Genomic DNA, 41375 nt, shown 5'->3' with positions numbered 1-41375 from the left:
GCCGTTCTTGCAGCCGTACGGCAGATGGACGTTCTGGCGCAGCGCGGCCGCCAGCACGGTTTCGTCCGATTCGACCTGGAACTGTCGGCCGCTTTGCTTGAGAGTGACGTTGAATGCCATAGAACCGTCTAGAACAATATGTGGGGACCGTGCATATCGTGCACGGCAGCTACAATGCAAGCCGTTGCGCGCTGCGCAACGCTGCTCCTGATTTCACAACCATCATGATCGCGACACGAATTCTGCGCCGGCCGCGCGTGCTGATCGTCGGCTGCGGCGATGTCGGCCTGCGCTGCGTCGAGCAATGGCGCGCGCGGCGCGGCAACCCGCGGATCGTCGCGCTGACGAGCCATCCTGCCCGGCGCAACGAACTGCGCGCTGCGGGCGCGACGCCCATCGTCGGCAATCTTGACCGCCCGGAGACGCTCGCCCGCATTGCGGGCCTCGCCCGCACGATCCTGCACCTCGCACCGCCTCAGCCCGATGGCGCCGAAGACCGGCGCACGCGCGCGCTGGTCGCTGCGCTGACCGCGCGCGCGCGGCGGCCGTCGCGTCCGCCGGCATCGGTCACCGGCCGGTTGCGGATCGGGCGCGCGGCGGCCCGGTCGGCCGGCTCGCCCTTGCAGGTAGCGCGTATTGTACCCGACGGCCTTCGCGCGCCGCGCCTCGTCTATGCGAGCACGAGCGGCGTTTACGGGGATTGCGGCGGCGCGTGGATTGACGAAACGCATCCGTTGTGTCCAGCGAATCCGCGCGCGTATCGGCGCGTGTCGGCCGAGCGGCAATTGCGCGCGGCCACCGCGCGCGGCGTGCTGTCGGCGTGCATCGTGCGCATCCCCGGCATCTACGCGGCGAACCGGCTGCCCGTCGCGCGCCTTGAACGGGGCACGCCTGCGCTCGATCCGGCCGACGACGTCTATACGAATCACATTCACGCGGACGATCTGGCGGCGATCCTGCGGAACGTGGCGGTGCGCGGCAAACCATCGCGCGCGGTGCATGCGTCGGACGACAGCGTGCTGCGGATGGGGGAGTATTTCGATCGCGTCGCGCACGCGGTGGGGCTGCCGCCGCCGCCGCGCGTGAGCCGTGCGGAAGCGGAGCGCCTGCTCGAACCGACGCTGCTGTCGTTCATGCGCGAATCGCGACGGCTGCGCAATGCGCGGCTCAAGCGCGAATTGCGCGTGGCGCTGCGCTATCCGACCGTCGACGATTTCCTGGCAACGCTCGCGCACGGTGGCGCGTCAGGTCAGCGCCGGTAGCGCCTCGATCAGCAGGAAGCAGAGCAACTCGCCGATCAGCGCACCGATCAGGTTCGGGTGATATCGGTGTTTCAGGTGCATGGCCACAAGCAGCCCGCCGATCACAATCGCGCCGAGCGCGGCGAACGCGAGCACCACATATGACATTTCGATCGGGTGGGCGATCTGCATGATGTCTCCCCTACATCGCTTACAACTTGTGATTCGAGTATAGCGAGAGGCATCTGGCACCGCCATGCGGCAAGCCCGAATACGGGATCGAACGGTCGTGCGGATTTTCCCTTACAGGGTTTTCGCGGTGCTGCGCAGCGCGGCCAGTTCGGTTTCGCCGAGCCATTGCCATGCGCCCGGCGCGAGCGTGCCAGGCAGCGTGAGACCGCCGATGCTTTCCCGGTGCAGCGCCTCGACGCGGTTGCTTGCGGCGGCCACCATCCGCTTCACCTGGTGGTATTTGCCTTCGAGCACGGTCAGCGCGAGGCAATGCGTGTCGCGCGCTTCGGCGGCGACCGCGGCGATCGGCTTCGGCTCGCCGTGCAGCAACACACCAGCGCGCAGTGCGGCGAGCTGCGTGTCGTCGAGCGGATGGCGCACGGTCGCGAGATAGGTCTTCGGCACCTTGCGTTTCGGCGACGTATACGCGTGGACGAACTGACCGTCGTCGGACAGCAGCAGCAGCCCGGTCGTGTCCTGGTCGAGACGGCCCACGCATTGCACGCCGCGCGCGATCAGCGGCGGCGGAAGCAGGTTGAACACGCTCGCATGGTGTTGCGGGTCGCGCGAGCATTCGTAGCCGGCCGGCTTGTTGAGCGCGAGATAGGCGCGCGCGTGGAATGGCCATTCCACGCCGTCGACCGAGAAGACCAGTCCGTCGGTGTCGAACGCGGCGTCGGCGTCGGTGCAGGCCGTGCCGCCGATCGAGACGCGCCCTGCGTCGATCAAGCCGCGGCACTGGCGGCGCGAGCCGAACCCTTGTGTGAAGAGAATGCTTTCGAGATCCATAGCGCGCGCATTCTATCAAGCAGCGGCCCGTCGCCGGCACGATGCCGTGCGCAACTGGTAAGCTGCGGTGCGCCGTGGGTGGCATGCCCGCGCGCGGCAATCGTTCACTTGTCACGGACAAACCATGATCTTCGATTGGCATTCCTTCAGCCGCAAAGCCGCGGCGGCTGTGCTTGCGGCAACCGTTTCGGCGAGTGTGTTCGCGCATGCGCGGCCCGCCAAAACCGATCCGGCCGCAAACGCGGTAATGGCCGCAACGCCTGCCGCCGTCAAAATCGATTTCACCGAGACGCTCGAGCCGGCATTCAGCTCGATCATCGTCGTCGACGGCGAAGGCAAGACGGTGTCCGACGGCCGGGCGAGCGTCGACGCCGCGAACCGAAAGCGGATGACGGTGCCGCTCGCGCAGCTTGTGCCGGGTGCGTACACGGTCAAGTGGGTGGCCGTCGCAACGGACGGGCATCGCACGCAAGGCACGTATCGATTCAGCGTGAAGTAAGCGCGGCGGCGCGCCGCGCACACGACAGGGAGACCCTCGCATGAACCCGACGACACTCGACGCACTGGCGGATTTTCCCCGACTCCTCGCCGCCCACTACGCGGCGGTGCCCGATGGCTACGCGCACTGGACGCCGGACGACTGGGAAGGGATCCCGAGCGAGCGATTTTCTCCGCTCGGGCAGCTCTGTCATGTGCGCGACATCGAGATCGACGGATATCACGTCAGGTTGCGCCGCATGCTCGAAGAGGATCGGCCGCTGCTCGTGTCGCTCGATAGCGACGCGCTGGCGAGCGAGCGGCGCTACGACACGGCCGATGCCGCCGGCGTGCTCGCCGAATTTCGCACGGCGCGGCGCCGGACGATCGATATCGTGTCGCGTCTGACGCCGGCGCAGCTCGCGCGCACCGCCGCATTCGAGGGCTATGGCGCATTGACGGTGCGGGGGCTGGTTCATTATCTGTGCAGCCACGATCAGCAGCACCTCGCCGGCATGCAGTGGCTGCTCGGCAAGATCGATGCGGTCGCGCACGCTCGTTGAGCGGCGGTGCCGTCCGGTGCGGACGCCGATAGTGCCGGGCACAGTTCTGCCGGAAAACAAAAAACCCGCGAAGCGATGGGCTTGTGCGGGTTTTGATACGGCTGAGCGCTTGCTTATGCCGTGAATCTGGTGCCCAGGGCCGGAATCGAACCGGCACGCCTTGCGGCGGGGGATTTTGAGTCCCCTGCGTCTACCAATTTCACCACCTGGGCTTATTCGAGCCGTGCATACGATTGTGCGCGGCGAAAACGCGAATTATCACCGAAAACCGGGAACCGGGCAAGCGTCCGAACGGCCTCCCGTCGGGGCAGGTAACAAAAGGGGAGCATGGATCGGCATGACGCACCCATAAAAAAGGATGCGATTAGCTCCTCCGTTCTCGTTACCGCGGCCGCTCAAAGCTCATACGATTCGGCCTCGCCCTTGAGCGCCTGCTCGATCAGCTTGCGGTTCAGTGTCGGCGACAGCAGTTCGACGAGCGTATACACATAGCTGCGCAGATACGCTCCCTGCTTGAGCGCGACGCGCGTGACGTTGCTGCCGAACAGGTGGCCGACCGGAATCATCCGGAGATTGCGGTCGCGCTCCGGATTGAACGCGATGTCGGCCATGATCCCGACCCCGAGCCCCAGCTCCACATAGGTCTTGATCACGTCCGCGTCGATGGCTTCGAGCACGATGTCCGGCGACAGCCCGCGCAGCGCGAATGCCTGGTTGATCTTCTTGCGGCCGGCGAACGCGTCGTCGTAGGTGATCAGCGGGTATTGCGCGAGATCGTCGAGCGTGATCGTCTTGCGCTCGAGCAGCGGATGGTCGGGCGGCACCACGACCGCGTGGTGCCACTGGAAGCACGGCAGCGACACCAGATCCTTGTAGTCGGCGATCGCCTCGGTCGCGATCGCGAGATCGGCCTGATCGTGGATCACCATCTCGGCGACCTGCGTCGGGCTGCCCTGCAGGATCGACAGATGCACCTTCGGGAAGCGCTTCTTGAACTCGGCGATCGCGGCCGGCAGCGAGTAGCGGGCCTGCGTGTGGGTCGCGGCGATCGTCAGGTTGCCCTGATCCTGCGCGGCGTAATCTTTCCCGACCCTTTTAAGGCTCTCGACTTCCTGGAGAATCCGCTCGACCGACGCGAGGATGATCCGGCCCGGCTCGGTGAGCGAGCGCACGCGCTTGCCGTGGCGTGTGAAGATCTCCACGCCGAGTTCGTCCTCCAGCTCGATGATCGCCTTCGACACCCCCGGCTGTGACGTATGCAGCGCCTTGGCGGCTTCGGTGAGGTTGAAATTCTGCCGGACGGCCTCGCGCACGAAGCGAAATTGGTGCAGGTTCATTTATAACCCTTCCGCATATCAACAGAATTTTTTAGTCGTTTGAAATATAAGGCGAGTTTATTACGATTCACCAGAGTTTTTCAAATATGGATATCTGTATTCGTCATTAGCATTCCAGCCGGCGGCCGAAGGCCGGGCGGCGGCGATACGGAATTCGGGCGCGGCGTGGCTAGGACGCCGTGCAGTCAACACGAAAACCCTGGGGTCCCCGAATGTATCAGTACGACCAGTACGACCAGACGATCGTCGACGAGCGCGTCGCGCAGTACCGCGATCAGGTGCGCCGTCGCTTGTCGGGCGAATTGAGCGAAGAGGAGTTCCGTCCGCTGCGCCTGCAAAACGGCCTGTACATGCAGCGCCACGCGTATATGCACCGCATCGCGATTCCGTACGGCAACCTGCGCAGCGACCAGCTCCGGATGCTCGCCCGCATCGCGCGCGAGCACGACCGCGGCTACGGCCACTTCTCGACCCGCACGAACATCCAGTTCAACTGGGTCAAGCTCGAGGAAACGCCGGAAATCCTCGAAAAGCTCGCATCGGTGCAGATGCACGGCATCCAGACGTCGGGCAACTGCATTCGCAACGTCACCGCGGATCAGTTCGCGGGCGTCGCGCAGGACGAGGAGGTCGATCCGCGTCCGTGGGCCGAGATTCTCCGCCAGTGGTCGACGTTCCATCCCGAATTCGCATGGCTGCCGCGCAAGTTCAAGATCGCGGTGTCCGGCTCGAAGGACGACCGCGCGGCCGTGCAGATCCACGACCTCGGCGTCTACCTGAAGAAGAACGCGCAGGGCGAGGTGGTCGCGAGCATCCTCGCGGGCGGCGGCCTGGGCCGCACGCCGATCATCGGCGCGGTCATCAAGGAAGACCTGCCGTGGCAGCACCTGCTGACCTACTGCGAAGCCGTGCTGCGCGTGTACAACCGCTATGGCCGCCGCGACAACCTGTACAAGGCGCGGATCAAGATCCTCGTGAAGGCGCTGTCGCCGGCGAAGTTCTCGCAGCAGGTCGAGGAAGAGTGGCAGCACCTGAAGAACGGTCCGTCGACGCTCACGCAGGAAGAGCTCGACCGCGTGTCGCAATACTTCCGGCCGCCCGTCTACGAAAAGCTCGCGGATACCGACGCCTCGTTCGAGCAGCATCTGCTCGAGAACAAGGCGTTCGCGCGCTGGGTCGAGCGTAACGTCGCGCCGCACAAGGTGCCGGGCTATGCAGCCGTCACGCTGTCGCTGAAGGACCACCGCATCGCGCCGGGCGACGCGACCGACGCGCAGATGGACCAGGTCGCCGACTGGGCCGACGCCTATTCGCACGGCGAGTTGCGCGTGTCGCACGAACAGAACCTGATCCTCGCGAACGTGAAGAAGCGCGACCTGTTCGCCCTGTGGGAAAAGGCGAAGGCGGCCGGTTTCGCGACGCCGAACATCGGCCTTCTGACCGACATCATCGCGTGCCCGGGCGGCGACTTCTGCTCGCTCGCGAACGCGAAGTCGATCCCGATCACGCTCGCGATCCAGCAGCGCTTCGATGATCTGGATTACGTCTACGACCTGGGCGACCTGTCGCTGAACATCTCCGGCTGCATGAACTCGTGCGGCCACCACCACATCGGCAACATCGGCATTCTCGGTGTCGACAAGGACGGCGCAGAGTGGTATCAGGTGTCGCTCGGCGGCGAACAGGGCACGGGCCACGGCGGCGCGCGTCTTGGCCGCGTGATCGGCCCGTCGTTCTCCGCGGACGAAGTGCCGGGCGTGATCGCGAAGCTGATCGACACGTATGTCGAGTCGCGCGCCGAAGGCGAGCGCTTCATCGACACATTCGATCGCATCGGCATGACGCCGTTCAAGGAGCGCGTGTACGCTGCGCGCCAGGCCGCGCACGCGTAACCAACCGGGTAGAAGGAATTAGCAGATGGCTTCGATTATCAAGAACCGCGCAGTGATCGACGACGATGCATGGCAGGTCGTGCGTGCGGCGGAGGACGGTGCGCTGCCCGCGGTCGACGCGCTGCCGGCAGGCAAGGTGCTGGTGCCGTTCGCACTGTGGCAGGCCGAGCGCGCGGCGCTCGTCGCCGCGAAGGCGAAGGACGAACTCGGCGTGTGGCTCGCGCCGGACAGCGAGCCGGCCGATCTCGTGGCCGACTTCGATGCGATTACGCTGATCGGCGTCGATTTCCCGCGCTTCGGGGATGGCCGCGGCTACAGCATCGCGCGCCTGTTGCGCCAGCGTTACGGCTGGACGGGCGAACTGCGCGCGATCGGCGATGTGCTGCGCGACCAGTTGCTCTATATGTCGCGCTGCGGTTTCGACGCGTTTGCGGTGCGCGCGGACAAGGACATCCACGACGCGCTCAATGCGTTCGGCGAATTCACGCAGTGGTATCAGGCGTCGGTCGAGCAGCCGCTGCCGCTGTTCCGTCGCCGCGAGGCGGCCGAGGCCAAGGTGAACGCATGAGCGCCGCGACTGCAGACACGCTGACGTCGGAACTCGTCGCGAAGATCGGACGGCTCGACGCGCTGCTCGCGCAGATCGCCGGCCGTCATTCGAAGGTGAAGTTCGCGAGCAGCCTCGCCGCCGAGGACATGCTGCTCACGCACGCGATCCTGTCGAAGGGCCTGCCGATCGGCATCTTCTCGCTGAACACCGGGCGCCTGCATGCGGAAACGCTCGGCATGATCGACCGCGTGCGCGAACGTTACGGCTACGAGATCGAGCAGTTCCATCCGCAGCAGGATGCGGTCGACAAGTATGTCGCCGAGCACGGCCTGAACGCGTTCTACGAGAGCGTCGAGCTGCGCAAGTCGTGTTGCCAGATCCGCAAGGTCGAGCCGCTCAATCGCGCGCTCGCCGACGTTGATGCGTGGGTCACGGGCCAGCGCCGCGAGCAGTCGGTCACGCGTGCGGAGCTGCACGAGGAAGAGCAGGACGACGCGCGCGGCATCGCGAAGTACAACCCGCTCGCCGACTGGACCGAGAGCGACGTGTGGACGTACCTGAAGGCATTCGACGTGCCGGTCAATCCGCTGCACGCACGCGGTTATCCGAGCATCGGCTGCGAACCCTGCACGCGCGCGATTCGCCCGGGCGAGGACAGCCGGGCGGGCCGCTGGTGGTGGGAGTCGCGCGATACGAAGGAGTGCGGGCTGCACATCTCGATCACGCCGGTTTCCGCGACGGCCGATGCGAGCGCCGCGCGCTGAACGGCGAACACAAGACCGAATATTGCGCTGCCCGCGAAAGCGGGCGGCACGAACCCAGAAAAGAAGGACTGAAACCATGAGCACGACGCTCGAGCAATCCGCCTTTGCCCCGCCCGCCGGCGACGCCAGCCGCATGGGCCACCTCGACTGGCTCGAGGCCGAGTCGATCCATATCCTGCGCGAACTGGTCGCCGAATGCAGCAAGCCGGCGCTGCTGTTTTCCGGCGGCAAGGACTCGGTCGTCGTGCTGCACCTGGCGCTGAAGGCGTTCGGCCTTGGCGCGAACCGCAAGACGTCGCTGCCGTTCCCGCTCGTGCACATCGACACCGGTCACAACTACGACGAGGTGATCGACTTCCGCGACCGCCGCGCGAAGGAGATCGGCGCCGAGCTGGTCGTCGGCCACGTCGAGGATTCGATCAAGCGCGGCACGGTCGTGCTGCGTCGCGAGACCGACTCGCGCAACGCCGCGCAGGCCGTCACGCTGCTCGAGACGATCGAGCAATACGGCTATACCGCGATGATCGGCGGTGCGCGCCGCGATGAAGAGAAGGCGCGCGCGAAGGAGCGCATCTTCTCGTTCCGCGACGAATTCGGCCAGTGGGATCCGAAGGCGCAGCGCCCGGAGCTGTGGAGCCTGTACAACGCGCGCCTGCACAACGGCGAGCACCTGCGCGTGTTCCCGATCTCGAACTGGACCGAGCTCGACGTGTGGCAATACATCGCCCGCGAGAACCTCGAACTGCCGTCGATCTACTACGCGCACCAGCGCGAGATCGTGCGCCGCAACGGGTTGCTCGTGCCGGTCACGCCGCTCACGCCGATGCGCGAAGGCGAATCGAGCGAGATGGCGCAGGTGCGCTTCCGCACGGTCGGCGACATCAGCTGCACGTGCCCGGTCGAGAGCGATGCGGACGATGTCGAGAAGATCATCGCCGAGACGGCGGTGACCGAGATCACCGAGCGCGGCGCGACCCGGATGGACGACCAGACCTCCGAAGCCGCGATGGAACAGCGCAAGAAGCAAGGTTATTTCTGAAGCACACGAGGACATTCACATCATGAGCATCATCGAGAAAAACGAAGACCTCGGCGTGCTGCGCTTCATCACCGCGGGCAGCGTCGACGACGGCAAGAGCACGCTGATCGGCCGTCTGCTGTACGACAGCAAGGCCGTGCTGTCCGACCAGCTGTCCGCGCTGTCGCGCGCGAAGAACAAGCGCACGGTCGGCGACGAGCTCGACCTCGCGCTGCTGACCGACGGCCTCGAGGCCGAGCGCGAGCAGGGCATCACGATCGATGTCGCGTATCGCTATTTCGCGACCGCGAAGCGCAAGTTCATCATCGCCGACACGCCGGGCCACGAGCAGTACACGCGCAACATGGTGACGGGCGCGTCGACCGCGCATGCGGCGATCATCCTGATCGACCCGACGCGCGTGACGTTCGAGGACGGCGTCGCGCAACTGCTGCCGCAGACCAAGCGCCACAGCGCGATCGTCAAGCTGCTCGGGCTGCAGCACGTCATCGTCGCGATCAACAAGATGGACCTCGTCGACTACAGCGAAGCGCGCTTCAACGAGATCCGCGACGCGTACGTCGCACTCGCCCAGCAGCTCGGCCTGACCGACGTGCGTTTCGTGCCGGTGTCGGCGCTGAAGGGCGACAACATCGTCGGCGCGAGCGAGCGGATGCCCTGGTATGCGGGAGAGCCGCTGCTCGACGTGCTCGAGTCGCTGCCGGTCGAGACGCAGGCGCACGACGCGCTGCGCTTCCCGGTGCAATGGGTGGCGCGCCAGGACGGCAGTTCGGCCGACGATTTCCGCGGCTACATGGGCCGCATCGAGGCGGGTGAGGTGAAGGTCGGCGACGAGATCGTCGTGTTGCCGTCGAACCGTACCGCGACGGTCGCCGAGATCGTCGCGCCGGTGCCGGGCGGCACCGCGGCGGTCGGGCATGCGTTCGCCGGCCAGACGGTGACGATCCGTCTCGCGGAGGACGTCGACGTGTCGCGCGGCGACATGTTCGTGCCGGCCGGCGAGGCGGTCGCGCCGGCGAAGAAGCTCGAGGCGGATCTGTGCTGGTTCGACGAGGCGCCGCTGTCGCCGCAGCGCAAATACCTGCTCAAGCAGACCACGAGCACGGTGTTCGCGAAGATCGGTGCGGTCAAGCAGGTGCTCGACGTGCACACGCTGTCGCACGCGACCGACCGTCACGACCTGAAGATGAACGACATCGGCCGCGTGGCGCTTACGCTGCAAAAGCCGATCGTCTGCGACACGTACGACGCGCATCCGGGCACGGGCGCGTTCGTGCTGATCGACGAGGCGACGCACCACACGGTCGCCGCAGGCATGATCCGGGCGTTTTCGGCGTAATCGGCGTTGCCGCGCCGCTTCGGCGGCGCGGGCCGATGCCGGCGCTCGCAGGGAAGCGAGAACCATGGGCAAGGTGTATCTGATCGGTGCCGGGCCGGGCGCGGCGGACCTCATTACGGTGCGCGGCGCACGCCTGCTCGCCGAGGCCGATGTCGTGCTGCACGATGCGCTCGTCGAGCCGTCGATGCTCGACTACGCGCCGAACGCGCGCAAGATCGCGGTCGGCAAGCGCTGCGGGCAGCGTTCGACCGCGCAGCACTTCATCAACAAGCAGATCGTCGATGCGGCGCGCGAGCATGCGCGCGTCGTGCGGCTGAAAGGCGGCGATCCGATGCTGTTCGGCCGCGCGGACGAGGAGATGCGCGCGCTCGAAGCCGCGGGTATCGACTACGAGATCGTGCCGGGCATCACCGCGGCGCTGGCCGGCGCGGCGTCGCTGAAGCGCTCGCTGACCTTGCGCGGCGTGGCGCGCAGCGTCGCGTTCGCGACACACAGCCGCGCGCCGGGCAGCGAGGAGATTCGCGAGGCCGCGCGTGCCGACTCGATCGTGTACTACATGGGGCGCGACAGCGCGCCCGGCATTGCGCAGCAGCTGATCGACGCGGGCCGTGCGCCGTCGACGCCGGTGGCGATCGTCGAGGCATGCAGCACGGCGCGCGAGCGCACGCTGACGTTGACGCTGGCCGAGATGGCGGCGGGCGACGCGCAGGCGTGGCTCGATCCGGCGGAGCCGAGCCTGTTGATGATCGGCGAAGCATTCGCCGAGCGCGGACATCGCGCGAAGGCGGCGATGCGGGACGCGGCCTGAGGGCGGCGTCGCGCCGGGCGGCGAAGGCCTTGCGCCATGTCGACCGACGAAAAAAACGCTGGCGTCTGCCAGCGTTTTTTTGCGAACCCGAAATGCCTACGCGCCGTCGCCGGCCTGGTCGAGACAGTAGCGCGCGATCGCGTCGAGCACGCCGTCGTCCTCGCCGACAGCGGTCGCGCAGCGGATCTCGACGCCCGGATGCGCGGCCCGGCATGCATCGATCAACTGCGGCAGGTCGCGCCGGATGTGGCCGCCCTGGCCGAAGAACACCGGCACCACCGTGATGCGCGAGCAGCCCGCCGCAATCTGCGTGGCGATCGCGGTGTCGAGCGAGGGCGTCATCAACTCGAGGAATGCGAGCGATACCGGCGCATCGGCACCGCGCGCAGCGCGCAGCCGCGCGGCGAGCCGCTCGAACGGCTCCGCCCAGCGCGCATCGCGCGCGCCGTGGCCAAACAGGACGATACCGTGCGAATGCATGTCGAACTCCTTCGAAGGCCGCCGCTCAGTGCCGCTCGACCCATTTGAGCGCGAACAGGCCGAGACCCAGGTAGATCAGTCCGGGAATGGCCGCCGTCAGCGGCGCAGGCCACGTGTTCAGCGTGCCGATATGCGAGAACAGCGTGTTGAGCAGCTGGAAGCTCATGCCGAGCATGATGCCGCCGAACACCTTGACGCCGACCACGCCCGCGCGCGTGTGCAGGTACGCGAACGGCAGCGACAGCACCAGCATCACGAATACCGCGAAGGGATACAGCAGCTTGCGCCACAGCGCGATGTCGTAGCGCTGCGTGTCCTGGTGGTTCTCCCTCAGGTGCTGGATATAGCGGAACAGGTTGATGAGCGACATCCGCTCGGGCGATACCAGCAGCACCGAGAGGATCTGCGGGGTCAGGTCGGAGCGCAGCGAGAATTCGGGCAGCGTCACCTGCTGCGACCGGTACACCGGGTTCAGCGCGTCGGCGGCTTGCCCGCCGGCCGGCTTGATCGGCGTCAGTTCCGTTTCCGTCACGCCCTTGAGCAGCCAGTGGCCGGGCGGGTCGTAGCGGCCCGTCTGCGCGATCCGGACGTTCTGCAGCTGAAATTTCGAGTCGAATTCGTAGATCCGCACGTTGTTGATCGTCGAATCCGGGGACAGGCTGCCGACGTTGACGAAGCGCGTGACCTGCTCGCCGTCGGCGCGTGCGGTCAGCGTGTCCTTCACCCAGACGCCGGACGCGAAGTTCGACGACACCGACGAACCGAGCGCCTGCAGCCGCACGCGTTCGGACAGCTGGCCTGCGTACGGCCCGACGAACTCGCCGATCAGGTAGGTGAGGATCACGAGCGGAATGCCGATTTTCAGCAACGAGCGCAGCGCCTGGTTGGTTGCGAGGCCCGACACGCGGAAGATCGTGAATTCCGAGCTTGCGGCCATCTGCGCGAACACATAGATCGCGCTGATGAGTGCGGCGACCGGAATGATTTCGTAGAAGCGCGACGGCGTCTGCAGCGCGACGCGCAGGACCGCGTAGCCGAACTTGTAGTTGCCGTGCCCGACCGAGTTCAGTTCGCTGATCAGGTCGAAGAAAAAGAACAGGCCCGCGAACGCGAACAGGATGAAGACGAACGTGACATAGATCTGCCGCGCGAAATATTTTTCATAGAGCCGCATCGATCATGCTCCCGTCGAGCGGCTGAACAGCGCGCGTGTCAACAGCGGCCGGTTGCGCACCCGCAGCCAGAAGATGAAGCCGACGAGCGCCGCGACGACGAGATGCAGCCCGACGAGGCCGACGCCGAACGACAGCTTGCCCTGCTCGATCTGCGCCTGTACGACGTTGAGCAGGTTCGAGTAGGTCAGGTAGATCAGGACGGCCATCACGAGGTTGATCGTGCGGCTGCGGCGCGGGTTCTGGTATGCGAGCGGAATGCCGAGCACCATCAGGTTGATCGCGATCAGCGGCAGCCCCGCGCGCCATGCGAATTCCGCGAGGTTGGCGCGGGTCGGATCGCGCAGCAGATCGAGGGTCGGCAGGCTGTTGGTGCTCGGCGCGTTGACGACCGGCTTGCTCTGGATCTTCACGCCGTAGCGCTCGAATTCCATGATCTTGAAGTTCGGCTGGCCCGGCGTACCGTCGTAGCGGCGGCCGTCCTCGAGCACGACGAAACGGTCGCCGTTCTTCGTCGTTTCGGTATGGCCCGTCTGCGAGACGACGACGTTGACCTTGCCGTTCTCGGTCGACGTGACGAACACGTTCTGCACCTTCGCCTGGTCGGGCGACATCTTTTCGATGAAGAACACGCGGTGATTGGCCGACGATTCGCGGAACTGGCCGGGTGCGAGCAGCGAGATCTCGTCGCGCTGCTGGAAGCGGGCCTTGATCATCCGGCTTTGCTGGTTCGACCACGGCCAGCCGACGAAGGCGAAGAACGCGATGAGCAGCACGATGGGCGTCGCGAATACGCCGATCGGCTTGATGAGGCGCGTCAGGCTGACGCCCGATGCGAGCCAGACGACCATTTCGGAGTCCCGATACCAGCGGGTCAGCACGAACAGGATCGACACGAACAGCGTGACGACGAGCATCACGGCGAGGTAGCCGATCACGGTGAGGCCGATCAGCACGAGCACGTCTCGCGGATCGATTTCGCCGGACGCGGCGTAGCCGACGATCCGGATCATCATCGTCGTCAGCATGATCGTGAGCAGCACCATGAACACGGCGCCAGCCGTATACGCAAGCTCGCGCTGGAGGGAGCGTTCGAAGATCATTCTTGAAGAGAAGAGGGCGGGAGGCGGCGCACGCACGGGCAGGCGCTCGCGCCGCCACGGGAAAAATAGCGGATAATTGCGGCTTTCATCCTTAGCCCAGATTTTATCCGAGGACAAGCGCGATGGACTTTAGCATAAAAGGCTGTGATTGGAGCAAAGGCGAGTCGAAGGGGTTCCTGACCGGGAAGTCCGACTGCATCGTGCTCGGCATCTTCGAGGCGCAGACGCTGTCGGGCGCCGCGCTCGACATCGACACGGCCACCAAGGGACTGATTTCGCGCATCGTCAAGGCCGGCGACATGGACGGCAAGCGCGGCAAGACGCTGTTCCTGCACGAGGTGTCGGGCATCGGCGCGTCGCGCGTGCTGCTCGTCGGCCTGGGCAAGCAGGATGCTTTCAATCAGAAAGCCTATAACGACGCGGTGGGCGCCGCTTGGCGCGCGCTGCTCGCGACCAAGGTGGTCCAGGTCACGTTCACGCTGGCCCAGCTGCCCGTCGACGAGCGCAGCTCCGACTGGGGCGTGCGCGCGGCGATCCTCGCGCTGCGCAACGAGACCTACCGCTTCACGCAGATGAAGAGCAAGCCGGAACCGGCGTCGCACGCGCTGAAGCGCGTCGTGTTCAGCGTCGATCCGGGCGACGAGAAGGCGGCGAAGGTCGCGGTCAAGCAGGCGGTCGCGCTGGCAAACGGCATGGATCTGACCCGCGATCTGGGCAACCTGCCGGGCAATGTGTGCACGCCGACCTATCTCGCGAACACCGCGAAGAAGCTCGCAAAGGACTGGGGCCTGAAGGCCGAGGTGCTCGGCCTCAAGCAGATCCAGGCGCTGAAGATGGGGTCGTTCCTGTCGGTTGCGCGGGCATCGGTCGAGCCGCCGCAGTTCATCGTGCTGCATTACCAGGGCGCCGCGGCCAAGGCCGCGCCGGTCGTGCTGGTCGGCAAGGGCATCACGTTCGACACCGGCGGCATCTCGCTGAAGCCGGGCGAAGGCATGGACGAGATGAAGTACGACATGTGCGGTGCGGGCTCCGTGCTCGGCACGATCCGCGCCGTCGCCGAAATGGGCCTGAAGATCAACGTCGTCGCGATCGTCCCGACCTGCGAGAACATGCCGGCCGGCAACGCGACGAAGCCGGGCGACATCGTCACCAGCATGAAGGGCCTGACGATCGAGGTGCTGAACACCGACGCCGAAGGCCGCCTGATCCTGTGCGATGCGCTGACGTACGCCGAGCGCTTCAAGCCGGCGGCGGTGATCGACGTCGCGACGCTGACGGGCGCGTGCGTCATCGCGCTCGGCAGCCACAACAGCGGCCTGTTCTCGAAGGACGATGCACTGGCGGGCGAACTGCTCGACGCATCGCGCGAGGCGAACGATCCGGCATGGCGCATGCCGCTCGACGACGAGTACCAGGATCAGCTCAAGTCGAATTTCGCGGACCTCGCGAACATCGGCGGGCGTCCGGCGGGCAGCGTGACGGCCGCATGCTTCCTGTCGCGCTTCGCGGAGAACTATCAGTGGGCGCACCTCGACATCGCCGGCACCGCGTGGAAGGGCGGCGCGGCGAAGGGCGCGACCGGTCGTCCGGTGCCGCTGCTCGCGCAGTTCCTGATCGATCGCGCCGGCCAGTGATGGCGGTGCGAACGACGTTGCAGGCGGGCGGGCGCGGCGGACAATGACGCGGATCGATTTCCACACGAACGTCGGCGATTCGATCGCCTACGCGTGCCGGCTGCTGCGCAAGGCCTACCTGGCCGGGCAGCCGGTCGTCGTGCTTGCCGAGCCGGCACGCCTGCGCGCGCTCGACGAGCGGCTCTGGACCTTCTCGCCGCTCGATTTCATTCCGCATTGCGCGGTCGACAGCCCGCACGCGGCCGATACGCCGATCGTGCTGACCGCCGATCTCGACCAGGCGCCGCATCACCATGTGCTGCTGAATCTCGGCGCGGCGGTGCCGATGCAGTTCGCGCGTTTCGAGCGGCTGCTCGAAGTGGTCGGCAACGCGCCCGACGAGCTGGCCGCGGGCCGTGAACGCTATCGCTTCTATCGCGATCGCGGTTATGCGCTGAACAACTACAAGCAGGGCGCCTAGGCGAACCCGCCGACGGAGTACTCACATGGGTCAAGCCGAATCATCCTCGATCCCGACGCTGACCGACGTGCTGGTGCCGGGCGATCCGGCGCGCGCGCGCGCGGCAGCTGAAGCATTGCCGCCGGACGATGCGGCGATTCCGGTGCTGGTCGACGTGGTGGCGCCGGGTAAGCCGGCACCGGCGCGGACATGTGACGCGGCGGCATCGCCACACGAAACGCTGCATCCGGCGCCGGATGCAGCGCTGCCGGTGCAGACGGCGGTCGATGCACAGCATATTGCGGCGCGGCTGCAGCACCGTTTGACCACGTATCTGGCGGGAGAAGGGCGCGAGGCGATCGAGGCGCGCTGCCGCGCTGCGCTGAACGACCACACGGCCTGGCTGGTCGGCCAGATCACGCACGAAGTGGCGCTTGCGCTCGAAACCGAAGTGATGGAATGGGTGCGCGAGGCGGTCGACGATGAGATCGCGCGCCGCCACACCGGACATTCGGGCTGAACCCGCCCCAGGCCTTCCGGGCCGCGGGATTTATTGCAGCGACAGGATCCAGTGCGCGAGCGCATGCGCCTCGCCGCCTGTCAGCTGCGTGTTCGCAGGCATCGGCACATTGCCCCACACGCCCGCGCTGCCTTTCACGATCGTCTTCGCGAGATAGTCGCCCGCATCGTGGCGAGCCGTGTACTTGTCGGCAATGTCGTGGAACGACGGTCCCATCAGCGGTTTGTTCACCGCGTGGCATGCCATGCAGTTCTTGCGTTGCGCGAGCGCCAGACCGTCGGCCTGTTCGGCCTGCGCGATCGTGCTGCCTGCAAGCAGGGTCAGAAGCGTCGCGTGGACAATCGTTCGTTTCATGCGGGTCTCCGCCGGCTCAGCCGGCCGGCATGGGGATGCGCGCATTATAAAAGCAAAGGGAGCGCGAGGTCGTCGCGCTCCCTTTGCATCGGCGCCAGCGGGGCCGGGCAGCGGCCCCGCCGAAGCTCAGCCGGTGACTGCGCCCTTGTTCGCCGGGAGGGCGAGCGCCGCATACTTCGCGAGCACGCCGCGCGTATAACGCGGTGCAGGCTGCTTCCATGCGGCGCGGCGGCGCGCCAGCTCGGCTTCGTCGACGTTCAGCTGCAGCAGCAGCTTGTGCGCATCGATCGTGATCGAGTCGCCTTCCTGGACAAGCGCGATCGTCCCGCCGACGAACGCTTCCGGCGCGACGTGGCCGACCACCATGCCCCAGGTGCCGCCCGAGAAGCGGCCGTCCGTGATGAGGCCGACCGATTCGCCCAGGCCCTTGCCGATGATCGCCGACGTCGGCGCGAGCATTTCCGGCATCCCCGGGCCGCCCTTCGGGCCGAGATAGCGCAGCACGACCACGTCTCCTGCGTTGATCCTGTCGTCGAGGATCGCTTGCAGCGCGCTCTGCTCGTCGTCGAACACGCGCGCCGGACCGGTGATGACCGGGTTCTTCAGGCCGGTGATCTTCGCGACCGCGCCTTCTTCCGCGAGATTGCCCTTCAGGATCGCGAGGTGGCCTTCCTTGTACAGCGCTTGTTCGATCGGGTAGATCACCTTTTGATCGGCGCGCGGCACGCTCGGCACGTCCTTCAGTTCCTCGGCCATCGTGCGGCCCGTGATCGTCATGCAGTCGCCGTGCAGCAGGCCGGCGTCGAGCAGGATCTTCATCACCTGCGGAATGCCGCCTGCCGCGTGCAGGTCGGTCGCGACGAACTGGCCCGACGGCTTCAGGTCGCAGATCACCGGCACGCGCTTGCGGATGCGCTCGAAATCGTCGATCGACCAGTCGATCTCGGCTGCATGCGCGATCGCCAGGTAATGCAACACCGCGTTCGTCGAGCCGCCGGTCGCCATGATCACCGACACGGCGTTCTCGATCGACTTCTTCGTGATGATGTCGCGAGGCTTCAGGTCCTTCTTCACCGCTTCGACCAGCACGCGGGCCGATTCCGCCGCCGAATCGACCTTTTCCTGGTCCGGGTTCGCCATCGTCGACGAATACAGCAGCGACATGCCGAGCGCCTCGAACGACGAGCTCATCGTGTTCGCTGTGTACATCCCGCCGCACGAGCCCGTGGTCGGGCAGGCGTTCTTCTCGACCCCTTCGAAATCCTCCTGCGACATCCGGCCCGCCGTGAATTCGCCGACCGCCTCGAACGACGACACGATCGTCAGGTCCTTGCCCTTCCAGTGGCCCGGGCGGATCGTGCCGCCGTAGACATAGATGCCCGGCACGTTGATGCGTGCGAGCGCGATCATGCCGCCCGGCATGTTCTTGTCGCAGCCGCCGACGACGACCACGCCGTCCATCCACTGGCCCTGCACGCAGGTTTCGATGCAGTCCGCGATCACTTCGCGCGACACGAGCGAGTATTTCATCCCTTCGGTGCCCATCGACATCCCGTCCGAGATCGTCGGCGTGCCGAAGATCTGCGGGTTCGCGTCCGAGGCCTTCACGGCGGCCACGGCGGCGTCCGACAGGCGCTGCAGGCCCGCGTTGCACGGCGTGATCGTCGAGTGGCCGTTGGCGATGCCGATCATCGGCTTGTCGAAATCTTCCTTCTGGTAGCCGAGCGCGTAATACATCGAGCGGTTCGGCGAACGTGCCACGCCTTGCGTGATGTTCTTCGAGCGACGGTTGTACGACATGGGGACTCCATCCTTGTTTTGGTAATGTCGGCCGGCTGGCGCGCTACGGGATGCCGGCTCAGGTTGGGCAAGGATGCAGTGTCTCTTTGAGAATGTCCAATATATTATTCATCGCGAATTAGGTCGATTTTTATATCAATGGATCATGGCTGACCCGACCCCCGATCTGCGCCAGTGGCGCTATTTCGTCACCGTTGCCGAGGAGCGGCATTTCGGCCGCGCGGCCGCGCGCCTGTCGATGACGCAGCCGCCGCTGTCGCAGGCGATCCGCGCGCTCGAGGACATGCTCGGCGTCGCGCTGTTCGTCCGCACGAAGCGCTCGGTCGCGCTGACGGCGGTGGGCGCCGCGCTGCTGCCGGACGTCCGCCACCTGCTCGCCGCGGCCGACGCGCTGCCGCCGCTCGCGCAAAGCCTCGCGCGCGGCGAGGCGGGCTCGCTTGCGCTCTCGTTCGTGTCGACCGCCGACTACGGGCTGCTGCCGTCGCTGCTGCGCGAATTCGGCGCGCGCTATCCGCAAGTCCGGCTGCGGCTTGTCGAGGCGACGAGCGATGTGCAGATCGAGGAACTCGCGGCCGGGCGCGTCGACGCCGGACTGATCATCCCGCCCGTGCCGCCGCGCCATGCGGCCGAGCTGTCGTACCTGCCGGTCGTGCGCGAGCCGCTCGTGCTCGCGATGCCGGCCGCGGTATCCGATGCGCCGGAGGAGACGCCGGTGCGGCTCGCGGATGTCGCCGCGCTGCCGCTCGTGATCTTCCCGCGCCGTTTGGCGCCCGGCTTTTATGACATCATTACGGGCTGCTACGGTGCGGCGGGGGTGGCCCCGCGCATCGGCCAGGAAGCGATCCAGATGCAGACGATCGTGAGCCTCGTGTCGGCCGGCATGGGCGTCGCGCTGGTGCCGCAATCGTTGCGTAACCTGCGGCGCACGGGCGTCGTCTACCGGCCGCTCGGCGACGGCGCGCCCGTCGTCGAGACGGGTCTCGTATGGCGCACCGGCGACGTCAGCCCCGTGCTGGCCGGCTTCATCGACATCGTGCGTGCGCAGGCCGGTTCGCGCGCGTGAAGCGAACGTTGGCGTGCCGATGCCGTCCAATGCGCGGCGCACAGGCTTCCGGCCACCGCACCGAATCCGAAAACTTCACCGCTAACCATGATCATTCACCCGAATTTCGACCCCGTTGCGATCCATCTCGGGCCGCTCGCCGTGCGCTGGTACGGGCTCATGTATCTCGTCGCCTTCATCTCGGCGATCGTCGTCGGCCGGCTGCGGCTGAGGCTGCCGTTCGTTGCCGCGCAGGGATGGACCGCCAAGGACATCGACGACATGATGTTCTACGGTGTGCTCGGCACCGTGCTCGGCGGCCGGCTCGGCTATGTGCTGTTCTACAAGGCTGGCTATTACTTCGCGCATCCGCTCAACATCTTCAAGGTGTGGGAAGGCGGGATGTCGTTTCACGGCGGCTTTCTCGGCGTGACCCTCGCGATGATCCTGTTTGCATGGCAGCGCAAGCGTCACTGGCTGCAGGTCACCGATTTCGTCGCGCCGATGGTGCCGGCGGGGCTCGCGGCGGGCCGCCTCGGCAACTTCATCAACGGCGAACTGTGGGGGCGTGTGACGGATCCGTCCGCGCCGTGGGCGATGCTGTTCCCGGGCGCGACGCGCGACGATGCAGGCTGGCTCGCCACGCATCCGGCGCTGGCCGCGAAGTGGCATCTGGTCGACGTGTTCATGCAATACCAGATGTTGCCGCGCCATCCGTCGCAGTTGTACGAGATCGCACTGGAAGGTGTCGTGCTGTTCTTTGTGCTGTTCTTTTTCGCGCGCAAGCCGCGGCCGATGGGCGCGGTGTCCGCGCTGTTCCTGATCGGCTACGGCCTCGCGCGCTTCACGGTCGAATTCGCGCGCGAACCGGACGATTTCCTCGGACTCCTCGCGTTCGGCTTCTCGATGGGACAGTGGCTGTCGATGCCGATGATCGTCGCGGGCATCGCGATGATGGTGTGGGCATACCGCCGCGGCACGCCTGCCGCGAGGGGATGACGGAAGCGCATCCGCACTGCGTGGCGAACGGAAATCGTATTCAGGATGATCCGTAGACAGAACAATCCCCACCCGGCGGAGTGTGCTGGGTGGGGATCGGACTGACCATCTCATCGACGCCGGCTTTCGCGCCGGCGTTGTCGCATGCAGCGCGAGACGTCGGTTATTTCATCTGCACCGAGCCGTTGACCGTGACCGACACGGTCGCCTTGCCGCCTTCGACGGCGATCGGGGCGCCGGCCTTCGCGCTGTCCATCGCGGGCGCGGCCATGGCCATCATGCGCGCATACGGCTGCACATTGCGGCCGCTGCCGACGTTCACGTCGCGAATCGAGTAAGCGCCATAACCGAATGCCTTTGCGGCTTCGTCCGCGCGCGCACGGAACGAGCGGATCGCTTCGTTCGTGAGTTTCTGCTCGGCCGCACGCTGCGCTTCCGGCGACAGCGAGAATTCGACGTTCGCGATCTGCATCAGATTCGACAACTGACCGGCGAGCTTCGATGCCGCCGCAAAATCGCGCGACTCGAGCACGACTTCCGTGCGGCCGCGCCATGCGGAAATCTTGCCGTCGCGATCGGTGGTCGGATACACGGAGAACGCACCCGTGTGCGCGGTCACGCCAGGAACGCTCTTCACCTGTGCGAGCGCGGCGTCGGCGCGCTGGTTCAGCACGGTCGTCAGGCTGCCCGGATCCTTTGCCTGCTCTTCATGAAAGAGCGTGATGTGGATGATGTCCTGCGGCACTTCGGCGCTTGCCTGTGCGGACAGCGACAGCACACCCGAAGGCTGCGGGAAGTGCGGGTTGGCGGTCTGCGCCTGCGCGACGGCCGGCGCCACGGCCAGCGCGGCAGGCACGGCAGCAGCGAGGACGAGCGACAGCGCGAGGGCGGATTTTCTGGTCATTGTTGGACTCCTTGTGCGAGGGCGCGCACGTGGACGGCACGTGCGCGACGCGGGCGGGCCGCGCTTCGGAAAGAACTGCGGCCGGCGGAATGGGCCGGCCGCGGTTGCTTAGGTCGTCCCTGCTCACAGTGAGTTCCGGGCATGCGGCGCGCGCTGACCAAATTTGACGTTCGCGCCGCCGCGCCTATTCCATCAGCCGTTCGGTGATGAAGCGCCATTCGGCTCGCGTGACGGGCGTGATCGATAGCCGGTTGCCTTTCGCGAGCACGCGCATGTCGGCGAGTTCGTCATGTTCTCGCAGTGCGGCGAGCGGCACGAGCGGCGACTTCCTGACGAAGCGCACGTCGACGAGCAGCCAGCGCGGCATTTCGCGCGTCGACTTCGGATCGAAATATGGGCTCTTCGGATCGAACTGCGTGGGGTCGGGGTAGGGTGTCGATGAGACTTCGGCGAGGCCCGCGATGCCAGGCTCCGGACAGCTCGAATGATAGAACAGCACGCCGTCGCCGATCTTCATCGTGTCGCGCATGAAGTTGCGTGCCTGATAGTTGCGCACGCCGATCCACGGCAGCGTGCGCTGCGGCGCATTTGCGAGATCGTCGATGCTCGCTTCGTCCGGTTCGGACTTCATCAGCCAGTATTGCATGGATCGTGATCGACGCAGAAAGAGGCTGCTGCAAATGGAAACGGCATCGGGACTCGCCCGATGCCGTTGAATAGGCCCCCGCCTTGGCCGCTAGGCCGGCATCCTGAACCTGGGGTTCAGAATTGGTCGCAGTTAGCAGCACATCGGGTACATCAGACAGAGTGACGCGCGCGCCCGTGCTACAAATTTCCGCAACCGTGCACATGGCATTGGTTCAAGGAATATATGACCTTGGCGAACCAGGCAGGGAAGCTGACTGAACTGTGAATCTCTGCGTCTCATTTGACCACCGATGATCGTTCAGATCAAGGGAAATCGACGCATCGATTCGAGGTTACTGCGTTTCGTGCTGTGCGAGCACAGCGCCGAGTTGTTCGTTCATCTGGTGCATTGTACGCCGGATTTCCTCCGCCGGAAATGCTTCGCCGTGACGCACGCTCTGCTGCAGTCTCAGCAATTCCGATGCGAGCGACAACGCGGCCATCACGGCGATACGATCGGTGCCGCGCACCGAGCTGTTCGAGCGAATCTTCGTCATTTCCGCATCGACGCGTGCCACTGCTTCGAGCAGCGCGGCTTCCGTCTCGGCGGAACAGGCGAGACGATAGGCCTGGCCGAGAATCGACACTTCGATCTGCTTGGTGCTCATGCATGTTCTCCGTGGCTGGCCGCGTCGCCGCTATCGGTGCGCGCCTGCGCATCCAGCAGGTCGAGCTGGTTGTCGGCTTCCGCCGCGCCCTTCGCGCGCGGCAGTTTTTCAAGGATCGCGTTCAGCTTGACCTGAGCGTCGTCGATCTTCGCCGACAGTGCGTCGCGTTCGGCCGCCAGCGCATTGCGTTCCTCGCGCAGCTGGACGAGCTCGGCCTGCACCGTTTCCGTATCCGTGCGCAATTGTGCGACCTGCTCTTCGAGCGCGAGCCGTTCCGAGTGATAGCGTTGGTTCAGCGCGATCAACCGGCCAATATTTTGAGATAAGGTTTCGAGTTCGTTGAGCATTTGCTGCGTCCTCTAAAGACCCAGCATTTTAGCGCGGAATAACGCGTATTCCGATATCTGTAACGTTTCCAGTCGTAACACCCCCGCTTCTTTTCGCGAATGGGCGCGAATCGGCCCGGCTGGTTGCGCTCCGCCTCGTCCGGAGCGTTCCTTGACGCTTGCGCGGCCCGCTCCTAAACTGGCGCCGCCTCGGTGCTCGCGCGTGTCACGCGCGGTTAAACGGGAAGCAGGGCGCTGGCTCCGCCAGGAGCGGCCAACCTGCGCTGCCCCCGCAACGGTAAGCGGCCGCATCGGATCGATGCAGGCCGGCTCATGTGTTCAGCGACGCGCGATTTGCGCACGATGGACAGGCCACTGCGCGTTTCTCGCGCGGGAAGGCGAGCCGGTGTGCCGCCAGCCCGGATACCGGCCGAGACGGGAAGTCCGCATGCGGGCTTCGTGATGCGCAGCCTGCGGGGAAGCGGGCACGCAGTGACTCACTGGATTTTCTTCGATGCCGACCCCAATCACCCGCACCGCGCTGGGCGCGCTTTGCGGGCTGCCGCTTGTCGTTTCGCAGGCCGCGGCCGCCGATGCTGCGAGCGCCGGCCAGCATGCCGACGCCGCTTCGCTCATGCCGAACGCCGTCACCGCGCAGCGCGCACCGCAAGTGCTCGCCGACACGATTCCCCAAACCACCGTCTTCGATGCGCAGGACATTGCCGCGCATCCCGGCGCCGATCTGCCGACCCTGCTCGCGTTCGCGCCGGGCGCGCAGATCGTGCGCAACGGCGGCCCGGGCGCGGCTGCGACACTGTTCCTGCGCGGCGCGCAATCGACGCAGTCGCTCGTGCTGATCGACGGCGTGCGGATCGATTCGGTGAGCCTGGGCGCGGCCCAGTTGAGTCAACTGCCGCTCGACCAGATCGAGCGGGTCGAGGTGGCGAATGGCAACCTGTCGTCGCTGTACGGTTCCGGCGCGATCGGCGGCATCGTGCAGGTGTTCACGAAGCAGGGCGGCAACCATCCGCCGCGCTTCAATTTTTCGGTCGGCTACGGCAGTTACGGCACGCAGACGCAGCAGGCAGGCGTGTCGGGCCGGCTCGACAGCGAGGGCAAGACGACCTTCAGTCTGTCGCTGTCGCGCGAGAAGGACAACGGTTTTTCCGCACTGGATCCGGCGAAGAAGCCGAACGCGAATCCGAATGCGAACGGCTATCTGAACGAGAGCATCACCGCATCGCTGCGGCATCGCTTCGGCGACAACTGGGATGCCGGCGTCAGCTACTTCCAGTCGAACGGCAACAACAGCTTCGACGATGCGTGGGGCGCGCCGACCGACCTCAACAATCTCTATTCGAAAGTGCAGCAGGCGCGCGTGTTCGCGAACGGCAAGCTGTTCGACTGGTGGACGACGCACGTCAGCGTCACGGCGGGCAACGATCGCAGCCAGACGCAGCAGAACGGCGTCTACACCGACCACTTCAATACCGACAACCGCCAGTACACGTGGCAGAACGATTTCCGGATCGCGCCCGACCAGGCGATCCAGGCCGGATACGAACGTCTCGATCAGCAGTTCGTGTCGAACGTGTACTCGGCGCCGCAGCGCCATGTGAATTCCGGGTGGCTCGGTTACACCGGCCGCATCGGCCGCAGTCAGTTCCAGGCGAACCTGCGGCGCGACCAGTATTCGGATTTCGGCGGCGCGAACTCCTACTATTTCGGCTACGGTCTCGACATCACCGATCGATGGAAGGTCACCGCGAGCTATTCCGATGCGTTCCGCGCTCCGACCTTCAATGATCTCTACTATCCCGACGCGGGCAATCCGTCGATCCTGCCCGAGCGCAGCCATTCGGTCGAAGCGGCCGTGCAGTATGCGTCCGATGCGATCGGCGTCGTGCGCGTCACGGCATTCCAGACGCGTTACACGAACCTGATCGACTATCGTCCCGATGCGAGCGGCTTCTTCTACGTCGCGCAAAACGTCGGCCGCGCGAAGGTGCAGGGCCTCGAAGGGTCGTGGCAGGGACACGTCGGCGCAACCGACGTGCGGGTTGCCGCCACCTTGCAGAATCCGGTCGACGAAACGCAGAATCAGGACCTGAACCGCCGCGCGCGCCGCTTCGCGTCGTTCGTGGCGAGCCGTGCATTCGGCGGCTGGCGCGTCGGCGGAGAATGGCTCGTCAGTGGTGCGCGCAACGATTCGGGCGGCGGCCGCCTCGGCGGCTACGGCGTCGTCAATCTGTCCGCGCGCTACAACATCACGAAGGCGTGGTTTGTCAGCGCACGTATCGACAACCTCCTCGACAAGGACTACGAGCTTGCCTACGCATACAACACGCCGCGACGCGGCGCCTATGTCACGCTCGGCTGGCAGCAGCAGTAAGCGGCCGTGCGGCCTGCCCGCACGTACGGGACGGTACGCGGCATGAACGCCGCGCGCGCCGTCGCGATCTGGGCCGCGCTCGCGTGTGCGGCCGCCGCGCTGTTCGTCGCTTCGCTGACGATCGGCAGCGTGCCGATGTCGCCGCTCGATGCGCTCGGCTCCCTCGTGCCGCATGCCGGCGGCGATCCGCTCTTTGCCGATATCGTCCGTGCGTTGCGTCTGCCGCGTGCGCTTGCGGGTTTCGCGTGCGGCGCACTTCTCGCGCTTGCCGGTGCGTTGCTGCAGGTGCTGCTGCGCAATCCGCTCGCCGAGCCTTACGTGCTCGGCGTGTCGGGTGGCGCCGCCGGCTTCGCGCTCGTCGCGATGATCGCCGGCGGCGCGTGGTGGCTCGTCGATGCGTCGGCGTTTGCCGGTGCGCTCCTGTCGGTTCTGCTCGTGCTCGGCCTCGCGCGCCGCGAACTGTGGCGCGGCGAGTTGCGCGACGCGTCGCCGCGGCTGCTGCTCACCGGCGTCGTGATCGCGGCGGGGTGGGGCGCGCTCGTCACATTGTTGCTGTCGCTTGCCCCCGAGAGCCGGTTGCGCGGCATCATTTTCTGGCTGACCGGCGACCTGAACGGCGTCGCGCCGCCATGGTTCGCGTGGGCGGCGCTCGCACTCGCCGCGTGTGTCGCGCTGCCGGCCGCGCCGCAATTGAACGTGCTGCTGCGCGGCGATGCGGCTGCGTTGGCGCTCGGCGTGCCGGTCGCCAGGTTGCGCGTGCGGATCTATCTGGTCGCGTCGCTGGCCGCCGCGGCCGCGGTGACGACGGCGGGCACGATCGGCTTTGTCGGCCTCGTCGTCCCGCATGCGTTGCGTCTCGCGTTCGGCAACGACCAGCGCATGCTGCTGCCCGCCGCGATGCTCGCGGGCGGCACCGGCGTGATGGCGGCCGATCTGCTCGCACGCACCGTGATCGCGCCCGCGCAGTTGCCGGTCGGCGTGATGACCGCGCTGATCGGGGTGCCGGTGTTCCTGTGGATGCTGCTGAGGAGGCCGATGCGATGAGCATGGCGTCATCCGTTCGCGTCGGCGAACCCGCCTATGCGGCGATCGACCTGACCCTGCGCGCGGGCGCACGGACATTGCTGGGCGGATTCACGCAGACGTTCCGGCCCGGCGAGATCTGGTGCATTGCCGGGCCGAACGGCGCGGGCAAGACGACGCTGCTCGCGACGCTCGCCGGCTTGCAGCCGCCCGCCGCGGGACACGTCGAAATCGACGGCCGGCCTTTGCATGCATGGCCGGCCGCGCAGCTCGCGCGGCGTCGTGCGCTGATGCCGCAGCAGTGGCATGACGCGTTCAGCGCCACCGTGTTCGATACCGTGCTGCTCAACCGTTTTCCGTATCTCGGCGGCTGGGGCTGGGAGCGTGATGAGGATCGCGACGCGGCGCGTGCGGCGCTCGCGACGGTCGGCCTCGCACAGCTCGCGGAACGCGATGTGCTGTCGCTGTCCGGCGGCGAGCGGCAGCGGGTCGCGCTGGCCGGCGTGCTGTGCCAGGACGCGCCGCTGCTGTTGCTCGACGAGCCGCTCGCGCATCTCGATCTGCATCATCAGGTCGATTGCCTGACCGCGCTGACGACCTGGCTCGACGGCGGCGCGCGCACCGTGCTGTTTTCGTGCCATGACCTGAATCTGGCGCGGCGGTTCGCAACGCATGCGCTGCTGCTCGACGGCCGCGGTCACGCGTGGGCCGGGCCGGTGCACGACGTGCTGACCCCCGAGCGCGCCAGCGACGCATTCGGCTATCCGCTCGTGCTGCTCAGGCAGGACGGCCGCGATGTGCTGCTGCCCGCGTGGCCCGTGCGGCGATGAGCGCAATTTTTCTGTCGACGTGCGGCGGCGGCCGCGCATACGAGGCGTACTCCGAATGAATCAGACCTTCTCCCTGCCCGACATCGCACCGCTCGACGCATCGCTGCGCGAGCGCCTGCAGCACGTGATCGATCACAAGACCAAGCCGCCCGGCAGCCTCGGCCGGCTCGAGGCGCTTGCCCTGCAGCTCGGGCTGATTCAGCGTACCGAGCGTCCGGCCGTGCAGCGTCCGGTGACGATCGTGTTTGCCGCCGATCACGGCATCGCCGCCGAAGGCGTGAGTCCGTATCCGCAAGCGGTGACCGCGCAGATGGTCGCGAATTTCCTCGCCGGCGGTGCCGCGATCAACGCGTTTTCGGACGTGTCGCAAAGCACGCTCGAGATCGTCGATGCCGGCGTCGCGTCGCCGTTGCCCGCATCGGATGCGCTGATTGCGCTGCCGGTCGCGCGCGGGACGCGCAACTTCGCGCATGAACCGGCGATGACGCACGACGAGATGCGGTCCGCGCTCGCGGCCGGCGCGGATCGCGTGCGCCATCATGCGTCGCTGGGCACCAACGTGATCGGCTTGGGCGAGATGGGCATCGCGAACACGTCGTCCGCTGCGTGCCTGATGAGCCGTCTCGTCGGCGTGCCGATCGATGCCTGCGTCGGGCGCGGCACGGGGCTCGACGATGACGGGCTCGCGCACAAGCGCGCGGTGCTCGGGCGCGCGCTCGCGCGACATCCGGATGCGACGGCGCCGCTCGACGTGCTCGCGACGTTCGGCGGCTTCGAGATCGCGATGATGACGGGCGCCTATCTCGCGGCGGCGAGCGCACGCATGACGATCCTCGTCGACGGATTCATCGCGACCGCCGCATTGCTCGTCGCCGAACGGCTTGCGCCAGCGGTACGCGACTACTGCGTGTTCTCGCACACGTCGAACGAAGCGGGCCACCGGCGCATGCTGGCGCATTTAGATGCGCAGCCGCTGCTCGCGCTCGATCTGCGTCTCGGCGAAGGCACGGGGACGGCGCTCGCGCTGCCGCTCGTGCGCGCGGCGGCCGCATTCATGAGCGGGATGGCGAGTTTCGAATCCGCAGGCGTGGCCCATCGTGACGCCTGAACGTTCGAGCGGCCTGCGTGCCGAATGGCGCTACTTCTTCGTCGCGCTCGGCTATTTCACGCGCGTGCCCGTGCCGCGCGCGATCGGTTATGCGGCAGGCGATCTCGATCAGGCCGCACGCTATTTCCCGCTCGTCGGCGCGTGCGTCGGCGCGTGGGGGGCGCTCGTCTATCTGGCCGCACTGCGCGTGTTTCCGGCGTCGATTGCCGTGGGCCTGTCGATGGCGGCAACGCTCATGGCTACCGGCGCATTCCACGAGGACGGGCTCGCCGACAGTTGTGACGCGTTCGGCGGCGGCTACACGCGGGACGACGTGCTGCGCATCATGCACGATTCGCGGATCGGCACATTCGGCGCGGTCGCGCTCGTGATCGCGCTGGGCCTGAAGTGGCAGGCGCTCGCCGCGCTGCCGCCGCTGCGCGCCGCGTGGACGATGATTGCCGCGCACGCCGCGAGCCGCGCCGCGGCGGTGAGTCTTTTGATGTCGCTCGATTACGTGCGGTCCGAAGGGAAGGCGAAGCCGGTCGCGCAGCGCATGACGCCACGGGCCGCCCTCGTCGCGGCGGCATTCGGCCTGCCGTGGCTGTGCTGGCCGGACTGGCGCATGGGTGTCGCCGTGTTGGGCGCGCTCGTGCTGCTGCGGGCGCTGATCGCGCGCTATCTCGTCAGGCGCATCGGCGGTTATACGGGCGATGCCCTCGGTTTCGCGCAGCAGCTGAGCGAGTTGGCGATCTATCTCGTGGTGCTCGGATGGACGTCGTTCTGATTCGTCATCCGGCGGTCGATGTCGATGCCGGCGTCTGTTACGGATGCAGCGATGTGCCGCTGGCCGCATCGGCGGACGCCGGTGCGCAGGCGATACGCGAGCGGCTCGCCGCGCTGTGCGCGCCGTTGCCCGAGCGTATCTGGTCGAGCCCGCTGACACGTTGCGCATCGGTCGGAGAACGGCTTGCGCATGCGCTCGGCGTGCCGCTGCAGCGCGACGCGCGCTGGCGGGAGATGGACTTCGGCGCGTGGGAAATGCAGCGTTGGGACGATATCGATCGCGCCGCAATCGACGCATGGGCCGCCGATTTGATGCATGCCTGTGCGCATGGCGGCGAAAGCGTCGCGTGCTTTGCGGCGCGTGTCGCGCCGATGCTCGACGCGATCGTGGCGGCCGACGCACCGCAATGGGTGATCACGCATGCGGGCGTGATTCGGGTATTCGCGGCGCATGCGCTGCGCGTGCCGCTCGATACGGTGATGTCGCGGCCGGTGCCGCCTGGCGGCATCGTCTGGTTGCGGAGGCGCGATGCCGCGCCTGCTGCCGCGTCCGTCCGGGACGTCGTGCACTGGGGCGCGTAACGCCGCGGTGTCAGCGTGCGGGACGCCGCGCGCGTGCGGCGTCGAGATCCTCGCATAGCGTGGCTGCACCTTGAGCGATGCGCGGCGATGCACGGGTCAGCAGGTCGCCGTCGATCGCGAACAGGTTGTCGCGCGCGACGGCGGTGAGCGACGGCCACGCGCGCCAGCGTGCGAGGCTCGGCAATGCGTCGCGCGTGGCCGTCGCCCCGCGATCCGTTGTCACGATCGCTTCCGGATTCGCCGCGAGTACCGCTTCGTCCGTGACGGTCGGCGCGAGCGGCTTCAGCGATGCGAATATGTTGCGGCCGCCGCACAGATCGATCACGTCGCTGATCAGATGCGTGCCGTTGAGCGTCATCAGCGGCCGGTCCCATACCTGAAAGAACACCGTGACGGGCGGCCGTGCCGCGTAGCGTGCGCGCAGCGTTGCAATGTCGCGCCGGAACGATGCGGCGGCCGCATCGGCGACGGGCTGCGTGCCGAGCAGTATGCCGAGCCGGTTCAGCGACGACGCGATATCGTCGAGATGTTTCGGTCCGCTGAAGAACAGCGGGATATGCAGTGCACGCAGCGCATCGGTCTGCCGTTCCGCGTTGCCATGCCGCCAGACGACGATCAGATCGGGCTTCAGTGCGGCGATGCGCTCGAGATCGAGCGCCTTGTTGTCGCCGACGCGAGGTACGGCGCGCGCGGCGGCGGGATAGTCGCTGTACGTGACGGTGCCGACGAGCCTGGAGCCGCCGCCGGCGGCGAAGACCAGCTCGGTCGCATGCGGCGCGAGGCTGATCACCCGCTGCGCAGGCGCGGCGAGCGTAACGGTGTGGCCGTCGTCATCGCGTGCGCTGAGGGCGGCATGCGCCGGAAAGGAGACGCCGATGGCGAGCAGTGCCGCCCATGGCATGCAGTGCCGAGCGAGACTCAACGGCCCTCTCCTTGCAGCAGCGCAACGCATGCCGCGAGCGCTTCGGACAGACGCGTCCATTCCGTTTCGTTGCCCGGCAAGCCGACGCGCACGCTCGACGGCTTCGCAAAGTAACGCGTCCAGATACCGCGTTCGGCCAGTGCGGCATGCAAGGCCGCAGCGCGCGGATCGACGGTCCAGCCGAACAGCGGCGTCGCATGGGTCGCGAAGCCGTGCGCGCGCAGCAACGCCGCGAGCCGCGCGCTGTCTCGGACGAGCCGTGCGCGCGCCGTCGCTTGCCATGCACGATCGGTGAATGCGGCGGCGACCGCGTGACGTGCGGGGCCGCCGACGGTCCACGCGCCGAGCGTGTCGCGCAGCGAGTCGATCAGTGCGGGGCAGGCGAGCACGAACCCGGCGCGGATGCCGGCGAGCCCGAAGAATTTGCCGACCGAGCGCAGCACGATAAGACCCGGACGAGCGGCGTGCGCCGCAAGCGAATCGCAGACGCCGGTATCGGCGAATGCCTCATCGACGATCAGCGTGCCGCCGCGCGCCGCAAGCTGCGCATGCCAGTCGAGCAGGCGGCCAGGTGCGATGCGTTCGGCGGTCGGGTTATTCGGATTCCCGACGATGACGTGACGCAGCGTCGCGGGCAGCGTATCGGTGGCGATATCGAGCGTTTCGATGCGATGACCGTGGCGAGCGAACGCGGGTGCGTATTCGCCATACGCGAGGGCGGCCACGCCCGCTTCGCCGGTCGGCAGCAGGGCGGGCAGCGCACGAATGGCGGCTTGGCTGCCGGCGACCGGCAGCACGTGTGCGGCATCCGGCGCGCCGTAGTAGCGTGCCGCGCAGGCGGCGAGCCCGTCGCCGTCGTCGGGCAGGCGTCGCCAGGCGTCGGCGGGTACGGGCGGCACCGGATAGCCGACGGGATTGATGCCGGTCGACAGGTCGAGCCACGTGTCGTAAGGCCTGCCGTAACGGCGCGCGGCTTCGTGCAGGTTGCCGCCGTGGGTGATGCGGGAATCAGACATGATGCATGCCCATGACGAGTGTGGCGCCCGCGACGAGCAGCGCGAGCCACAGGACCAGCGTGCGCGTGACGAGCGACACGGCGGCGACGATGTGCGCGGCGGTCGCGGGCGCGCCCGCGCCGAGTGCCGGACGGTCTTCGAGTGCGCCGTGATAGACCGCCGGGCCGCCCAGCCGCACGTTGAGGCTGCCCGCGCCGGCCGCCATCACCGGGCCGGCATTCGGGCTGTCCCAGTGGCGGGCCTGCGTGCGCCAGCAGCGCCATGCGGTGGCGGTATCGCCGAGCAGTGCGTAGCTCGCGGCGGTCAGGCGCGCGGGAATCCAGTTCAGCACATCGTCGATCCGCGCGGCGGCCCAGCCGAACGTCAGGAAGCGCGGCGTGCGGTAGCCCCACATCGCGTCGAGCGTGTTCGCGAGCCGGAACAGCAGGGCGCCGGGGCCGCCTGCGACGACGAACCAGAACAGCGCGCCGAAGATCGCATCGTTGCCGTTCTCGAGCGCCGATTCCACGGCTGCGCGCGACAGCGCGCCTTCGTCGGCCGTGCTGGTGTCGCGCGACACGATCCGCGCGGTCAGCGCGCGCGCGCCGGGCAGGTCGCGCTGGAACAGGGCTGCCGCGATCGGCGCAAGGTGATCGGTGAGACTTTTCGCGCCGAGCGCGAACCATAGCAGCGCGATGTGCAGCACTGCCGCAAGCGGCCACGGCAGCACGGCCGTCAGCCACGCCGCAAGCGCGACGGGCGGCGCGACAGCGGCAAGCCATGCGGCGACGCCCGCGAGGCGGCCGCGCCGGCCGGTGTTCCACGCGCTTTCGATGCGGGCGGCGAGCCGTCCGAAGGCGACCAGCGGATGCGCGGCGGACGGCTCGCCGAGCACGCGATCGACGATGACGGCGACGACCGCCAGCATCGCGACGGCGGGCAGCGACAGCATCAGCATCACGCGGCTCCGGTCTTGATCGCGACGGGCAGGCCTGCGACGAGCAGCGTGACGTGCGTGGCGAGCGCGGCCACGCGCTGGTTGAGTCGGCCCAGTTCGTCGACATAGCGGCGCGTCATCGCACCGAGCGGCACGACGCCGAGACCGATTTCATTGCTGACGACGATCACCTTCGCGCGCGCGCCGCGCAGCGCGGCTTCGAGCGCGGCGGCGCGCGCCTCGTATTGCGCGTCGTCGAGCGGTTCGCCTTCGGCCGGGCACAGCAGATTGGTCAGCCACAGCGTCAGGCAATCGACGAGCAGGCAGGCGTTGGGATCGTCGAGCTGCACGAGCGTGTCGGCGAGTGCGACCGGCGCTTCGGCGAGCGCCCAGTGCGCTGGGCGGCGCGCGCGATGATGCGCGATGCGCTGCGCGAATTCCGCGTCCGCCACGCGTGCGGTCGCGATATAGGTGACGGGGCGGCCGCTGTCGGCGGCGAGCCGTTCGGCATGCGCGCTTTTGCCTGAGCGGGCGCCGCCGAGGACGAAGGTGAGATCGTGCGGAATCATCGCGTGATTGTAACGGTGCGGGCGATAATGCGGCCTTCCTTGTCAAGGCTTCGACACGATGAATGCATCCGACCTGCGCCCGCGCGGCACGCTGATGATCCAGGGCACGACATCCGACGCGGGCAAGAGCACGCTCGTCGCGGGCCTGTGCCGTCTGGCGCGCCGTGCGGGTGCGCGCGTCGCGCCGTTCAAGCCGCAGAACATGGCGCTCAACAGCGCGGTGACGGCGGACGGCGGCGAGATCGGCCGCGCACAGGCGCTGCAGGCGCTCGCCGCAGGCGTCGCGCCGCATACCGACTTCAACCCGGTGCTGCTCAAGCCGACGAGCGATCGCGGCGCGCAGGTCATCATCCACGGCAAGGCGCGCGCGAACCTGAATGCGCGCGCCTATCACGACTACAAGCCGGTCGCGTTCGACGCGGTGCTCGAATCGTACGCGCGGCTGCGCGCCGGATACGACACCGTGATCGTCGAGGGGGCGGGCAGCCCGGCCGAGATCAATCTGCGCGAAGGAGACATCGCGAACATGGGGTTCGCGGAGCGCGTCGACTGTCCGGTCGTGCTCGTCGCGGACATCGACCGCGGCGGCGTGTTCGCGCATCTGGTCGGTACGCTCGCCTGTCTGTCGGACAGCGAGCGCGCGCGCGTGCGCGGCTTCGTGATCAACCGCTTCCGCGGCGATTTCAGGCTGCTCGAACCGGGGCTGGACTGGCTGCGGGAACAGACCGGCAAGCCGGTGTTCGGTGTGCTGCCGTACTTGCACGGCCTCACGCTCGACGCGGAGGACATGCTCCCCGCACAGGCGAGAAGCGGTGCGGCGCACGATGCGGCCGGCGTGCTGCGAGTCGTCGTGCCGGCGCTGCCGCGTATCAGCAACCATACCGATTTCGATCCGCTGCGCGTGCATCCGCAGGTCGAGTTCACCTACTGGAAGAGCGGGCCGGTGCCGGCGGCCGATTTGCTGATCCTGCCCGGCTCGAAGAGCGTGCAGCGCGATCTGGCGTGGCTGCGCGACGCGGGCTGGGACGCGGTGATCCGGCGGCATCTGCGTTACGGGGGCAAGGTGATCGGCATTTGCGGCGGCATGCAGATGCTCGGCCGCACGCTCGACGATCCGCTCGGCCTCGAAGGCGCGCCGGGCAGCGTGCCGGGTTTCGGCCTGCTCGATTTCGTCACGACCCTGCAGCCGGACAAGACGCTGAAGAACGTGACGGGCCGCCTCGGGCTGGCCGACGGCCCGGCCGTGAGCGGCTATGAGATCCACATGGGCGAGACGCGCGGCGCGGCACTCGCGATGCCGGCGCTGGAACTGGCGGCGGACGGCGTCGACGGGATGCGCCCGGACGGCGCGCTGTCCGGCGACGGGCAGATCCTCGCCACCTATGTGCATGGGCTGTTCGATGCGCCGGACGCCTGCGCGGCGCTGCTGGCATGGGCGGGTCTCGATGCGGCCGAGCGGATCGACTACCCTGCGCTGCGCGAGGCGTCGCTCGACCGGCTCGCGGACGCGTTCGCCGCGCATCTCGACCTGCCGGCGCTGTACGCGGCATTCCGCTGACGCGCCGTTCTCGCTTTTTTCGTGGTGTGACGTACAACCAAAGCAGGGCGGATGTCCGTCCGGGGGGCACGACGATGAAGGCTCGGCGGTGGATTGTCGTATTGCTGTTGGGGCTGCTTGGCGCCTCGACGTGGGCGCAGGCATGCGATTCGTACGGATCGGATGGCGGCGGCCAGTCCGGCCATTCGGGGCCGGCGCAAGGCCGCGGCGGTTATTGATGCATGAATCGGATGAAGGGACATGATCAGTCATGTCCCTTTTTATTTTGGCTGCATTAATTCTCGCTGGGGATTAATTAATCCAATCGCGGAAGTTGCCGGCAGAACGGGTTGGATGGCGCACGTTCCATCGCTGTTCGTCATTCGCTCGAGAGGCGTCCGGGTCTGAGCCCGAATCGCCTGAGCGATTTCGCCGCCACGCTGCTGGCGTCAAACTTGACGTGCTTTGCCGCGCATACGTCGCGCACCGCGACGCAGCGCGCCTGATCCGGCCGGGCGGCAGCCCGCTTGACACCGGTTCCGGTGACGGCCCATTTGCCGATATCATCGCTCCCTGTATCCGCAATCCAGCGGCGCCGGCCGGCGCCGCGCGGCTTCTTCGGGAGAATTCATGACGGTGATCGTGGTGGCGAATCCGAAGGGCGGCGTGGGGAAGAGCACGCTGTCCACCAACCTGGCGGGGTATTTCGCGGCGCAGGGCGCGTGGGTTGCGCTCGCCGATCTCGACCGGCAGCAGTCCGCGCATGCGTGGCTCGACCTGCGTCCGGACGGGTTGCCGGCGATCGAGGCCTGGGCGCTCGATCCCGAGTCGCCGTCGAAGCCGCCGCGCGGCCTCGAATATGCCGTGATCGATACGCCGGCCGGCTTGCACGGCAACCGGCTCGATCTTGCCTTGCAGTTGGCGGACAAGGTGATCGTTCCGCTGCAGCCGTCGATGTTCGACATCCTCGCGACCCAGCATTTCCTCGAACGCCTCGCGGGCGAAAAAGCGGTGCGCAAGGGCGCCGTCGAGGTCGGGATCGTCGGGATGCGCGTCGATGCCCGCACGCGCTCGGCCGAGCAGCTGCACCGGTTCGTCGAGGGGCTGAAGCTGCCGGTGCTGGGCTACGTGCGCGATACGCAGAACTACGTGCAGCTCGCCGCGCACGGACTCACGCTGTGGGATGTCGCGAAAAGCCGCGTCGACAAGGATCTGGAACAGTGGCGTCCGATCATCGAGTGGGTCGAGCGCGGGGCATCGTAGCCGGCAGTGGCGCGGCGCGCCGGACGGGCGCCACGCGCGGCCGTGCGTTCTGTCTGCTGCGACGATCGGAAAAAACGCTGCAAATGAAAAGGGCGGAATCCCGTGCAAGACAGGATTCCGCCCTTGACCGTCAGGGTTGCCGTTTCGCGGCGCGGACCGGACGATCCGGATCGGGGTCCGGGCGCCCCGGTTCAGGCCGCCTGCGGTTTACGACCAGCTCTGCGTCGGCACGTGATCGCGGCTGCCCTTGATCTTGTTGTGCTCGTCGACGAACACCAGATCCGGCTTCCAGCCCGCCTTCAGCTCTTCCTCGTCGACCATCGCGAACGCCGCGATGATGACCAGATCGCCGAGCTGCGCGCGCCGCGCGGCGGAGCCGTTCAGCGAGATCATGCCGCTGCCGCGCTCGCCCTTGATCGCGTAGGTCGAGAAGCGCTCGCCGTTGTTGACGTTCCAGATGTCGATCCGCTCGTTTTCCACGATGTTCGACGCTTCGAGCAGATCCTCGTCGATCGCGCACGAGCCTTCGTAATGCAGTTCGCAATGCGTGACGGTGGCGCGGTGGATCTTCGATTTCAGCATATTGCGCTGCATGATGGCTCCTTGATGCCTTGTGTTGCGTTCCGGCGGGCAGCGCCCGTCAGATTTCCAGATTGTCGATGAGACGGGTTGCGCCGAGCTTGGCGGCCGCGAGCACGACGAGCGGCTCGCCGGCTTCGAGTTCGGCTGCGTTCGGCGCGATCAGGTTCGCGCGCCGGCGGATCGAGATGTAGTCGGGCTGCCAGCCGCGGCCGGCGAGTTGAGCGCGTGCCTGCTGCTCGAGCTTGGCGAGGTCGCGCTCGCCGCCGAGCACGCTTTCGCGCACGCGCTGCAGCGTCTTCGCCAGTTCCGGCGCTTCCTGGCGCTCGGCCGGCGACAGATAGCGGTTGCGCGACGACAGGGCGAGGCCGTCGGCATCGCGCACCGTTTCAGCGGCGACGATATCGACCGGCATCGCGAGTTGCTGGCACATGCGGCGCACGATCATCAGCTGCTGATAGTCCTTCTTGCCGAACACGGCGACGCGCGGCTGCACGCACGCCATCAGCTTCGTGACGACCGTGCAGACGCCGGTGAAGAAACCGGGCCGGAATTCGCCCTCGAGGATGCCGCCCAGGTCGTCCGGCGGCTGCACGCGGTATTCCTGCGGCTCCGGGTACATGTCGCGCTCGGTCGGCGCGAACAGGACATACACGTTTTCCTTCTGCAGCTTCTCGATGTCGTCCTGCAGCGTGCGCGGATACTTGTCGAAATCCTCGTTCGGGCCGAACTGCAGCCGGTTGACGAAAATGCTCGCGACGACCGGGTCGCCGTGCTGGCGCGCGAGCCGCATCAGCGACAGATGCCCTTCGTGCAGGTTGCCCATCGTCGGCACGAAGGCGGTGCGGTTCTGGCCGCGCAATTGATCGCGCAGTTCCTGGATCGAGCTGATGACTTTCATGATCGGTTAGCGGGTTCCTCGTGCATACGCACGTTGGCGCCGCAGCAGGCGGCGTCGGGGTCGAAGCGTCGAACACCCCCGCGCGCGGGGCGGCGTGTCGGGCGTCGGCGGATTGTAGAGGATTTGCTCGCAGGACGCACCGATAAGCGCACGATCGTTCACTTTTTTCGGGAATACGGCGGCGCGGATGCGATGCGGTCGATGCGCTCAGGCGGGGAGATAGGCGAGGCGCACGTAGATCGGCGCGAACGGTTCGGCTTGCGTGATCTCGACGAGCGATTCGCGCGCCAGCTCGAGCATCGCGATGAAGTTCACGACGACGACCGGCACGCCGCGCGACGTGTCGAACAGGTCGGCGAACTCCATGAAGCGCGCGTTCTGCAACCTGCGCGGGATCAGGCTCATGTGCTCGCGGACCGACAGCTCCTCGCGGGAAATCTTGTGGTGCTGAACCAGCTTGGCGCGCTTGAGCACGTCGGCCCACGCGGCGCGCAGGTCGTTCGCGTCGACGTCCGGGAAGCGCGGCGTGACGCTCTGCTCGATATAGACCTCGGCGCGCAGGAAATCGCGGCCGAGCTGCGGCAGCCGGTCGAGGCGCTGCGCGGCGAGCTTCATCTGCTCGTATTCGAGCAGGCGGCGCACCAGTTCGGCGCGCGGATCCTCGGCTTCCTCGCCGGTGTCCGCCTTCTTGACCGGCAGCAGCATCCGCGATTTGATCTCGATGAGCATCGCCGCCATCAGCAGATACTCGGCGGCGAGTTCGAGATTCGATTCGCGGATCTGATCGACATAGCCCAGGTACTGCGCGGTGACCTGCGCCATCGGGATATCGAGCACGTTGAAGTTCTGCTTGCGGATCAGGTAGAGCAGCAGGTCCAGCGGGCCTTCGAATGCTTCGAGGAAGATCTCGAGCGCATCCGGCGGGATGTAGAGATCCTGCGGCAGCTTGAAGAGCGGTTCGCCGTACAGGCGCGCGAATGCCGCGACGCTGTCGACCGTATCGGGTGTCGAATCGGCGCCGCCGGGCGCGGTGACCGCGTCTTCCGGGCGGGTGGCGCCGGCCTCGTCGGCTGCGCTCACGTCGTCAGAAGTTCTGGTAGTAGACGTACGACGTCTGCTTCACGCGCGACTGCTGTTGAGCGGCGCGCTCGTCGAGGTCGATCGGCTGCTTGTCCCACAGCAGCGCGCGGCCCTTGCGCTGCTCTTCTTCGAGCGTCGGCTTTTGCTGCTTGAGCTGGTTCAGGAATTGCGTGACGTCGGATTGGTACGGCATGGCTCGGCTTTCCGTTTCGGGCGGCGCGTGATGCGCCGGATTGTGCGATGGCGGGATTTTACCGCAACGCGGGGAACAGCCGGCGTCAAGCGCACGTCGAATGCGCGGGTTGCCGCCGGCGCGCCGTTGCGCGCAAGCGTCAGTCGGGATGGCGCAGGGGCGGGAGCGGCGTCCATCGTGTGGTCAAATACGGGGTCTTTAAGAAAACTGAGGGCGAGGTTCTATTTGGCAGGTCAGGCGAACCAGCAGCGAAAGGCGGCGCACGACGCCCGCGAGACGCGCGGCGCGGCGCGAGGCGGCCGCCGGTCCGCGTCCAGGGCCGCGAGGACGGCCCTGGCCGGCTGCGTCGCGGCGTTCGCCGCGCTGCCCGCCTACGCGAAATACGACGTCGAGATCGAGGCGCCGCGCGAGATCCGCAAGCTCCTCGAGCGGCACCTCGATATCGCGCGCTTCGCGAAGCGCGACGACATCAGCGACGACCAGTTCGAGTTTCTCGTCACCGCGACGCCGCAGCAGGTGCGCGACCTGGCCGCGACCGACGGATATTTCTCGCCGGTCGTGCGCACCGACGTGCGGTCGCACGACGGCAAGCGTTCGGTGACGATCGCGGTCGATCCAGGGCAGCTTACCGTCGTGTCGTCGGTCGAGCTGACGCTCAAGGGGCCGGTCGAGTCGGAGGATCCGAAGCAGGCGGCTGCGACGCGTTTCGCGTTCTCGCTGAAGGACGGCGACCCGTTTACGCAATCGGACTGGGACGGCGCGAAGGGCGCGGCCTTGCGGCAATTGCAGTCGCGCCGCTATCTCGGCGCGAAGATCACCGCGTCCGAGGCGCGCATCGACCCGCGCACGCAGCGCGCGAAGCTTTCGGTCACGTTCGACAGCGGCCCGACGTTCACGATCGGGCCGGTCGAGGTCGAAGGCGTGCGCCGCTATCCCGGGCGAATCGTCACCAACGTGAATCCGCTGTCCGACGGCGAGATCTACGACGTGCGGCGGATCGCCGAGCTGCAGCGCCAGCTGCAGAACACGCCGTACTACGCGAGCGTCGCGATCGACGTCAGCAGCGACCCGGCGAAACCGGAGAAGACGCCCGTGCACGTGAAGGTCAGCGAATATCCGTACAACAGCGTGCGCGGCGGCGTCGGCTATGCGACCGACACCGGTCCGCACATTCAGGGTTCGTACACCTATCTCGATACGTTCGGCGCCGCGTGGCCGCTGACGGTGTCGGGACGTATCGACCAGATTCAGCAGTACGGGCAGGTCCAGCTGTCGATGCCGCCCGGGCCGCGCGCGTGGACCAACAGCGTGCTCGCGTCGTACACGAACACGAATGTGTCCGATACGCGGATCTACAGCGCGCGGATCGGCGCGCAGCGCACGCGCACCGGCCAGTTCATCGATTATTCGTATTCGCTGATGTTCTATCAGGACCGGCTCGACCAGAACGGCGCGGGACAGACCACGAGCCGCGCGCTCGTGCCGCAATGGGCGTGGACGCGGCGCAATGTCGACGATCCGCTGTTCCCGCGCACCGGCAACCTGATCCATGCGGAGGCCGGCTTCGCGGTGAAGGGCGTGGCGACCGACCAGACCTTCATTCGCGGCTACGCGCGCGGCCAGCAATATGTGCCGATCGGCAAGCGCGACCTGGTCGTGTTTCGTGCGGAGCTGGGCGGCGTGTTTACGAGCGGCAGTTCGTCGGGCGTGCCGGCATCGCTGCTGTTTCGCGCGGGCGGTTCGAACTCGGTGCGCGGCTACGGCTACCAGAGCATCGGCCACAGCGTCGCCGGCTCGGTGCTGCCGACCAAGTACCTGATGACCGGTACGGCCGAATATCAGCACTGGTTCAATCACGACTGGGGCGCGGCGACGTTCTTCGACATCGGCACTGCGACCGACGCATGGGGCGAAAAAGTGTTCTACCCGGGCGTCGGCGTCGGCGCACGCTGGCGCAGCCCGGTCGGACCGATCAACTTCGACCTCGCGTACGGCCTGCGCAACCACAGCGTGCGTCCCTACCTGACGCTCGGCATCGCATTCTGACCGAACCGATTCAGACCGAACCCGCAGACAGACACAGAGCATGACGAAGGACGCCCACGATTCGCAGACGCCGCACGAACCGGATACGCCCGCCGCCCCGCGCCCGGATGGGCCGCGTGCGTCGCGCGGTTCGCGCACGGTGCGCGGCATCGTCTGGACGCTTGCCGGCATCGTGCTCACGGTCGCACTCGTGGCGGCGCTCGCGCTGGCCGCCGTGACGTCCGAGCGCGGCACGCGCATCGCATGGGCAGCGGCGGTGCGTCTGCTCGGCGGCCATCTGTCGGGCACGCTCGAAGGCGGCGCACTGTCGACCGGCGTGCGGATCAGATCCTTCGCATGGACGAGCCCGGACGGCCAGGGCACGGAGGTGCGCATCGACCGCATCGCTGGTCGCTGGGCGCTCACGCGCGCGCCGCTGCGCCTGACGATCGCCGATCTGCGCGCCGGCACGATCGACCTGCGGATCGCACCCGGCCCGTCGAAGCCGGCCGTGCTGCCGCAAAGCCTGGCTCTGCCGCTGCAATTGCGGATCGACGACCTGCGCATCGACCGCCT

44 protein-coding genes, 1 tRNA gene, 1 other RNA gene, 1 pseudogene and 1 riboswitch are annotated in these 41375 nt (G+C 67.0%); of the genes and pseudogenes, 24 read left to right on the top strand and 23 right to left on the bottom strand.

Annotated elements, in window-relative coordinates:
* On the bottom strand, positions 1-120 hold a 120-nt coding region (locus tag KH616_RS03575; protein WP_292236533.1), incomplete at its 3' end, for a 2Fe-2S iron-sulfur cluster-binding protein.
* Positions 121-224: 104 nt separating this feature from the next.
* On the opposite strand from KH616_RS03575, the gene KH616_RS03570 reads away from it, so the two are divergent.
* Positions 225-1262, top strand: a complete 1038-nt coding sequence (locus KH616_RS03570) for an NAD-dependent epimerase/dehydratase family protein (RefSeq protein WP_292236527.1) — start codon at positions 225-227, stop codon at positions 1260-1262.
* Here KH616_RS03570 and KH616_RS03565 read toward each other — a convergent pair.
* Positions 1245-1433: a hypothetical protein gene (locus tag KH616_RS03565; protein ID WP_292236524.1), complete on the bottom strand. Its 189-nt coding sequence runs from the start codon at positions 1431-1433 to the stop codon at positions 1245-1247. The two genes, KH616_RS03570 and KH616_RS03565, sit on opposite strands and share 18 nt — an antisense overlap.
* Positions 1434-1544: 111 nt before the next feature.
* On the bottom strand, positions 1545-2261 hold the full coding sequence (locus tag KH616_RS03560; RefSeq protein ID WP_292236522.1) for a 16S rRNA pseudouridine(516) synthase: 717 nt from the start codon (positions 2259-2261) through the stop codon (positions 1545-1547).
* 124 nt (positions 2262-2385) lie between these two features.
* On the opposite strand from KH616_RS03560, the gene copC reads away from it, so the two are divergent.
* Together copC and KH616_RS03550 are read left to right on the top strand one after the other, a co-directional pair.
* A complete protein-coding gene (copC, locus tag KH616_RS03555; RefSeq protein WP_292236518.1) occupies positions 2386-2760 on the top strand; it encodes a copper homeostasis periplasmic binding protein CopC in 375 nt (124 codons plus the stop codon).
* A 40-nt stretch (positions 2761-2800) separates the two neighbouring features.
* A complete protein-coding gene (locus KH616_RS03550; RefSeq protein WP_292236515.1) occupies positions 2801-3301 on the top strand; it encodes a DinB family protein in 501 nt (166 codons plus the stop codon).
* Between the two features lie 127 nt (positions 3302-3428).
* Here the strand turns inward: KH616_RS03550 and KH616_RS03545 are convergent.
* Together KH616_RS03545 and KH616_RS03540 are read right to left on the bottom strand one after the other, a co-directional pair.
* Positions 3429-3513: transfer RNA gene (locus KH616_RS03545), tRNA-Leu, on the bottom strand.
* A 183-nt stretch (positions 3514-3696) separates the two neighbouring features.
* Positions 3697-4638, bottom strand: a complete 942-nt coding sequence (locus tag KH616_RS03540; RefSeq protein WP_292236513.1) for a CysB family HTH-type transcriptional regulator — start codon at positions 4636-4638, stop codon at positions 3697-3699.
* A gap of 212 nt (positions 4639-4850) precedes the next feature.
* On the opposite strand from KH616_RS03540, the gene KH616_RS03535 reads away from it, so the two are divergent.
* From KH616_RS03535 to cobA, 6 genes are all read left to right on the top strand, one after another.
* Positions 4851-6530 (top strand): nitrite/sulfite reductase, encoded by a 1680-nt coding sequence (locus tag KH616_RS03535; protein ID WP_292236510.1) that lies wholly within the window; start codon positions 4851-4853, stop codon positions 6528-6530.
* A 25-nt stretch (positions 6531-6555) separates the two neighbouring features.
* Complete coding sequence (locus tag KH616_RS03530) at positions 6556-7098, top strand: DUF934 domain-containing protein (protein WP_292236508.1); 543 nt, start codon at positions 6556-6558, stop codon at positions 7096-7098.
* The gene (locus tag KH616_RS03525; RefSeq protein WP_292236505.1) at positions 7095-7844 is read left to right on the top strand and encodes a phosphoadenylyl-sulfate reductase; all 750 of its coding nucleotides are present in this window, start codon (positions 7095-7097) and stop codon (positions 7842-7844) included. Before KH616_RS03530 ends, KH616_RS03525 begins: the two co-directional genes overlap by 4 nt.
* A 76-nt stretch (positions 7845-7920) precedes the next feature.
* Positions 7921-8883, top strand: a complete 963-nt coding sequence (gene cysD / locus KH616_RS03520; RefSeq protein WP_292236502.1) for a sulfate adenylyltransferase subunit CysD — start codon at positions 7921-7923, stop codon at positions 8881-8883.
* Between the two features lie 22 nt (positions 8884-8905).
* Entirely contained in the window at positions 8906-10222 is a 1317-nt protein-coding gene (locus tag KH616_RS03515) for a sulfate adenylyltransferase subunit 1 (protein ID WP_292236500.1), read from the top strand.
* A gap of 64 nt (positions 10223-10286) precedes the next feature.
* On the top strand, positions 10287-11030 hold the full coding sequence (gene cobA / locus KH616_RS03510; RefSeq protein WP_292236498.1) for a uroporphyrinogen-III C-methyltransferase: 744 nt from the start codon (positions 10287-10289) through the stop codon (positions 11028-11030).
* Positions 11031-11126: 96 nt separating this feature from the next.
* Here cobA and KH616_RS03505 read toward each other — a convergent pair whose 3' ends face one another.
* From KH616_RS03505 to lptF, 3 genes are read right to left on the bottom strand one after another with little or no spacing between them, the layout of a single operon-like run.
* Positions 11127-11510 (bottom strand): CbiX/SirB N-terminal domain-containing protein, encoded by a 384-nt coding sequence (locus tag KH616_RS03505; protein WP_292236496.1) that lies wholly within the window; start codon positions 11508-11510, stop codon positions 11127-11129.
* 25 nt (positions 11511-11535) lie between these two features.
* Positions 11536-12684 carry an LPS export ABC transporter permease LptG gene (gene lptG / locus KH616_RS03500; RefSeq protein ID WP_292236494.1) on the bottom strand — a complete coding sequence of 383 codons (1149 nt, stop codon included), beginning with the start codon at positions 12682-12684 and terminating at the stop codon, positions 11536-11538.
* Positions 12685-12687: 3 nt separating this feature from the next.
* Entirely contained in the window at positions 12688-13785 is a 1098-nt protein-coding gene (gene lptF / locus KH616_RS03495; RefSeq protein ID WP_292236493.1) for an LPS export ABC transporter permease LptF, read from the bottom strand.
* A gap of 122 nt (positions 13786-13907) precedes the next feature.
* Here lptF and KH616_RS03490 point away from each other — a divergent pair, with 122 nt between their 5' ends.
* From KH616_RS03490 to KH616_RS03480, 3 genes are read left to right on the top strand one after another with little or no spacing between them, the layout of a single operon-like run.
* On the top strand, positions 13908-15419 hold the full coding sequence (locus KH616_RS03490; protein ID WP_292236490.1) for a leucyl aminopeptidase: 1512 nt from the start codon (positions 13908-13910) through the stop codon (positions 15417-15419).
* Positions 15420-15462: 43 nt separating this feature from the next.
* Entirely contained in the window at positions 15463-15879 is a 417-nt protein-coding gene (locus tag KH616_RS03485) for a DNA polymerase III subunit chi (protein WP_292236488.1), read from the top strand.
* Positions 15880-15904: 25 nt separating this feature from the next.
* A complete protein-coding gene (locus KH616_RS03480) occupies positions 15905-16378 on the top strand; it encodes a DUF2486 family protein (protein WP_292236485.1) in 474 nt (157 codons plus the stop codon).
* A gap of 30 nt (positions 16379-16408) precedes the next feature.
* On the opposite strand, the gene KH616_RS03475 is transcribed toward KH616_RS03480, so the two are convergent.
* Together KH616_RS03475 and ilvD are read right to left on the bottom strand one after the other, a co-directional pair.
* A complete protein-coding gene (locus KH616_RS03475; protein WP_292236483.1) occupies positions 16409-16732 on the bottom strand; it encodes a c-type cytochrome in 324 nt (107 codons plus the stop codon).
* A 126-nt stretch (positions 16733-16858) separates the two neighbouring features.
* Entirely contained in the window at positions 16859-18532 is a 1674-nt protein-coding gene (gene ilvD / locus KH616_RS03470) for a dihydroxy-acid dehydratase (protein WP_292236481.1), read from the bottom strand.
* A 145-nt stretch (positions 18533-18677) separates the two neighbouring features.
* Here ilvD and KH616_RS03465 point away from each other — a divergent pair, with 145 nt between their 5' ends.
* Both KH616_RS03465 and lgt read left to right on the top strand, forming a co-directional pair.
* On the top strand, positions 18678-19595 hold the full coding sequence (locus tag KH616_RS03465) for a LysR substrate-binding domain-containing protein (protein WP_292236480.1): 918 nt from the start codon (positions 18678-18680) through the stop codon (positions 19593-19595).
* Positions 19596-19682: 87 nt separating this feature from the next.
* On the top strand, positions 19683-20573 hold the full coding sequence (lgt, locus tag KH616_RS03460; RefSeq protein WP_292236476.1) for a prolipoprotein diacylglyceryl transferase: 891 nt from the start codon (positions 19683-19685) through the stop codon (positions 20571-20573).
* Between the two features lie 163 nt (positions 20574-20736).
* Here lgt and KH616_RS03455 read toward each other — a convergent pair whose 3' ends face one another.
* The 5 genes from KH616_RS03455 to KH616_RS03435 form a co-directional block, all read right to left on the bottom strand.
* Positions 20737-21477 carry an SIMPL domain-containing protein gene (locus KH616_RS03455; RefSeq protein WP_292236473.1) on the bottom strand — a complete coding sequence of 247 codons (741 nt, stop codon included), beginning with the start codon at positions 21475-21477 and terminating at the stop codon, positions 20737-20739.
* 184 nt (positions 21478-21661) lie between these two features.
* Positions 21662-22123 carry an EVE domain-containing protein gene (locus tag KH616_RS03450; protein ID WP_292236471.1) on the bottom strand — a complete coding sequence of 154 codons (462 nt, stop codon included), beginning with the start codon at positions 22121-22123 and terminating at the stop codon, positions 21662-21664.
* Between the two features lie 71 nt (positions 22124-22194).
* Positions 22195-22376, bottom strand: a non-coding RNA gene (ssrS, locus tag KH616_RS03445) — 6S RNA.
* Between the two features lie 81 nt (positions 22377-22457).
* Positions 22458-22772 (bottom strand): cell division protein ZapA, encoded by a 315-nt coding sequence (locus KH616_RS03440; protein WP_059656207.1) that lies wholly within the window; start codon positions 22770-22772, stop codon positions 22458-22460.
* On the bottom strand, positions 22769-23119 hold the full coding sequence (locus tag KH616_RS03435; protein WP_292236460.1) for an ATPase: 351 nt from the start codon (positions 23117-23119) through the stop codon (positions 22769-22771). The genes KH616_RS03440 and KH616_RS03435 overlap by 4 nt, the downstream gene beginning before the upstream one ends.
* A gap of 173 nt (positions 23120-23292) precedes the next feature.
* A riboswitch (cobalamin riboswitch) is annotated at positions 23293-23548 on the top strand.
* A gap of 64 nt (positions 23549-23612) precedes the next feature.
* Between KH616_RS03435 and KH616_RS03430 the strand changes: the two genes are divergently transcribed.
* The 6 genes from KH616_RS03430 to cobC are packed head-to-tail and all read left to right on the top strand — an operon-like array spanning position 23613 to position 29798.
* Positions 23613-25490 (top strand): TonB-dependent receptor, encoded by a 1878-nt coding sequence (locus KH616_RS03430; protein WP_292236458.1) that lies wholly within the window; start codon positions 23613-23615, stop codon positions 25488-25490.
* A 42-nt stretch (positions 25491-25532) separates the two neighbouring features.
* Complete coding sequence (locus tag KH616_RS03425) at positions 25533-26534, top strand: iron ABC transporter permease (RefSeq protein WP_292236456.1); 1002 nt, start codon at positions 25533-25535, stop codon at positions 26532-26534.
* On the top strand, positions 26531-27343 hold the full coding sequence (locus KH616_RS03420) for an ABC transporter ATP-binding protein (protein WP_292236454.1): 813 nt from the start codon (positions 26531-26533) through the stop codon (positions 27341-27343). Before KH616_RS03425 ends, KH616_RS03420 begins: the two co-directional genes overlap by 4 nt.
* Before the next feature lie 55 nt (positions 27344-27398).
* Complete coding sequence (cobT, locus tag KH616_RS03415; protein WP_292236452.1) at positions 27399-28451, top strand: nicotinate-nucleotide--dimethylbenzimidazole phosphoribosyltransferase; 1053 nt, start codon at positions 27399-27401, stop codon at positions 28449-28451.
* The gene (locus KH616_RS03410) at positions 28441-29217 is read left to right on the top strand and encodes an adenosylcobinamide-GDP ribazoletransferase (protein WP_292236450.1); all 777 of its coding nucleotides are present in this window, start codon (positions 28441-28443) and stop codon (positions 29215-29217) included. Before cobT ends, KH616_RS03410 begins: the two co-directional genes overlap by 11 nt.
* Positions 29202-29798 (top strand): alpha-ribazole phosphatase, encoded by a 597-nt coding sequence (gene cobC / locus KH616_RS03405; RefSeq protein ID WP_292236448.1) that lies wholly within the window; start codon positions 29202-29204, stop codon positions 29796-29798. Before KH616_RS03410 ends, cobC begins: the two co-directional genes overlap by 16 nt.
* Positions 29799-29808: 10 nt before the next feature.
* On the opposite strand, the gene KH616_RS03400 is transcribed toward cobC, so the two are convergent.
* From KH616_RS03400 to cobU, 4 genes are read right to left on the bottom strand one after another with little or no spacing between them, the layout of a single operon-like run.
* Positions 29809-30699, bottom strand: a complete 891-nt coding sequence (locus tag KH616_RS03400; RefSeq protein ID WP_292236530.1) for a cobalamin-binding protein — start codon at positions 30697-30699, stop codon at positions 29809-29811.
* A gap of 17 nt (positions 30700-30716) precedes the next feature.
* Positions 30717-31736 (bottom strand): threonine-phosphate decarboxylase CobD, encoded by a 1020-nt coding sequence (gene cobD, locus KH616_RS03395; protein ID WP_292236446.1) that lies wholly within the window; start codon positions 31734-31736, stop codon positions 30717-30719.
* Positions 31729-32673: an adenosylcobinamide-phosphate synthase CbiB gene (gene cbiB, locus KH616_RS03390; protein ID WP_292236443.1), complete on the bottom strand. Its 945-nt coding sequence runs from the start codon at positions 32671-32673 to the stop codon at positions 31729-31731. The genes cobD and cbiB overlap by 8 nt, the downstream gene beginning before the upstream one ends.
* Positions 32673-33221: a bifunctional adenosylcobinamide kinase/adenosylcobinamide-phosphate guanylyltransferase gene (gene cobU / locus KH616_RS03385; protein WP_292236440.1), complete on the bottom strand. Its 549-nt coding sequence runs from the start codon at positions 33219-33221 to the stop codon at positions 32673-32675. Before cobU ends, cbiB begins: the two co-directional genes overlap by 1 nt.
* Before the next feature lie 58 nt (positions 33222-33279).
* On the opposite strand from cobU, the gene KH616_RS03380 reads away from it, so the two are divergent.
* Together KH616_RS03380 and KH616_RS03375 are read left to right on the top strand one after the other, a co-directional pair.
* On the top strand, positions 33280-34779 hold the full coding sequence (locus KH616_RS03380; protein WP_292236438.1) for a cobyric acid synthase: 1500 nt from the start codon (positions 33280-33282) through the stop codon (positions 34777-34779).
* A gap of 609 nt (positions 34780-35388) precedes the next feature.
* Positions 35389-36021 carry a ParA family protein gene (locus KH616_RS03375; protein ID WP_292236437.1) on the top strand — a complete coding sequence of 211 codons (633 nt, stop codon included), beginning with the start codon at positions 35389-35391 and terminating at the stop codon, positions 36019-36021.
* Positions 36022-36228: 207 nt separating this feature from the next.
* Here KH616_RS03375 and panD read toward each other — a convergent pair whose 3' ends face one another.
* The 4 genes from panD to KH616_RS03355 form a co-directional block, all read right to left on the bottom strand.
* Positions 36229-36615 (bottom strand): aspartate 1-decarboxylase, encoded by a 387-nt coding sequence (gene panD, locus KH616_RS03370; protein WP_292236434.1) that lies wholly within the window; start codon positions 36613-36615, stop codon positions 36229-36231.
* Positions 36616-36661: 46 nt separating this feature from the next.
* Positions 36662-37501, bottom strand: coding sequence for a pantoate--beta-alanine ligase (gene panC, locus KH616_RS03365; protein WP_292236432.1), 840 nt, complete (start codon positions 37499-37501; stop codon positions 36662-36664).
* Between the two features lie 207 nt (positions 37502-37708).
* Complete coding sequence (locus KH616_RS03360) at positions 37709-38581, bottom strand: ScpA family protein (protein ID WP_292236429.1); 873 nt, start codon at positions 38579-38581, stop codon at positions 37709-37711.
* Positions 38582-38585: 4 nt separating this feature from the next.
* On the bottom strand, positions 38586-38774 hold the full coding sequence (locus tag KH616_RS03355) for a DUF3460 family protein (protein WP_292236427.1): 189 nt from the start codon (positions 38772-38774) through the stop codon (positions 38586-38588).
* A 225-nt stretch (positions 38775-38999) separates the two neighbouring features.
* Between KH616_RS03355 and KH616_RS03350 the strand changes: the two genes are divergently transcribed.
* Both KH616_RS03350 and KH616_RS03345 read left to right on the top strand, forming a co-directional pair.
* Positions 39000-40820 (top strand): autotransporter assembly complex family protein, encoded by a 1821-nt coding sequence (locus KH616_RS03350; RefSeq protein WP_292236423.1) that lies wholly within the window; start codon positions 39000-39002, stop codon positions 40818-40820.
* 40 nt (positions 40821-40860) lie between these two features.
* Positions 40861-41375 (top strand): annotated as a pseudogene (locus KH616_RS03345) (hypothetical protein); the annotation flags it as partial.

Origin of the sequence: Burkholderia sp. (assembly GCF_018375725.1) — a bacterium.
Classification (GTDB): domain Bacteria; phylum Pseudomonadota; class Gammaproteobacteria; order Burkholderiales; family Burkholderiaceae; genus Burkholderia.
This window is presented reverse-complemented; position numbering and strand designations above follow the sequence as displayed.

What these genes read in the sequence shown, in the direction of transcription:
- KH616_RS03375 (WP_292236437.1), top strand. Translation starts at nt 35,389, where the DNA reads ATGACGGTGATCGTGGTGGCGAATCCGAAGGGCGGCGTGGGGAAGAGC.
- KH616_RS03355 (WP_292236427.1), bottom strand. Translation starts at nt 38,774, where the DNA reads ATGCCGTACCAATCCGACGTCACGCAATTCCTGAACCAGCTCAAGCAG.
- KH616_RS03485 (WP_292236488.1), top strand. Translation starts at nt 15,463, where the DNA reads ATGACGCGGATCGATTTCCACACGAACGTCGGCGATTCGATCGCCTAC.
- KH616_RS03455 (WP_292236473.1), bottom strand. Translation starts at nt 21,477, where the DNA reads ATGACCAGAAAATCCGCCCTCGCGCTGTCGCTCGTCCTCGCTGCTGCC.
- cobC (WP_292236448.1), top strand. Translation starts at nt 29,202, where the DNA reads ATGGACGTCGTTCTGATTCGTCATCCGGCGGTCGATGTCGATGCCGGC.
- KH616_RS03565 (WP_292236524.1), bottom strand. Translation starts at nt 1,433, where the DNA reads ATGCAGATCGCCCACCCGATCGAAATGTCATATGTGGTGCTCGCGTTC.
- KH616_RS03505 (WP_292236496.1), bottom strand. Translation starts at nt 11,510, where the DNA reads ATGCATTCGCACGGTATCGTCCTGTTTGGCCACGGCGCGCGCGATGCG.
- cobA (WP_292236498.1), top strand. Translation starts at nt 10,287, where the DNA reads ATGGGCAAGGTGTATCTGATCGGTGCCGGGCCGGGCGCGGCGGACCTC.
- KH616_RS03430 (WP_292236458.1), top strand. Translation starts at nt 23,613, where the DNA reads ATGCCGACCCCAATCACCCGCACCGCGCTGGGCGCGCTTTGCGGGCTG.
- lptF (WP_292236493.1), bottom strand. Translation starts at nt 13,785, where the DNA reads ATGATCTTCGAACGCTCCCTCCAGCGCGAGCTTGCGTATACGGCTGGC.
- KH616_RS03450 (WP_292236471.1), bottom strand. Translation starts at nt 22,123, where the DNA reads ATGCAATACTGGCTGATGAAGTCCGAACCGGACGAAGCGAGCATCGAC.
- cbiB (WP_292236443.1), bottom strand. Translation starts at nt 32,673, where the DNA reads ATGCTGATGCTGTCGCTGCCCGCCGTCGCGATGCTGGCGGTCGTCGCC.
- KH616_RS03435 (WP_292236460.1), bottom strand. Translation starts at nt 23,119, where the DNA reads ATGCTCAACGAACTCGAAACCTTATCTCAAAATATTGGCCGGTTGATC.
- KH616_RS03540 (WP_292236513.1), bottom strand. Translation starts at nt 4,638, where the DNA reads ATGAACCTGCACCAATTTCGCTTCGTGCGCGAGGCCGTCCGGCAGAAT.
- KH616_RS03480 (WP_292236485.1), top strand. Translation starts at nt 15,905, where the DNA reads ATGGGTCAAGCCGAATCATCCTCGATCCCGACGCTGACCGACGTGCTG.
- KH616_RS03465 (WP_292236480.1), top strand. Translation starts at nt 18,678, where the DNA reads ATGGCTGACCCGACCCCCGATCTGCGCCAGTGGCGCTATTTCGTCACC.
- cobD (WP_292236446.1), bottom strand. Translation starts at nt 31,736, where the DNA reads ATGTCTGATTCCCGCATCACCCACGGCGGCAACCTGCACGAAGCCGCG.
- panD (WP_292236434.1), bottom strand. Translation starts at nt 36,615, where the DNA reads ATGCAGCGCAATATGCTGAAATCGAAGATCCACCGCGCCACCGTCACG.
- KH616_RS03535 (WP_292236510.1), top strand. Translation starts at nt 4,851, where the DNA reads ATGTATCAGTACGACCAGTACGACCAGACGATCGTCGACGAGCGCGTC.
- KH616_RS03400 (WP_292236530.1), bottom strand. Translation starts at nt 30,699, where the DNA reads ATGCCATGGGCGGCACTGCTCGCCATCGGCGTCTCCTTTCCGGCGCAT.
- KH616_RS03380 (WP_292236438.1), top strand. Translation starts at nt 33,280, where the DNA reads ATGAATGCATCCGACCTGCGCCCGCGCGGCACGCTGATGATCCAGGGC.
- KH616_RS03440 (WP_059656207.1), bottom strand. Translation starts at nt 22,772, where the DNA reads ATGAGCACCAAGCAGATCGAAGTGTCGATTCTCGGCCAGGCCTATCGT.
- KH616_RS03550 (WP_292236515.1), top strand. Translation starts at nt 2,801, where the DNA reads ATGAACCCGACGACACTCGACGCACTGGCGGATTTTCCCCGACTCCTC.
- cobT (WP_292236452.1), top strand. Translation starts at nt 27,399, where the DNA reads ATGAATCAGACCTTCTCCCTGCCCGACATCGCACCGCTCGACGCATCG.
- KH616_RS03425 (WP_292236456.1), top strand. Translation starts at nt 25,533, where the DNA reads ATGAACGCCGCGCGCGCCGTCGCGATCTGGGCCGCGCTCGCGTGTGCG.
- KH616_RS03475 (WP_292236483.1), bottom strand. Translation starts at nt 16,732, where the DNA reads ATGAAACGAACGATTGTCCACGCGACGCTTCTGACCCTGCTTGCAGGC.
- copC (WP_292236518.1), top strand. Translation starts at nt 2,386, where the DNA reads ATGATCTTCGATTGGCATTCCTTCAGCCGCAAAGCCGCGGCGGCTGTG.
- KH616_RS03560 (WP_292236522.1), bottom strand. Translation starts at nt 2,261, where the DNA reads ATGGATCTCGAAAGCATTCTCTTCACACAAGGGTTCGGCTCGCGCCGC.
- lgt (WP_292236476.1), top strand. Translation starts at nt 19,683, where the DNA reads ATGATCATTCACCCGAATTTCGACCCCGTTGCGATCCATCTCGGGCCG.
- cysD (WP_292236502.1), top strand. Translation starts at nt 7,921, where the DNA reads ATGAGCACGACGCTCGAGCAATCCGCCTTTGCCCCGCCCGCCGGCGAC.
- KH616_RS03420 (WP_292236454.1), top strand. Translation starts at nt 26,531, where the DNA reads ATGAGCATGGCGTCATCCGTTCGCGTCGGCGAACCCGCCTATGCGGCG.
- KH616_RS03515 (WP_292236500.1), top strand. Translation starts at nt 8,906, where the DNA reads ATGAGCATCATCGAGAAAAACGAAGACCTCGGCGTGCTGCGCTTCATC.
- ilvD (WP_292236481.1), bottom strand. Translation starts at nt 18,532, where the DNA reads ATGTCGTACAACCGTCGCTCGAAGAACATCACGCAAGGCGTGGCACGT.
- cobU (WP_292236440.1), bottom strand. Translation starts at nt 33,221, where the DNA reads ATGATTCCGCACGATCTCACCTTCGTCCTCGGCGGCGCCCGCTCAGGC.
- panC (WP_292236432.1), bottom strand. Translation starts at nt 37,501, where the DNA reads ATGAAAGTCATCAGCTCGATCCAGGAACTGCGCGATCAATTGCGCGGC.
- KH616_RS03490 (WP_292236490.1), top strand. Translation starts at nt 13,908, where the DNA reads ATGGACTTTAGCATAAAAGGCTGTGATTGGAGCAAAGGCGAGTCGAAG.
- KH616_RS03570 (WP_292236527.1), top strand. Translation starts at nt 225, where the DNA reads ATGATCGCGACACGAATTCTGCGCCGGCCGCGCGTGCTGATCGTCGGC.
- KH616_RS03525 (WP_292236505.1), top strand. Translation starts at nt 7,095, where the DNA reads ATGAGCGCCGCGACTGCAGACACGCTGACGTCGGAACTCGTCGCGAAG.
- lptG (WP_292236494.1), bottom strand. Translation starts at nt 12,684, where the DNA reads ATGCGGCTCTATGAAAAATATTTCGCGCGGCAGATCTATGTCACGTTC.
- KH616_RS03530 (WP_292236508.1), top strand. Translation starts at nt 6,556, where the DNA reads ATGGCTTCGATTATCAAGAACCGCGCAGTGATCGACGACGATGCATGG.